We start from the raw sequence: 56,052 nt of genomic DNA, 5'->3' as shown, positions 1-56,052 counted from the left end.
AGCGGTGGCTAAATCCGGAATTAGGTGGCCGGTGAGCGCAAGAGCAATAAGCGCAGAAACGAACAAGCCAATAATAAAGGAAAAGAATCCCGCCACAATTGGGGAGCCAACGCTTTCACGAAACCGCGTATTAATGGCCGTCTGTACCGGCACTATGGCGCCGACCAGCAGGGCGGCAATGACCAACATAGGGCGTCCTTTCTTATAAGCAGCTGGGGGCATCGCCAAGCATGGTTTCTGCCACATTGCACAATGCAGAAACACTGAAAGTGCAGGCCCAGGGTTGTGGGACCTGCACTCTCGGAGTGGCGGCAGCACTGCCATGAGATGGTGCGGGCTAGCTACCAGAAGATTTATTAATCCGCGGGAATGGAGTCAGTGTTCTCCAGTAGCTTGGCCACATAACCGGTATTGAACTCACCGCTGCGGAACTTTTCGCTATCGAGCAACATCGCCTGGAACGGCGCAGTCGTCACCACGCCCTCCACCTCTAACTCATCGATAGCGCGCAGCATTCGAGCGATGGCTTCATCGCGATCTTCTGCCCACACGATAAGTTTGCCGACCATAGAATCATAGAAAGGTGGGATGGTGTAGCCGGTTTCGATGTGGGTATCCATGCGTACACCAAAGCCGCCTGGAACGCGATAGTGTTCGATCTTGCCGGGGCGAGGAGCGAAGTTTTGGTTCGGGTCCTCAGCATTGATGCGGCATTCAATAGCGTGGCCGCGTATCTCAATATCATCCTGCCTGATGGACAACTTCTGTCCGGAGGCAATGCGTAGCTGCTCCTTGATGAGGTCCACGCCGGTGATCATTTCCGTGACCGGGTGCTCGACTTGGATACGGGTATTCATCTCGATGAAGTAGTACTTGTTTTCCGTGTTGTCGAAGACGAACTCGATGGTACCGGCGTTTTTGTATTTAACTTCCTTGCACAGGTTGATGGCAGCTTCCTGCATACCCGCTCGGAGTTCCTCGGTCAGGACCGGGGACGGGCCTTCCTCAATAAGCTTCTGGTTACGGCGCTGGGAGGTACAGTCACGCTCTCCCAAGGCCACGACGTTCTCTCCATCCGAAAGCACCTGAATCTCAATATGCCTAATATCGGTGAGATAGCGCTCGATGTACACCGAGGGATCGTTGAACGCCGATTCGGCCTCATTCATGATCTCATTGAGATCTTTTTCCAGCGTGTCCTCGGATTCAACCACACGCATGCCACGACCACCGCCGCCGGCTGCCGCCTTAATAAGCAGCGGGAAGCCCGTATTTCGGGCAACTTCCATTGCCTCATCAATTTCGGTGACTACGCCATCGGAGCCGGGCACAGTAGGCACGCCGGCGGCTTGCGCGATGCGCTTTGCCTCGATCTTATCTCCCATCAAACCAATGTGTTCGGCAGAGGGGCCGACAAAGCCGATGTTTTCTTCTTCTACCATTCGTACAAAGTCAGGCTTTTCAGATAGGAATCCGTAGCCGGGGTGAATGGCGTCGGCCTTAAAAGCCATTGCTGCAGAAAGGATGAGCTCGGGGCTGTTATAGCTTTTCGCGGCGTTGGCTGGGCCGATGCAAACGGCCTTATCAGCTAGTTTAACGGGCAAGGAATCCTTATCACCCTCAGAGTAGACGAGGATGGATTTTATCCCCAGCTCCTTGCAGGCGCGGATAACACGCAATGCGATCTCACCGCGGTTGGCAATCAGAACGCTATTTAAGAGATCTGACATGTTTTCCTCCAGATCGGTGTGTGGGAACGGGGTTTACTTTGGTTCGATGATCATTAGTGGCTGGCCGTGCTCAACGGCATCCTCGTTATCCACGAGGATTTCCTTGACAGTTCCGGCAAACTTGGCCTCAATATTGTTCATCAGCTTCATAACCTCGACGATGCACAGCACCTGTCCTACCTCGACCTCATCGCCAACTTTGACGAATGGGTCCGCGCCCGGCTTCGGGGAAGCATAGTAGGTACCGACCATAGGAGCGGTGACGGTCTCGCCCTCTGCTGCCGGAGCTCCGGAAGCCTTTGGCTCCTCCTGAGCAGCGGGTTCTTGTGCAGCGGGAGCTGGTGCAGGCTCCGCTTGGGCCGGCGCCTGCTGTACGGGAGCTTGCTCTGCTGGGGATGCGGATGGAGCAGCTGCAGGCGCGGCAGCTGGTGCCGGAGCCGGGGCTGGGCGGTCGAGGCCGCCAGGCGTGCGGGACATGGCGAGTTCGATGTCGCCATACTTGATCTGCAGCTCCTGGATATCATCGGAAAGGTTGGCCCACTTCAGGAGGGCCTTCAGATCCTGCAGGTTGGTGGTATCAGTCATGATTACTTTTCTCCTTTAGTGAGGTTAATTTCCAGGTCAGAGGTCTTGAGGTGGAAGTCGGTGGTATCGGAAGAGTTGTAGATTTGCTGGACGAGGGAGGTCAAGACGCCTCCTTTGACGCCTTCGCCCTCGCCGGCGCGGCCCTCAGCTACGAAGCGCTTCATTTCATCGACTTGGCTGCCGGCGAACATAACGCGCAAAAGCAGGGTGTCGATGTCCTCGTCCGGATGCGCCTCTTTCAGGCCCGGCAGTACCGGCTTGAGTTCTGGGATTTCCTCGGTGATTTCGGAGGAACCGTTGGCCAGGATCTTTTCCAATACCTCTGGGTCCAGCGGGGCCAGAGGTTCACCGTAGTAACCCAGGGCATACTTCTTAATCTCATTTGGGACCACGGAGTAGCGCTCACCAGTCATCACATTCATGACGGCCTGTGTACCCACGAACTGGGCAAATGGCGTAATCATGATGGGGTATGCCAGCTCTTCTCGCACGCGAGCCACCTCATAGAGAAGCTCCTCAAATCGGTCTCCTAGGCCCGCAGTTTCCAGCTGAGATTCGAAGTTCGTCAGCATGCCGCCTGGCAGCTGGTGCATGTAGTGGAGGCCGTCGAAAGCACGCGGCACCCCCACCGGCTTATCCTCAGTATCGGCGATTTCTTGGATCCGGTCGCTGGCAGAGGCGATGCGATCATCGTCAACGTTGACGGTATAGCCGAGCGCCCGCAGATCTCGTACCAAGGCCTGGGTCGCAGGCTGACCGGGGCCGTTGGCAAGCGGAGCGATGGAGGTGTGAATGGAATCCACGCCCAACTCCGCGCCAAAGAGATAGGTCAATGGGGACAAGCCGGTCAGGGAGTGGGTGTGTACCTCCAGCGGGATATCTTCTCCAATGGAACTGCGGATAGCCGGGATAAGGGTTCTCATGCGGTCCGGAGTGAGCAATCCGCCGGCGTCCTTCAGCATGATGCGGTCGACGTCGGTGCGTTCAAGCAGCTCCTCCGCCTTTTGCTTGTAGAGCTCATCGGTGTGCACTGGGCTAAGGCAGTAGGACAGCGCACCAAAGGTCTCAGCGCCAAGTTCCTTGGCAAGCTTGAGGCCCTTGTCAATGTTGTCGATGTCATTGAGCCCATCAAAAGAACCAATGACACGGAAGCCGTTGGCATAAAGGCGTTCAGTCCAGTTAAGGATGGCATCATCCGGCAGGAAGTCAAAGGATGCTAGATTCTTGGAGCGAATCAGCGCGCGGAACTTAGTACCGGGGGCGGCATGCTCGTGGACGAGGCGCACACGTTCCCACGGATCCTCTTTGAGATACCGCACGGCCACGTCGAACTGAATGGGGGCAACTAGGTCAACGTGCTCGAACCCGGCATTGGTGATGTCATCCAGCAGAGAAAGGATGTGTTCCGTGGTCATGCGGGTGGCCCAGATACTCTGGTGCGCATCGCGCAGGGTGGTATCGATGATCTTTATTTCACGCTCGCTATCGGCTGGGCGTCCGCCCGCGGCCATGACTTCGGCGAGGCTTTCTGTGCTCAATTCCTCGGGACTAAGAGCAGTCATAAATCCCTCCTTAGGGTGTGGCTCCGACAAGACTCGGGTGGCTTAGGACTCATACCTTTCCGTCCGTGTCATATGTCACACGCTACACCAGTGTCCACCACTGTGAACCTAAAACTTTTACCTAAGGAGGGCTTTCCCGCCGTTATCCAAGCTCAGAAACGCTAGACATTTACCCAACTACCCCCAAGTGGGGTCACAATGCGCACCCAAGTTCACAATGCGAACCATAAATCTAACCACAGGTTGTCCCCGAAAGGGGTTCATCACGTGCAGTTTCTCACGCGGTAAACAACATCAATAGCGTCAGACGATCTCAATACTTTGGATCCTCGCCGCCCATTTGTGTGATCTAGGTAATATTTTTCCCAACCGTCCCGGTCCCACTACAAGGAGAACTCATGACATCCACCACCAAACCGACATCGCCACCAGATACCGAATCCGGCAAAAACGCAGCTTCTACCACCGACATCAAATCCCTAGGAGCCAGCCTTACCGGGCAAATCCTAGAGTGGTATGAGTGGAGCTCCTATGCAGTCTTTGCCCCATTCATTGCCACCGCAATGTTCAATAAGGGCGACTCCACCTCCGCCCTTTTAGCTACCTTCGGCGTTTTTGCCGTTGGTTTCCTGGTGCGTCCACTCGGAGGAATCGTCTTCGGCCGCGTAGCAGATAAGCGCGGCCGAAAATCCGTACTTATGATGACCATCATCATGATGGCCATCGCCTCCGCGATCATCGGAGTCATGCCCACCTATGAGCAGATCGGCATTTGGTCCTCTGTGGGTCTTTTGGTGATCCGTATCCTGCAGGGCTTCGCCCACGGCGGTGAATCAGCTGCCGCCAATAGCTATATCCCAGAAATCGCCCCCAACGCCCACCGCGGTAAATGGGGCTCTATGGTCTACGTTTCCATTTTCGGTGGCTCCGTCATCGCCTACGTGCTCGGCGGCCTAATCTCCCTCGTACTCAATGATGAACAACTTGCCTCATGGGGTTGGCGCATCCCCTTCTTCCTCTGCGCGCTCTCTGCCTGTGTAGCGCTATACCTACGCCGCCACATGAAAGAGTCTGATCACTTCAAGGAAATTGACAGTTCCGAGCCCAGCGTAGACACCCCAGCGCGCAAGGAGCGCGCAGCAATCCCTCAATCTGCCTCCGCTACTCGTCCGGCTTGGATCAATATCCTGCTCGTTATCGGCATGGTCTCCGGCGTTACTTCAGCGCACTACACGTGGACCTCCTACGTTTCTACCTATGCCATTAGCCACGAAGGAATGACCACACAAGGCGCGTACTGGGTCACGGTGGTTGCTCAAGTTGCTGGCCTTATCGCTCTACCGCTGTGGGGCAGTCTCTCGGACAAGATTGGGCGCAAACCCGTCATCTATATCTGCGCGGTAGGTATGGCCGTTTTGCAAATCCCACTCATGGCGTTGATCGATTCCCGTCCGTGGACCCTGCTCGTCGCTTCTACTGTAGGCGTGATTATCGTCGCCGCCGGTGGTGCGCTGCTATCTTCCATCATGTCCGAGGTCTTCCCTACCGCCCAGCGCACGCATAGTATCGGTCTTGCATACTCCCTCTCTGTAGCTGTCTTTGGCGGAACCGCGCCCTATATCTACCAGTGGTTTGTCGCGCACGATCTGGCGTGGGCCTCTGGCTTTTATGTCATCGCCCTATGCGTCCTCACCATCATTAGCATGTACATTCTCCCTGAAACCAAGGGTGTAGACCTACGCGATGTCTAACTAGTACCTCTCTCATTCCCACCTAGGGCTGGGCCGAAGCATGAATCATTTCGGCCCAGCCTTTAGCTAATTCAGCACCAAAGAACCCCACTCATTAGAAATGAAAAAGAAAGCCCGCCTTCCGGGTGCTAGAAGGCGGGCTTTCGGGAACAGTTCAGGACTAAGACAGGTCCAGCGTGAATGGGGCATCAGTAACCTCGCGGATGGAGTCCTCAGTCTCGCCCTCAGCCATCTGAACTAAGGTCAGACCTTCTAACTCATCAACCTCGAAGACGGCGCGGTCCGTAATAATAAGATCCACGCAGCGCGCGCCGGTGAGCGGCAGTTGGCATTCTGAAAGGATTTTGGACTTGCCATGTTTGGACACGTGCTGCATCATCACCACGATGCGTTTGGCGCCATGAACCAAATCCATGGCACCGCCCATACCTTTGACCATCTTGCCCGGAATCATCCAATTGGCAAGGTCTCCGAATTGGGATACTTCCATGGCACCAAGTACCGCTACGTCGATAGCGCGTGATCGAATCATTCCAAAGGATTCCGAAGAAGAAAAGAATGAAGCTCCGGGAGCAGCAGTGATGGTCTCTTTGCCAGCATTGATAAGTTCCGGGTCCACCTTATCTTCGGCCGGGTACGGACCTACGCCCAAGATGCCATTTTCAGAATGAAGCACCACTTCGAGGCCCTCTGGTAGGAATCCAGGAATCAACGTTGGCATGCCAATTCCTAGGTTGACGTAGTCGCCGTTTTTCAATTCCTGTGCGGTCCGAGCCGCCATTTCTTCACGTGACCAGGTCATTTACTTGCTCACCGTCCTAAATTCGATTCCAGTTTCTTGCTTTCCCACTTCTACGACGCGATCGACGTAGATGCCCGGCACGTCAACCTCGGCCGGAGGAATCGCCTCCACCAATTCTTCTGCCTGCACAATGGTGATATCAGCGCAACGAGCGGCATCCGGGTTAAAGTTCTGCGCAGTCTTGGCAAAAGCTAGGTTGCCGTATCGATCTGCGCGAGCGGCATGAACGAAGGCAAAATCAGGGGTCAGTGCCTCCTCCAGCACGTAGAGCTCGCCGTTAAACTCACGAGTTTCCTTCGGCTTAGAAGTCTGCGCTATGGACCCATCCGGGTTATAGCGGGTGGGGATATCCCCTTCCGCAAGCGGGGTTCCCACGCCGGCCTTGGTATAGAAGGCGGGAATGCCAGCACCGCCGGCACGCATACGCTCTGCCAACGTTCCCTGCGGGGTAAATTCCACAGTCAGTTCTCCTTCGAGATACTGGCGGGCGTATTCCTTATTCGTTCCGAGATAGGAACCAATAGAGCGGGAAATGCGATGATCTTTAAGCAAGAGCCCGAGCCCGAAATCGTCGGTACCAAGATTATTGGAAATGATGGTGAGGTCTCCAGAGCCGAGTTCACGCAGAGCATCAATTAGACGCGCCGGAATTCCCACGAGCCCGAATCCGCCCACCGCAATGGAAGCGCCGTCTGGAATATCTGCTACGGCATTTTCTACTGAGTCGATGACTTTATCTAACATGGCTTCAGCCTACGTGTGGTTCATATATTGCACAAGGGTTCACAGTGCGAACACTTTTGGATACAATTACGAGACGTAGGCCACTTCATCAATTTTTAGAATCGGAGACCACACCTTGAACGACACCCCCACGGTGCAGTCACTCGCCCGCGGATTAGCCGTTTTGCACTCTTTTAATGGCGAGCGCCCACGCCAGACTCTGGCCCAGGTTGCCGAGGTCACAGGGCTAGCACGTGCCACTGCACGTCGTTTTTTGCACACCTTGGTAACGGAGGGGTACGCGCGCACGGATGGCTCTGAGTTTTGGCTTACCCCCCGGGTTTTGGAACTGGGCTATTCCTACCTATCGAGTTTGGGTCTTCCCGATATTGCCCAGCCCCATTTGAGGGAGTTATCCACCAAACTCGATGAATCCTGCTCTGTCAGTGTGTTGGATAGGGACACCGTGGTTTATATTGCCCGCGCCGCTGCACACCGCATCATGGCCACCAATATCACCATCGGCACCCGCTTTCCCGCGCACGCGACCTCAATGGGACAGGTACTGTTAGCGGATCTCACTCCATCGCAGTTGGACGAATTCCTAGAAACGGCGTCGCTGGAGAAAGTCACCCCTCACACGCTCACCGCACCCGCGGATCTTCGGGCGCGCCTAGCGGAGATCCGGAAACGCGGTTGGGTCATCGTAGACCAAGAGCTGGAGAAGGGCCTGCGTTCCATTGCAGTTCCTATTCGCGATGGTTCGGGCCGCACTGCTGCAGCCATCAATGTCTCAACCCAAACATCCGTCTATTCCACTGAGGATCTCACCACGCGCATCCTGCCGGAGCTCATCGCAACCTGCAAGGCAATCTCCCATGACCTTGCCACCACCGAACTTTCTTAAAGGAGAATTATCATGCACACCCGCGACGTAGTCCTTTGCTACCCCAAGCGCACCCCTGTCGGCCGTTATGGTGGCGCGCTAAAGTCCGTCCCCGTCCAAGAATTAGCTAGCCTCGTGGTCAAGACCATTGTGGAAGAGTCCGGTATCGACCCCACCAAAATCGATGACGTCATCTTGGGCCAAGGCTCCCCTAATGGTGCCGCACCCGCTTTGGGCCGCGTGGCTGCCTTAGATGCTGGCCTGCCCACCACCGTGCCGGGTATGCAGCTCGATCGCCGCTGCGGATCGGGTCTGCAGGCCATTATTACCGCAGGTGCCCACATTGCTACTGGCGCTGCCGATGTCATCATCGCCGGCGGCGCGGAGTCTATGTCCCGCACCGAATACACCGTTGATGCGGATGTACGCTGGGGAGCAAAGGGAGGAAATATGATCTTTCGCGATCGCCTCCAAGAAGCCCGCGAGGCCGCCGGCGGAAAGCACCACCCGATTGCCGGCGGCATGATTGAGACCGCCGAAAATCTCCGCCGCGAATACTCCATCGAGCGCGTCGCCCAAGACGAGCTCGCTGCACGTTCCCACCGCAATGCCGCCGCTGCACAGGAACAATCGCTTTTCGACGCCGAAATCATCCCCGTCACCGTCCCCCAGCGCAAGGGGGAGCCTATCGTCGTAGACAAGGATGAACATGTCCGCCCAGATTCCAGTACAGACAAGCTATCTAAACTGCTCGCGGTCATGCGCAAGGAGGACGAAGAGGCAACGGTTACCGCCGGTAATGCCTCGGGCCAAAACGATGGTGCCGCGGCCGTCCTAGTGACTACCCGTGAAAAAGCCGAGGAGCTGGGTCTTACCCCAATGGTCACGCTCAAGGGATGGGCCCTAGCCGGCGTGGATCCGGAACGCATGGGTATCGGCCCGGTGGAGGCTTCCCGCAAGGTTATGGATCGCCTCGGCATCACCTTCGATGATCTTGACCTCATTGAGCTCAATGAGGCCTTTGCCGCCCAAGCGCTGGCTGTACTCAAAGAATGGGACATTTCGGCAGATGATCCGCGCTTCAACCCGCACGGTTCTGGCATTTCGCTCGGCCATCCCGTGGGTGCTACCGGTGCCCGCATCGTCGTCACCGCCGCGCATCACCTTCACCGCACCGGCGGTAAGCTCGCGCTGGTTACCATGTGTATTGGAGGCGGACAAGGTCTAGCAGCGATCATCGAGGCCGACTAAGCACTGGCCCACGCTCATTAGTGCAAGTGGTTGCTTGCACTACAATCGCGCTTGGTTACTCGCCGTAGCGGCGCCCCACGTGAACGTCTACGCCGCCGAAGAGGCTATAGCAGTTCACAATAATTTCTGGCGCGTCTACCGGGAGGTCATTCGGATGGATGGCGCCGTTCTCTACCTTGAGGTCATGTCCGCCAAAGAGTCCAACGCCGCTGACGTGGACGCGGAAGCCTTCGGGAATATAAACATCGACGCCACCAAAGGCGCCCGCCGCGTTGATGGTGGTAGTACGACTGTGCAGGGCGACGCCCGTGAGATCGATGTCCACGCCACCGAAAAAGCCCAACGCCGTCAGAGAACGAGCTACTGCCCCGCCGCTGACAGTAGACCCGCCGAAGATCCCCACCGCAAGGGAGCGGGTCTCCTGCACGCTCGGCTGCACCTGGCGGATAGCCTGCTCCACCTTGGCGATGGCTTTGGATTCTTGCTGGCCCGCATAGGCCTTTCCGATTTTTCGTTCCTGCCTAAAAAGGAGAACTTCTGGGTCCTCTACAAGGTCAGCCAGCGGCTCGATGAGCTCAGCGCGAGTCGTTGCATTAACGCAGGCGGCCGAGCGTTTTTCAAAATCATCGAGGTCAATCTGCCCTGCCGAAAGCGCATCTCCTAAAATGTCTGCAGCTTTCATGCGCTCTCGGTGGTTACAGCGGATATCCAGCGGTTTCATACCTTTAATATATCCGCTTTCTCCGGCAGGCGCGCGAGTTATTCCTCGCCTTGGGCCCCTTAGAGGAACCTGCCTCCGGCAGAAAATCCTCTACGCGCTCGCCTACCCCGGTCAACTCTGCGATAGCCGCAATAGCGCGCTGCGCGCCCTTGCCGTCACCATAAGGATTGACGGCGTTGGCCATGGCGTCAAATGCGGCGGCGTCGGAAAGCAAAAGCTTTGCCTCTGCCACAATGAGCTCGCGATTAGTGCCCACCAGCTTAACCGTGCCGGCGACCACGGCTTCGGGGCGCTCGGTGTTTTGGCGCATGACTAGCACTGGCTTGCCCAATGCTGGTGCCTCCTCCTGGACTCCGCCGGAGTCAGTCAAGATGATGGTGGCACGGTTTTGTAGCTGCGTGAACTGGTCATAAGGCAGCGGATCCGTGATGATGATATTTGGCAGGTGCTCGACCTCCGGCAGGACCACCTGGCGCACCTTGGGGTTGAGGTGCAGCGGCAATGCGAAGTTAATCTCCGGATAGGCTTCTGCCAAGTCCTTAACTGCACCACCGATTTCCTTCATCGCCTCAAGGTTCTCGCGGCGGTGGGTGGTAACTACGACAAGCCGCTTATCGGACTCTGCGGCTTCCTGCAGGGCAGGGTCTGCGAACTTCGTGTCCCACGATGCTGCTTCCAGCAGAGCGTCAATGACGGTATTACCGGTGACCACAATGTCCTTGGAACGCACATTCTCGCGGCGCAGGTTCTCCATCGAGCCTGCGGTTGGAGCCAGATGCAGCTCGGCTACCTGGCCAATGAGCTTACGGTTAGCTTCTTCTGGGAACGGCGAGTGGATATCGCCGGTACGCAAACCGGCTTCGAGGTGAACGATCTTGACCCCGCGATGGAAACCGGCAAGTGCTGCAGCCATAGCCGTAGAGGTATCGCCCTGGGAGATAATGACGTCCGGCTTTTCTTCTTCAATGATGGAATCCAGACCCGCAATTGCGCGGGAGACAAGCTCATTGAGTCCCTGGCCCGGCTTCATAAGCCCCAAATCATGCTTCGGGGTAATGCCAAACATGGTGTTGACCTGCTCCAGCATCTCCTTGTGCTGGCCAGTAGAAACCGGAATGGATTCAAAGCGCTCATCTTTATCCAGCGCCTTAACGACGGGGGCGACCTTAATGGCCTCCGGCCGGGTGCCGTAAACGGTCATTATCTTGGGCTTAGTCACTAATCTTTTCCTTTAGAGTGACGGAGATATTTCTAAATTGAACCATGTGCGGGAGAGCTGTACCCCCGCTCAGGTATTGGAGCGTTCTAGCCGCTGACGCTCACGCCGCCGTCTGGGGCGATGGTCACCCTGGCCGCCATGGCGCGGGCTAGATCGAGACGCTGCCACGAGCCTCCCTCTGCTTGCCAATCCAATGGGTTGCCGGCTGGACGCGCGGTCTGGCGCAGCACCTCGGCGCGCTGATACCAGGTCAGCTCTGGGTGGGACGCTGCTAGCAGCACTGGAGCGGCCTGCGGGACGACCATCGGGGCGTCGGTTCGGTAGCGCGGGGCGAAGTCATAGTCCATGAATGTGGAGTATTGTTCTACCGCATCCGCCGTGGACCGATAGTCGGTGCCCTCTTCCCTATCCTGGGCCACCAGTTCTTCTACCGTCTTGCCGGTGCGCCACTTAATTTCTTGGCGCACTTCCATCGAGGCTTCCCATAGGGCATGGCGCATGCGCTTATCGTTGAGGCGATCTGCCGCGGCGGCCTGGCCGGTCATGCGCCCACCGATGACATCCAGCGGGTAATGCACGCCGAGGACCACCCGGTGGTTGCCGGCCTCAGCGCCGCGCAGCATGAGTTGTGGGCCTACCTCTGGCAGCATGAAAGCCATCAGCGTGGTAATCCAGGTTGCCTGATTGGTATGGCCCGAAGGGAAGGCTGGCGAAGTGGGATAAAGATCCTTGGAGCCATCGTCATAGCGCTTAATCGCCTGCGGCGCGCGCTGGTACGGGCGTTGATAGTTGAAGTAGTACTTCTCCGACATCGTGGAATTGGCCAGTCCGCCTGCGCGGGCCGCATAGCCATTTCCTAGGAGGTATTCGGTCTTGGGCAGGCGGTGCTCGGCCAAGGCAGCGCGGAAGGCATCGCCTAGGTTCTTGCCCATCGAGTCAGAAACGGCGTTGAGCACGCTCGTCGAGCTGGCCTTGGCATCGGCCTGCGCGCGGCGGATCAAAGCGGGGTCACCGGCTGCGGCGTTATTGATGGCCACGGCCTTGTCCATATTTTCTTGGCGGATTTCTGGCTGAGCCTTGATGTGATCAAAAAGCTGGACTACCTGCCAGTAGTTGCCAAATTGATAAGAGGAAACATCGGATTCAAAGCCCGCGATATAGTCCGTGCTAAACGGCTCTGGAACCGGGGCACCGGGGTGCTGGACCGGAGGAGCGCCGGTGGTCTGCTGGGTAACAGGCTCGCGGAGCTGTGGCACGGCCACGGGGAGGGCGGCGCTGGCAGCCGGTGCCAGCGTTATGGTCAGTCCGGTGGCCGCGCACAAGGCGAGTGCGCGAACTGCCGGGCGGAGTTTATTCCGATAGTTCAACGTGGAAACCTTTCACTAGTAACGAATTCCCACGCATAATATCTAGCTAAAGTTACAAAAAGGTGAACGTGACGCTAAACCCGCATGCACAAAGCTGGGACGGTGACTACACCTTCCCGGTACTATCTAGCAATCCTCGGACCAAGCTGAAGCTTTCTGCGTAGTAGCAACACCGGTGTTCTGGTTACTCGATTCTGCCGAAATACTCGCGGTAAATAGCGCGGCCAGCGCTACTGCTGAGGCCGCGGCCGAGTCCCTACGCGCGTTTATGTCCACCTCTTTAAACTAGCGCGAATTCCTGTTTATGAAAAGAGCTGTCCTACAGCAAATCGAGCTTTACCCCTTAACGGTGGCTAGCAGCGAGCGACGGGCCTTCGCGGTAGGCTAGTGGAGAACTTTTACTCGTACTGGAATAAGGGGACACGCTAAATAATGATCCAATTCGTCTTCGGCGCCGCAGCAGGATACGTTTTTGGCACCAAAGCAGGCCGCAAGCGCTACCACCAGATCAAGGGCGCCTACGAGAAGGCCATCAACTCCCCCGTAACCAAATCTGCCGTCACTTCTGCGCGCAAGGCAGTAGCCAACCGCTTGGATCCGGAACCGCGCATGCGGGAGGTTCGCGATCTATCTTCCAAGCGCAAGGGCAAAGGCCGGCTGCGCGGTTCCCAAGTAGACAACGCGGACCGCATTTATGAACCTGATGAGGACTAAATTAGTTTCAGCCTCTTCCCTCCCCTCGCTGCGCACCTGAATCGGTGACATGGCGAGGGGATATTTTTAACCTTGGGGAGGCGTGCCGCGGAAGGCGCGGTCATTGAGCTCGCGACGGGCTTGCTCTAAAGCGACGAGGTCAGCAAAAAGCGAGTTATAGCTAGCCTCATCATCAGAGGGACGCATGCGGCCAAGACGAGCCTTCAGCTGGGCAATTTGATCTCCCACCACGGTTTCTTGCAGGCGGGAAAGCACGGAGTCAGCGTATTTTTCGGGGCCGACGTCGGTTGGCAAAATGGCCTCTACGGCAAGCTCCGAGACGAAGTTGCGGCCGGTGAGATCCTGCATTTCCCCGGCCACCGCGGCGATCCATTCCACGGCCGGCATGGTGGCGCCCTGAGCTGCGCCGCCCACGGTAGAGATGGCTTGGCGCACGAGGCGGTAGGCGTCGTTGGTATAGGCGTCGGCAGTAATGCCATCGAAGTACGAGCCTGCCACCTGCGGCATCTGCAAGGCCAGCTTGAGGGCCTCGCGCTGAGGCCACAGGTGGGTCTCCTTCGGGCTCGGCGGATGGATCATCGGCACGTCCTGCTGTGCCGGCTGCTGCTTCGCATTGTCGAAGCGACGAATGGTGGGCTTTTCGGCTTTCTTGGGCTTGCGTGCCTCCGCGCGCACCTGCCGGAGAACCTCTTCCGGATCCGGCCAGCCCACCCAACCTGCTAGACGCCGGGCATATTCACGCTGCAAAGGTTGATCACGGATCTGTGCGACCACGGGTACCGCGCGGCGCAGGGCCTGCAGGCGCCCCTCGGCGCTGTCAATGCTGTATTCCGCGATGACGGACTGGATAACGAACTCGAACATGGGGATGCGGTCCGCGATGAGCTCGCGCACGGCGGCATCGCCTTTGTGCAGACGCAGATCGCACGGATCCATGCCGTCGGGCGCTACGGAGACAAAGGATTGACCGGTGAACTTTTGCTCGCCGTCAAAGGCGCGCATGGCGGCCTTCTGCCCTGCCTCATCGCCGTCAAAGGTATAGATGAGCTCGCCATTGAAGTAGGAATCATCCAGCATGAGTCGGCGCAGCACCTGCAGGTGCTCGCCGCCAAAGGCGGTACCACAGGAAGCAACAGCGGTCTTGACGCCTGCGGCATACATGGCCATGACATCCGTGTAGCCTTCTACCACCACGGCTTGGTGGTTTTCGGCGATATTGCGCTTGGCCAAATCGAGGCCAAAGAGCACCTTGGACTTGCGGTAGAGCATGGTCTCAGAGGTGTTCATGTACTTGCCGAGCTTGTCGTCGTCGAAAAGCTTGCGGGCGCCAAAGCCAATGACGTTGCCGGAAAGGTCCTTAATCGGCCACAGCAAACGCCGATGGAAGCGGTCGATGGGACCACGCTTGCCCATCTTGGAAATGCCAGCTGCTTCCAGCTCTTCAAAGGAAAAGCCTAGGCGCAGCAGGTGTTTGGTAGCCGTATCCCATCCCTCTGGGGCATAGCCGCACTCGAAGTCATAGATGACCTCGCGGGAAAAGCCGCGATCCAGCAGGAAATCGCGGGCTGTAGCCGCTTGTGGGGTCTCCAACTGCTGGCGGTAAAACTCGTGGGCGGCCTTATTGGCAGCGATGAGGCGCTGCCGCGTGCCCGGCTTCTCATTGCGCGCGCCCGTAGAACCGCCCTGGTAGTTGATGTGATAGCCGATCTTCTGCGCTACCGCTTCAACCGCTTCTGGGAAGGAGACCTGCTCCATTTCCATCAGGAAGCTGAATACATCGCCACCCTTGCCGGTGGAAAAGCAGTGGTAGTAGCCGCGCTGCGGGCGCACGTGAAAGGACGGAGTCTTTTCATCCTTGAAGGGGCTAAGGCCCTTAAGCGAATCGTGCCCGGCGGGCTTGAGCTGCACGTACTCGCCGACGATTTCTTCTAAAGGCGCGCGTTCACGGATAGCTTGGATATCGCTGTCCGGAATTCTGCCTTTTGCCATGCGTACAGACTACCCCGCGCGTGGTGGGAATGTTCAAATAGCTAGGGCAGGATGGTGACGTTGAACAGGGTTCACAGTTTGGACGCAAATTACCCTCTGTTGGGGTACTTTCCACATACTGTTACCTACCCCCGTGACGGGGCAATTTTTGACCTCGCCATTGTCTCGGGCCAATTTCCACTTTTAGCGCCGCACCTGCAACAATAAAGGTATGCCCAAGTCCAAAGCGTCCAAGAAATCGCTCCCCGTTGCCCTCGGCGGCCTTGCGCTCGCCGTCGTGGCAGGCTACTTCGGCTTCGATCTCGGCGGCGATGGTGATTCCGCTGCTTCCTCCACTTCTGAGTCGACCCAAGCGGCCGCGACTGGCGACGCCGATACCTGCACGATGTCTTCCCTACCCGCCGAGGCCAAAGACACTGCAGACGATATCTTGGCCGGTGGCCCCTACGACTACCCGGATAATGACAACGCCCGCTTTGGCAATTACGAGGGCCGGCTGCCCCAGCAGGACAAGAATTACTACCGCGAATACACGGTAGAAACCCCCGGCAGACACAACCGCGGTGCCCGCCGCATCATCACCGGTGGCGGCAGCGAGACCGACCCAGACGTGTGGTACTACACCGACGACCACTATGAAAGCTTCTGTTCTATCCCGGACGCAGAGGAGTAATCATGCGACGCATCCTCATTACTGAACACATCCGCACTCGCGCGGACTTCTTTAACGCACTCGGCCGCACCCGCGGCTGCGAAGACTGCGGCCCGCGCAACCTCGATGACCTAGCGGATTTCCTACGCGAGCAGCGCACCAGCGTCATCGTTGCCTCCAATATGGATATCGAAGGCGAGGACCTAGCGGCGGTAGCTAGCGTGCTCGAGGACCAAGGTGTCGCGTTGGTGCGCTAGCGACTCGGGCCCTGGGGTTGGAGCTGAGGCGTTAGGTCCATAGATATGAGGCCGAATTGAGGGTTTTGAGCTCTCAATTCGGCCTTTTCGCGCTCAGATCGGCCTGATGACTCTCGACCTAACTCTAGCGCGGTGGTGGGCAAGCCAGGTTTAGCTGAGGAACCCAGACAGCTCCGCACTCCGGCGGGCCAAGCGCTCGAGGCGAGACTCGGTCATAGACGCAATTTGGTCAATGATGGCGCGGTCGCGGGCGGCGTCAGTTTCGGCTTGCTCCCACCACAGCCGGAAGGTGGCATCGAGGGAGCCAGGGGCGCCGGCGACGAGGTAATCGTAGACACGGTAGATGCGCTCGCGTTGGCGGTCTTGGCGGGCTAAGTGGGCGGGCTCGTCCATGACGTAGAGGACCGCGATGGTTTTAAGCAGCTTGACCTCGGCCTCGGCTTGCTTGGGCACAATGAGGTCACCGTGCATGCGGCCAAGGGTATTGGAGGAGATGAGCTCGGCATTGGCTTCGCTGGTGGCGCCGACGGTCGCACCGACATAGCGGCCTACGAGCTCAGAGGTCATCTTCTTCAAGTTGGCATAGTCGCGCAAGGAGTAATCAAAATCGCCGATGGCGTTGATGACGCTTAAGTTGCGCAGGCTATCGGCCGCCTCCAAGAGCTCATCGGCGGTGCCGCCAAAGGCTTTAGCGCCCTTTTCTGCCAGCTGGGCTAGCTCAACTAGGTCCCACAGAACATTGAGGGAGATGCGCCGGGAAATAATGCCGTCTTCCACATCATGCACGGAGTAGGCGATGTCATCGGACCAGTCCATGACCTGAGCTTCGATGCATTTGCGATTATCGCTATGGCCCTCACGCAGCCACTCGAGCAGATCCGCGTCCTCGTCATAAGCACCGTATTTGCGGTTGGCGCTGCCATCGGGATTGGTTTTGGTCCAGGGGTATTTGCAGGCACCGTCGAGGGCGGCGCGGGTGAGGTTGAGGCCGAAGCTGCGCGGCACGCCGCTGGCATCGTCCACGATGATCTTGGGCTCTAGGCGGGTGAGGATGCGCAGGGTCTGCGCGTTTCCTTCAAAGCCGTTGAGGGCGACCTCATTGAGTGCGTTTTCGCCATTGTGCCCGTAGGGCGGGTGGCCGATGTCATGGGTCAGCCCTGCCATGTCGCACAGATCAGGATCGAGTCCAAGTCCAGCACCGATGCTCCGCGCAATTTGGCCCACCTCCAGCGAGTGGGTCAGACGGGTGCGTGGAGTATCGCCATCGCGCGGCCCGACGACCTGAGTTTTATCGGCCAGACGCCGCAAGGCTGCCGAGTGCAGCACGCGGGCGCGGTCACGGGCAAAGACGCCGCGATGTTCTTCCACGGTATGGAAGGCTGAGCCCTTCGGCTTTTCATCGGCCAGGCGGGCGAAGTCGGCGGCGGAATAAGAATAGGACACGACCCAAGCATATTCCGTGAACTGGCCTTTTGGGTGAGCAACGTGGCCGCCTAGTTTTTAGCAGGCCGCGGGCCTTTCACAAAGTTGCTGCCCACCGCTGCCAGGCCCACAACCACCACCAAGAAAAGTATGAGTCCAAACGGGACAGCCGGAAAGTGCAGTACAAGTTTATGCGCTATATAAGAATGCATATATGTGCCCAGTAGAGCGGCTGTTCCTAGCGATAAGGCCAAAGCAAAAGCCGAAGGCAAACAATTAGCCAATTTCCTGTTCCGGTGCGCTTCAGCAACTGAGACGCCTTGTTCCCAAATGGTTTTAGTGAAGCGGATAAGCCGACCTTGTTGTGCTAAGGCCAGTCCGAAGATGAGAACTGCTCCCCCAACAATCACGTAGGCGAACAACGGAATAAATTCGCTTGTACCAGTACCGTTTGGACCGTAAAGCAACGTTGAAGGTAGGTTTTCAGCCCATTGCTGAGCACCTATAACCTCTATCGCTTGACTGTCGCTCAATTCCACTTGCTTCGAAAAAATGGCTACAGCATAACCTTCATCTTTCCTTTCGCCTGCTCTCCAAGAAGGATCTGCTTCAGAACTAAAGGTTTTATCCCATGGCCGCATCCACGTTTGGTCGAACGGCGATCGGGGTTCCGTCTCAACTACCTCTCGGTCATTAACCAAGGAACTTACTGTTCCGTCCCGATCTTCTACCAGCGCAAAGACAGCGCCTTCTTCCATGGTAGAAGGCTGGAGCTCTTCCGAGTCTTGGACAGCAGGCACCCAGCTAAGAACTCCTAGGCAATCTGCGGCGTGATCCTGACAAATGTTTTGGGCAGCGGATGTACTGATAGTTTGTCCATCCTGCGGCGACCCTACATACACGTTCTTCACATTGTCAGCTAATTCTTCTCTTGCTGAGTAGAGTGCCGAATCATTCGCAATAAAAAGAATGATGGGAAACAAGATAAAAATACAAGAGACCCGCAATATGGTGGTGGCGATAAAAGATCGCGCATATCGGACTCCCAAAATTGGAGGATTCCATCCCCTAAACTTGAGGGAGAGATATTCGGCGATATATAAGACAACCGCGTAGACAAATACAGAGGCGGCACTCACCAAGAAGGGCACGCAGTAGACGAAAATAAACGGCCACCTACTAGATGGTTCCGCTTGGGGCATCGCCACAAATCCCACTAGCAATACAACACAGGCTGCTATCCCCAGCGGATATCGAAGGAGTTCTGCAGCCCGCGGATTCCTTGGAGTTGGATCTATGCGAGTTGGGCCTTGGCTCAAATCCTCCAAAACTCTCGTTTCCTGTTGGAAAGGAACGAAGCTCAGACAAACGATAGCGCACCATGAGATCACAGCGACGAGTAGTGGTGAAGGGAGTCCTTGAGGAAGATCAATGCCAAAACCCGAATACAGAACCAGGAAGATTGGCTTCATCAGCACTGGAACCAGAATTGCGCTAACTATTGAAAAGAAAAAATAAACCGTAAGTAGCTCAAGGAATAGCACTCGGCGAATTCGTTTTAATGTTAACCCAAATAAACGAAGCGCCTCATAGTGGTGGCGCCTCCCCTCCACCACATGCCTAAAGCAGTATTTGAGCGCCAGAGCAAAGGGAATGATCGATATGAAAGCCGAATACATCAGCCCCATGGACATAGATTCGGCTACCTTGTCCGCCGCTACTGTGGAGACTAACAGACAGACAAAGAAGAAGAGCACAAACGAGGTAGCTAGTAACGGGATACTCTCCACAAAAGTGCTCTTACGGATCCTCGCTTCCACAGCGCGAAACTTCATTGGTTTACCCCGATTTCCAAAACCTGATCACAAAACTGCGCTAAACGATCATCGTGAGAAACTACCAAGGCGATTGCGTGGTTTCTTACTATGTAATTATGCAGATATCGCAACACTGAATATGTGTTGTCCTCATCCAAGGCACTCGTCGGTTCGTCTGCGAAAACGAGTTGGGGCTTTTTGGACATTGCCGTTGCTATGGCCGCGCGTTGGCGTTGTCCCCCTGAAAGCTCGTGCGGTAGAGAGGCTCCGTATTCACTCATATTGAGTTGAGCTAGCAAAGAGCTATTAGCGTCCGAGTCCGCAGTGGCTCCGCTTAGCCCTTGTGCGAAGGAAAGGTTTTCGTCGATTGTCAAACAGGGCACTACGCCGGAATCTTGAAACACTATTCCCATCGATTTAGCTCGAAGCCTATCTCTATTTCGAGCAGAAGAGCTCCATAAATCATGTCCGAAAATACTGACGGTTCCTGATGTTGGCTTCTGGAGTCCAGAGATAACGCGAAGCAGCGTGGATTTGCCGGACCCAGAGGCGCCTCGAATCCAAGTGAGGGTACCTGGCTCATGCACAGAGTCGATAGAGAATAGCGGGCTACTTTTCCTGCTTAGCTTTACAGACAGGTTCTCCAGTTTTAACACGCTTTCCTCCTGAGGCTTCGTAGCATTTCAGCGCTGGCCGACATGGCTCGGTGTTACTTCCTGATTTAACGGAAAAGAACCCCTTTTTCCCTAAAAATGTATCGGCAGCTTAAAAAATATCATGCGATGCTTCTTATCGCCGGGGAAAAGAATCCCTATCTTCCTGCTCAATCGTCTGATGCCGCAGCTTTTGATTCGGGCGCAGGAGCTGCTCCACGCGGTAGAACCCATTGCGCAGTGCGGCGGCACCGCGCGGCGGCAAAAGTCCTGCTACCAGCGCGTAGGCCACGCCACCGGTTTCGTGGGCAAGGTAGCGCCACCAGGGTGTGGAAAAGCGCGCGGCCGGGTAATACGGCGTGCCGGATACGGTGGCTTTTAATCCTTCCTGGCGGGCGATGAGTGCGGTGCGCAGGCGGTGGAGGGGATCGGTGATGATGGTGGCGTCGGAAAGCGCGAAGGCTTCCTTGGCCGCTTTCAGGGAGCTGCGGGTATCTAGCCCCTGCTCCACCGCGTGGACGGTCAGGTGCGGGTAGTACTTGCGCAGAAAGGTGCGGCCGACGCCGGCCTCGGTAAACCTATCGCCAGGTAGCTTGCCGCCCACGGTAATGACTTCCAGCCCCTCGGCCGTGGCTAGCTCGCCGGCATGGCGCAGGCGTCCGGCAAGGATGCGGGAGGGGCGGCCGTCATATTGGGCGGTTCCTAAAACAATTACGTACTTCACTGCCCCATTACACTACCCGTCGAAGAGCTAAGCGGAGCCGGTAAAGTGGTGGGCATGAATTTGAGTGCACGTTTGGGCCGCGCGGCCATCGCCGCTTTCATTTTGGGCTGCACCTCCATCGGTGCGGGCTCTGCCTTTGCCGCTGAAACCACCACCGTGGCGCAGGGCACCGGTACGGCCACCCTCACGGAGAAGGTTACCGATGACGCGGGAGTTTTAAGCACCCAAGAAAAGGCCGAGCTGAGAGAAAAGATTGGCCAGCTGCAAAAGGACGAGCACCGGGTACTCTTTGTTTACATCACCAATAAGCTAGATACGGATCCGGAAAGCTATGCCGCCCAAGTGGTCAAGGACAAGGGGGAAAACTCTGCGGTGTATGTCCTGTCCGTCGATGACCGCAAAATGGGCGTGCAGACGGGCAAAGATTGGCCCAAGGGCCGGCTCGACCAGATGTATGACGCCGCCTATGACAAGCTGACCGGCGATGAGTACGGTGCTTCCGCCCTCGCGCTTGCCGACGCCGCCCTGGGCAACCCTAGTGCCTCCAGCTCTTCTGGCTCCTCCGATTCTTCCGGCCTAGCGTGGCTAGGTGGCGGCGCGGCCGCCATCGTCGCCGCCGGTGGCGGAATCATGTACTACTCCCGCCGCAATACTAAGAAGAATAAGGCGCAAACACTCGAGTCGGCCCGCGAAATCGCCCCGGGCGATACCGATCAACTCAACCGTTTGTCACTAGAGACCTTGGACCAGCTGGCCCAGGAGGAGTTGGTCTCTACCGATGAGTCCATCCGCCGCGGCAAGGAAGAGCTCAATATCGCGCTCTCTGAGTTCGGTCCCGAGCGCGTGCGCCCCTTTACCAAGGCGATGAACCACTCCACTTCTACCCTGCAAAAGGCCTTCCACCTGCGCCAGCGCCTGGATGATGCCGTGCCGGAATCCCCGGCCGAGCGCCGCCAAATGCTGGTAGAAATCGTCTCCTCCTGCGGCCAGGCCGATAATGCCCTGGACGCGCAGGCAGAGGAGTTTGCCAAGATGCGCGATCTGCTCATCCATTCCGATGAGAAGCTGGATGAGCTCACCCAGCGCACCGTGGGCCTGCGCACCCGCCTGCCGGAGGCCGAGTCCACGCTGGCTGGCCTGAAGTCCAACTATGACGAGCACGTGCTCTCCTCCATTGCCGATAACCCCGAGCTAGCCGCCGCCTCCCTCGACGAGGCCGAGAAGCTGCTCGACAAGGCCCGCGGGGTCCAGGCCCAGCCGGCCGGCCAGCAGGGCCCGCTGGTGGGACTTATTCGCGATATCGAGCACGCCTGCGAGATGACGGATCGCCTCATCTCCGGCGTGGAAAACGCCGAGGAGAATATCGCCACCGCCCGCGGCAACCTCGAGGCGCTTATTGCCGAGGTCGAGGGCGAGATCAACGAGGCCCGCGAGCTCGAGCGCCAAGGCAAGGCCCAGGGAACCACCGCGGATTGGAACGCGCTCGAGGAACTGCTCGGTCGCGCTGGCTCCGCAGTCACTGAGGCCAAGGCCCAAGGCCAGCAGGATCCATTGGGCCAGCACACCGCACTTACTTCTATTGACACGCAGCTGGATGAGGCGCTTGACCGCGTGCGGGAAAAGACTTCCACCCACGCGCGCCAACTTGATCTCTTCCGCCAGCAGATTTCCGTGGCGGAATCTAATATCCAGGCTGCGGAGGACCTCATTTCCTCCCGCGGGCGCATCATCGGCTCGGGCGCACGCACCGCGCTTGCCGACGCCAAACGTCTCCACGCCCAAGCCCTCCACACCGAGCGCAGCGATATCCGCGCCGCCCTGCAGTCCTCCCGCGAAGCGGTAGCCGCGGCCCAGGCAGCGCTGCAGCGTGCCAAGGATGACATCGACGAACACCGTCGCCGCCAGCAGCGCCAGCAGATGGGCAACGCGGCCGGCAATATCGTCACCGGTATGGTCCTGGGCCAAATGCTCGGCGGCGGCCGCGGCTTTGGTGGCGGTTTCGGAGGCGGCGGCTTTGGTGGAGGCAGCTTTGGCGGCGGAGACTTCGGCGGCGGCGACGGAGGCGGCTTCCGCGGCGGCTCCTTCTAGCCGAGCAAAGGCCGCCCCGTCTCATCACTCTCCGTGGGCGGCGCCTTCGTTGATTGCGCCGGACTAGGTGCGCAGGGTGCGCGGGGTGGCGTCGAGAAGCGCGCAGGCATAGCTCAAAAACATGGCGTCTAGCTCCGGAAGCTCGCCGACGCCCACGCTCACGCGGAGGCCCGCGCCGGCCGGGGCGGTGCTGGCAACCTCGGCGCCCGAGCGGCGAGCTACGATGCGGCGCTCGCGGCGGAAGGGGTTGCGGCGTTCTAGCAGGTACTCGCGCTCCCCGCAGGCCGCACGCAGGCGGGTGACGGTAATCCCGGCCTGGGAGACCGAGAAATCCTCGCCCACCGCGGTCCGCGCGCGCAAGAAGAAGCGCGGGGAGGAAGAATCCAGCGAGGATTCTAGGGAAAGGCGCTCCCCGCCCGCTGTGATGAGCACACCGTCGCGCACGAAAGCCAGTTGCTCCCCTGCGCCGTTGGTGAGCGCATCCGCGCGCCAAGTCCACTGCGCAGTCATTAGAAGATGAACAGCGCGAGGACGGCAGCGATGGAGGCGAGGACCAAGGTGATGATCCATGCCCAGGCCTTGCCTTGAGTATTGGCATCAAGGATGACGCGGGTAAACCAGCTCAAGCCGGCGACTTCGGCGGTGGTGAGTCCTTCGGCATCGTGCTCGAATTCGAGGATGGACTTGCGCACCCCTGAGTTGCGGGAGGAGAACTGCCCTACCTTGTCATCATTGACATCATCGATGATCCAGTCGCCGCTATTTTCATTAACGAAGTGAAAAGTGCGGCCGTTGAGCGATGCCTCTAGGCGCTTATCGCGGCCGAGGCGGCCGGCAAGGCGGTAGATGGAGCCATCGGCAAGCGTGGCCGAAGCACCCAGATCACTGACCTCGGTGCGCCAGAAGTGGCCGTCGACCTCCGCGGAATGCTCCGAGAACACGCCCAGCTGCTCCGGGCCGTCTTCGGCCAAGAGCACGGGTTTTGCGCGGTCAGAGCGATCCCAGCTGGTGTAATGCATCCCTAGCACCCAATCAGGCGGGAGGCGAGGTAGGCCTCGAGGTCATCGAGCTTCACGCGCTCCTGCTCCATGGTGTCGCGCTCGCGCACAGTTACGGCATCATCATCGAGGGTGTCGAAGTCGAAGGTGACGCAGAACGGGGTACCGATCTCATCCTGGCGGCGGTAGCGGCGGCCGATGGCGCCGGAGACGTCAAAGTCCACGTTCCAATAAGCGCGCAGCTTATCGGCCAGCTTGCGGGCAGGCTCAGAAAGTTCTTCCTTCTTCGACAGCGGAAGTATGGCTACCTTGATCGGCGCTAGGCGGCGGTCCAAACGCAGAACCACGCGCTTATCGGTGCCGCCCTTGGCGTTCGGGGCTTCTTCCTCGTCATAGGCATCCACCAGGAAGGCCATCATGGAACGGCCCAGGCCGGCAGCCGGCTCGATGACGTACGGGGTCCAGCGCTCGTCATTGGCCTGGTCATAGTAGGACAGGTCCTCGCCCGAGCCCTTGGCGTGTACGGACAGGTCATAGTCCGTGCGGTTGGCCACGCCTTCCAGCTCGCCCCACTTGGAGCCCTTGAAGCCAAAGGCGTACTCCACGTCCACGGTGCGCTTGGAATAGTGGGAGAGCTTTTCCTTCGGGTGCTCGTATAGGCGCAGGTTTTCTTCCTTGATGCCCAGATCTACGTACCAGTTGTAGCGGTCATCAATCCAGTACTGGTGCCACTCTTCGTCCTCGCCTGGCTTAACGAAGAACTCCATCTCCATCTGCTCGAACTCGCGGGTACGGAAGATGAAGTTACCTGGGGTGATCTCATTGCGGAAGGACTTGCCAATATTCGCAATGCCAAACGGTGGCTTCATGCGCGAGGAGGTCATCACGTTCTTGAAGTTGACGAAGATGCCCTGTGCGGTCTCCGGACGCAGGTAGTGCAGGCCCTGCTCGTCATCGACTGGCCCCAGGAAGGTCTTGAGCAGGCCGGAAAAGGCCTTTGGCTCGGTCCAGTCGCCCGGCTGACCGGTTTCCGGGTCATTGATATCTGCCAGTCCGTTTTCTGGCTCGTGGCCGTGCTTTTCCTCATAAGCTTCAATGAGGTCGTCGGCGCGGTAGCGCTTGCCCGTGTGGCGGGATTCCACCAGCGGGTCAGAGAACACCTCAACGTGACCGGAAGATACCCAGACCTGGCGCGGCTGGATGACGGAGGTATCTACACCCACAACGTCTGCGCGGGACTGGACCATGTGGCGCCACCACTGGCGCTTGATGTTTTCCTTGAGCTCTACACCAAGAGGGCCGTAGTCCCACGCGGAGCGGGAACCGCCGTAAATTTCACCTGCCTGGTAGACCAAGCCGCGGCGCTTACACAGGTTTACAACGGTATCGATGACGGATGCCATAAGTTTTCGGACTCCTCTGGTAGGGGACAGTCTTGACAATCTCGTTCAGTCTAACCCTAAGCGCTTGCCGGCGGTGGATTAGGGCATGAATTTAATTTGAAATACATACGGGTTATTGAACACATCGGGTAATATAAGGGTGCCCGACAGGTAATAGTTATTTAATTGAAGGTGACATTCCCTATGACGACCACTGATACGGCGATTAATAGTTCTGCGGCCGCCGGCGTGATCGCTGCCCTCGATTCGCCCCTACGCATCGCCATCATCTCCCGCCTGGCCGAGCGCGATCACTTCGTGCATGAGCTAGTAAAGGCTACTGGTAAGTCCCAGCCACTCATTAGCCAGCACCTGCGCGTCCTCAAGCAGGCGGGCATTGTTGACTCCGAGCGCAGCGGGCGCGAGGTAACCTACTCACTCACTGCGCCGCAGGTTTTGGACTTGCTTGCCGACGCCGCAAGGATCGCCTCCTAGCCCACCCCTCCACCGTGCATATAAAGCCGCCTGAGCATGCAGTTGTTGAAAAAGAATTGATAATATAAAGGCCATGGCTTTACACGACAGTATTCCCAAACTAGGAGCGCGCAATACCAAGCAGCGCACCGCAGTCGTCGAGGTGCTGCGGGATATGGAGAAATTCGCCTCCGCCAAGGAGATCTATCACGAACTCCAGGAGCGGGAGGAAAAGGTGGGGCTGACAACCGTGTACCGCACCCTGCAGTCCCTAACCGATATCGATGCAGTGGACGCACTCCACATGCCCAATGGCGAAACCCTCTACCGCCATTGCGAGACCGACGCCCATCACCACCACTTGGTATGCACCAAGTGTGGCCGCACCGAGGAAATCGACGGCGGCCCCATTGAAAAGTGGGCGACCTCCGTGGCCAAGGAGTACGGCTTCGAGCTCACCGGCCACGATGCCGAGGTCTTTGGCATCTGCAGCAACTGCGCCGCTTCCGCCTAAGCATCCCCGCTCCGCCTAGTGAAGCCGCTCCTCCCCTAGCCTCAGTCTCCACTCCGGAGCCTGGGGTTTTCTTGCGCGGCCCGACTGTGGCAGCGCCTTCCACGCCAAGACTATAGCGCCGAGACCGCAATCAACTGCACAACCACATTATTGACCAAGTGCACAATAAAGCCTGCGCGCAGCGAATTGTGGAAGCGGGTTACAAGCGCGCACCCCATTCCTAGAAACGTCGCATACACCATGACCGGCGGCGCAATATGGACGAGACCAAATAGCAAAGAGCTGAGGATCACGCTGGCAAACGCTGGGACGCTGCGATCTAGATACCCCATCAGCAGGCGGCGAAACACAATTTCTTCCACCAGCGGTGCCAGCAAAAGATAGGAGGCCAAAGAAACGACCACCATGACACCGCGTCCATCTGCTGCAGATGTACTTTCCGAGGGCGATAGCCCCAACAGCGGCCCCACAATCGCGGCAGCGACTCCCGCTACAAAAATGGCGAGAGGAACTTGCCACAATAAGTGCCAACCACGTCGACCTAAGGGAACAAAGCCGAGACTAATTCCCCGACGCTTGAGGTAATACACCAACGCAACAGTCGGCACTACCACTGAAATAACAAGTGCAGCAGGCAGAACTACACCGAGCCCACCCGTGGTCAAACCGGTCTTCAGCATGGCAAAAACTGTCACTACCAATAGGACATCCATTGAGATGATTGCCACTATTCCGATTAGTGCGTCTTTTAGCCTGATGTCGTCTTCTGCCATGCCTCCACCCTAAAAGGCTGCCACTCATCCTTAAGAACGAATCTCACCCAAGAAGTAAAGCACCCTTTATAGTAAAGGACGCTTCACATAAGATGAGTGTCAAGCACACTTTACAACCACTTATTTCAGGAGGCCTCCTTGCAGACCACCCGCTTTGGCCGCCTCAAGTTTGGTGGCACCCAAACCAAACTCCTCACACTATCCGTTGCGGCTGGCGCGGGCCTCGCTGCAGCCGCCGGCGCCATCGTGGCCGCATTCGTACACGATGATTCGCCGCTACTAGCGTTTGCTGTGTACGCACTGTGCCTATTTCCTGTAGCTACGGCGGCTAGCTGGGGATTCATGGTGGATCGAGACACCATCCGTGGGGCAACACCCGATCCGGAAAATTCCATCGAATCCCATTGGTATTCGCAAGCCTCCGAAAACACCCTGCACGCCATGCTCTTTGGCATCGGCGGACTTGGCATCGCTTCCTCTTTTTGGGATTTCCACGTTTCGGGCACCCTGCTCACTATCATCTTGGGAGTCTTTGTGACCGGCACCTTTGGCATTAGCTACTTTGCCCACAAGCGGGCGGCAAGCTAAGCCATGGACAACCGGCTTAAAGAGATTCGCGAGAGCCAAGGTCTCTCCCAGCAGGGCTTAGCCACGGAGCTAGGCGTATCGCGCCAAACGGTCATCAGTATTGAAAAGGGGCGCTACGATCCTTCGCTCCCCCTCGCATTTCAGATCGCGCGCCACTTTTCCTGCCGAATCGAGGACATCTTTATCCCCGAGGTATAAAGCACACCACTTTGGTGCTGCGCGTTACTTCTTAACGCCACCGAAGCGGCGGTCGCGCCGCGCGTATTCCTCGATGGCGGCAAAAAGGTCCTCCGGAGTGAAATCCGGGAAGAGCTTATCCTGGTAAATCATCTCCGCATAAGCCGACTGCCACAGTAGGAAGTTGGAGGTGCGCTTCTCTCCGGACGGGCGCAGGAAGAGATCGACATCCGGCATGCCCGGGTCATAGAGATGCTGTGCGATGGTTTCTTCCTTAATATCGCGCGGGGTGAGCTCGCCGGCTGCAACCTGCTTGGCGATGTCCCGAAAACCATCCACCAGCTCTGCCCTACCGCCGTAGTTCACGCACATGGCCAAGGTCATCTTGGTGTTATCCTTGGTCAGCTCTTGGGCGGCCTCGAGCTCCTTAATCACTGAGCGCCACAGGCGCGGGCGGCGCCCAGCCCACACCACGCGCACGCCCCGCTCGTTGAGCCACTCGCGCTGGCGGCGCAGCACGTCGCGGTTAAAGCCCATGAGGAACCGGACCTCCTCGGGGCTGCGGCGCCAATTCTCCGTAGAGAAGGCATATGCCGAAAGATAAGGAACGCCGGCGGCCAGGCAGGCATCGACGACGTCAAGAAGCACGGCTTCGCCGCGCCTATGCCCCTCGGTGCGCTTCATGCCCTTCTCTTGGGCCCAGCGGCCATTGCCGTCCATAACCAGCGCAATATGGCGCGGCATGAACTCATCCGGGATATTCGGCGGGGTCAAAGTGCGGTTCGGGTCTGGCGTAATCACGGGCTATATTCTACTGCTCCATTACCTGCAATGCGGAAACATTGCGCTCCATGTGCCACTGCAGGTGCGCCCGCGCTAGGCGATGCCCCTCCTGCTTTTGCGCATTCGTGGGATTCGTCGGGTAGTTATGCGCTAAAAGCCACAGGTGATGCAGCGTTTCCGGATCCACCTCGGCTGCACCCGGCGGCCGGCATTCGTGGCACGCCGCCCCGCCGACTGCCGGGTGAAAGGCGTGGTGCGGGCCGGGCCGGTTGCACTGGGCACAGTTGAAAAGGCTCGGCGCCCAACCGGCATGCGCCATCGCCTGCAGCAAGAAGGCATCCAGAGTCATGGTTGGGTCCGCAGTTTGCAGCCGCTCCAAGGTCGCGGTGACGGATTCGTAGAGGTAGGGGTCATGGGCTGCGTCGGCAAAAGCCAGGCGCTCGGCTGACTCCAGCACCGCGCAGGCTGCCGTGTAACGCTCATAGTCCTCGATGAGGCGCGCGCCAAAGTAATCCACCGTATCCGCTTGGGAAATGGTGGCTAGGTTCTTGCCCACGTACAGCTGAACATCAAGGTTAACGAAGAGCTGCAGGCGCGAGCCAAAGCGCGACTTGGCACGGCGCACGCCCTTGGCCACCGCGCGCACGAGGCCGTGATCGCGGGTGAGTAGGACAATGACGCGATCGGCCTCACCAAAATCGTAGGTGCGGATGACCACTGCGCGGTCACGATAGTTCTCGCGCATAGTGGTTTAAAACCCGAGCCTACCCAGCGACTTCGGGTCAGACTGCCAATTTTTCAGCACTTTAATGCGCAAGTCTAGGTATACGTTCTGGCCCAGCAACTCGATGATTTCTTTGCGAGCATTGCCCACAATGCGGCGGAAGCGCAGGCCATCCTTGCCTTCGATAATGCGTTTTTGGCCAGGCCGCTCCAAATACAAAATGGCGTGGATATCCAGCACACCCTCACGGGTACGCGATGGCAACATCTCATCCACCTGCACCGCCACCGAGTGCGGCAGCTCCGCCTTCAAGCCGGATAATGCAGCCTCACGAATGAGTTCCTCGATGCGCTTTTCCTGGCCTTCATCGGTGATGTGATCATCTGGGTAGAACTTCGGGCCTTCTGGCAGGTGATCCACGATGACCTGCACGAGCTCATCAAGCTGTACACCTTCCTTGGAGGACACCGGGATGACTACCGCATTCGGGTCATCTTGGGAAAGTAGCTCGTGCAGGGCCAAAAGCTGTGCGCCTACCTGGTCTTTGCTGGCTTTATCCAGTTTGGTGACGATGCCGATGATCGGCGTCTTCGGCGCAATGGAGCGCACGTTGTCCAGGATCCAGCGGTCACCCGGGCCAATCTTCTCATCGGCCGGGATGGTCAGGCCAATGACATCCACATCGGCGTAGGTATCCTTGACTACCTCATTGAGGCGCTCACCCAACAGGGTGCGCGGGCGGTGTAGGCCCGGCGTATCCACGACGATTACTTGGGCATCTTCGCGGTGTACCAAGCCACGGATGGTGTGGCGGGTGGTCTCCGGCTGGTCAGCCGTAATCGCAATCTTCTGACCTACCAGGGCATTGGTCAGCGTCGATTTACCGGTATTCGGGCGGCCGACAAAGGACACGAAGCCGGAACGGAATCCTTCCGGGGTGTCGGTGTACTGCGAATAGTCAAGCGGGGCGGCCGCATTCTCGGCGCCTTCCGGCACGGCATCATCGGGGTCTTCTGGAAGACCCTCGAATGCCGCATCAAACTGTGCATCAAAATCAGAACTCATTACCCGCAATAATAGCCCACAGAGCCAAAATCTCCGATTAGTTCACGGCCAATTTCTACCAGCGGTACAGAATAGGGCTAATCTATGGAGAAACCTCTTCTCCCCAGCACAAACCGTGCTGCCTCCCCGGAAAGGCTCCTCCATGCCTCGCACCTCTCCTGCGCTCATTTTGAGCGCTGCTCTTACCCTCTTCCTCTCCGCCTGCTCCTCCCCGATTCCGAGCCATCAGCAGAGACGAGCACTACCTCTGCGACGATCTCTTCTTCGTCCGCCACCAGCTCTTCGAGTACGGCCTCTTCTGCTGCTACCAGCAGCGGCGAAGAGAGCATGCCTGAAGAACCTGCAAATAGCGTTGCTGCAGAGCCAGAGACCCAGGCCGAGGCTACAGCTGCGGAGCCAGAGTTGCTGTATTGCGATGACGGGCTAGGCGCGTTTGGCCATTTTTCCGATGGCTCTTGGCACCCAACTGAGCTCTGCAACACTCCAGAGCTACAAAGAGCTGTTCGGGCTGAAGAAGTCTGCGGTGGTCCAGGCGGACAATATAAGTGCCCCGAAGAATGGGCCGAGCTGTGCAATGGAGGCCTTCCGCCTTCAGATTCGCTTAACGACTATGGCGACGTAGATGCCGGATACACACCAGAGTCTGACGCAGTGTTAGATACGCCAGCCGATGCCGATACAGGTGCGGTAGAAGGCGACGAGTATTAGCAGCAAAAAGACCGCACGCTGGACAACACCAAAGCCCTGCGCCCGTCGAAACGGGTGCAGGGCTTGCCGCTAAATTAGTGAAGCTTACTTAAACTCGTCCGGCAGCGGTCCAAGCTGCGGGCCGTCCGGGTAGTACTTCCAGCCGTCCTTGATGCGGACGTCGTCAGCCCACGGGAGCTTGTATTCGCCCTTGGCCAAGTCCTCGACCCAGGTGAGATAGTTTTCGGTCTTGCCGCCGGGGTAGCCAACGTAGCCGCGGTTACCCAGGTTGAAGATGTTGTTTTCAAGGCCCCAGTTGATGCGCGCCTTATCGGCCAATTCTGGGAAGATTTCGGCAGTGACGATTTCGCCGGGATTGCGGTGGCCCTCAGAAATCATGTGGCCATCGTAGTTGCAGACGTTGCCTTCACCGAAGTAGTAGAAGGTGTTGTCATAGCCAGCCAGGTTCACCGAAGCAGTGAACATGAGGTTCTGGAAGGCATTGGTCTTATTGGTCATGATCCACTGATCCTGGGTCTGCGTGGAGTAGCCCGAGATGCGGATGTAGACATTGGCGCCCTTATAAGCGGCCTCGCGTGCCAGCTCAGGGAACATGCCATCGTGGCAGATGTTCACGGCGAGCTTGGAGCCCTTGGGGCCGTCGCAAACCGGCATACCCAAATCGCCTGGGTACCACGGTTCGATAGGAGTCCATGGCTGGAGCTTGCGGTAGTGCAAAGCAATCTCGCCATCGGAGTTGATGATGATGGCGGTATTAAACGGCGGCTTTCCTTCCTCATGGTTGGGCTCCATGATGGAGAATACGCCCCAAACGTCATTTTCCTTACAAGCCTGCTTGAACTGATCTACCTTGGGATCATCGAGGCCAATGAGGAATTCATCATAAGACCAAATCTTGGTGTTGAGACCAGAGGAAGAATATTCCGGGAAGACAATGAGGTCAAGATCTGGGTAGCCCGCCTTGGTGGAGGCAACCATGCGGCAGATTTCATCCACGCTGGCTTGGACGTCCTCCGGGGTGTTAACCACAGGGACGGGGTACTGAATGAGGGCCATCAAAAGGCCGTCGGGAGAGGCGCTGATGCTTCCGGTACTAGACATGGTGAGCTCCTTCTACTTGATGAGAACGTGACTGCCGCCATATTAATAGGACATGGTGCCCCATACCACTTTCAAGCAGGCGTGGGTGTCTCATATGAGAGACTCGGAAAGTAATACAAGGAGCAGACAAAGAAAGCCGAGCTGAGGCTGCATCCTCAGCTCGGCCAAATCAAGCTAGACCTAGCGTGGCAATACGCCGCAGTGCTGCGCTAGGCAACCTAACCTCTCACTGGATAGGGTCCGCAACAATGGGCTTTCCGTAGAGATTGCCCAGGCCTAAAGCTCCTCCGCGTGGAACTGCATGCGCGGGTGTGCGAATACATCCTGGGACTGGATGAGCTGAAGCTCAGCAGTCTCGGCCTCGTAGGTGTTTTCCAGCAGGTCGTAGACAGAGGAGGCGGTGCGGCGCAAGGACTCCTTAACGTCGCTGGTCTCGGTGTAGTGGCCGGTAAACAAGGCGGCGGTGACATCGCCGGAGCCGTTACGCTTAAACGGCAATAGTGGCGTGGACACTAGGAAGGCGCGGTCGCCGTCAACGGCGAGCATCTCAATCTGGCCCTCTGGGGTCTCGGGACGCTTGACGGAGGTAACCAGAACGGTCTTTGGACCGATTTCCTGCGCCTTCTTCACCGCGGCGAGGGTTTGATCGAGGGTGCCAACCTCGGAATCGGTGAGGTAGCCCAGCTCAAATTGGTTGGGGGTGATGATATCGGCAACGGGCACAACGCGGTCACGCAGCAGCGGCGGGATCTCATCGGAGACAAAGCAACCGGACTTAGCATTGCCCATTACAGGATCGCAGGCGTAAAGCGCCTTGGGGTTAGCGGCCTTAACGCGGCGGACGGTTTCCACGATGGCGTCGGCAATGTCGGCGCCGCCCTGGTAGCCAGACAGAATGGCGTCAATCTGTGGGAAGGCACCGCGCTTTTCAATGCCATCGATAATGGAGGTGACATCGCTAGCCGGAATCATCGGCCCGCCCCAGTCACCGTAGCCAGTGTGGTTGGAGAAATTCACCGTGTGGACCGGCCATACTTCATGGCCGGCGCGCTGCAGAGGAAAGACGGCCGCAGAGTTGCCAACGTGGCCGTAGGTGACGTGGGACTGGATGGAAAGGATAGTCATAGGTTTCCATTGTGCTACGCGGCGCACGCGCTCACAAAAGAAAGCGAAAAATTATTCTTCCGGGCGATCTTGTGGTTCTCCCACCGCAGGGATGCCCCCACCAGGAACCTGCTTGTCCAGGTTGGCGCGTTCGGCGGCATCGGGAAAAGCCTTCGGCCCGGAAGGCTTGGGCTGATAAGCCACGCCACGATCGGCCACATCGTCGTACCAATCCGCAAGCAGCTCGTTTTGGCGACCAAACATTTCCTTTTCCTCGGCCGGAGTGGAGTGGTCATAGCCCAGCAGGTGCAGGCAGCCGTGGACCGTAAGCAGGGCAAGCTCGTGACCTAGGGAGTGCCCAGCGGCATCGGCCTGGCGCAATGCGAATTCGGGGCACAACACAATATCGCCGAGCATTGCTGGGCCTGGATCGGCGGCATCGGGACGGCCGCCACCGGCGATGGCACCGGGGGTGAGCTCATCCATGGGGAAGCTCATGACATCGGTGGGGCCCTCCAGATCCATCCAGCGCACGTGGAGATCCTCGATGGTCTTCAAATCCACGCAGGTAATTGTGCACTCGGCATCGGGGTTGATGTCCATGGCGCCGAAGGCATAAGAAGCGATGTCAATCAGCATCTCCTCGTTGACGCCCTCGAAGCCGGATTCATTGAGAAACTCGATACTCATTCCATTCCCTCGTATTCTGCGGCTTTCTTATTATCAAAGGTCTCATAGGCATTGACGATGCGCCCGACCAGCTGGTGGCGCACCACGTCTTTCGCTCCCAAGTCCGCAAAGTGAATATCCTCCACGTTGCGCAGGATGCGGCGCACGATGCGCAGGCCGGAGACCTGGCCATGTGGGAGGTCTACCTGGGATATGTCACCGGTGACCACGATCTTGGAGCCAAAGCCCAAGCGGGTGAGGAACATTTTCATCTGCGCGGGCGTGGTGTTTTGAGCTTCATCAAGGATGACAAACGCATCGTTCAATGTGCGGCCGCGCATATAAGCCAACGGAGCGACCTCGATGATGCCGGCCTCCATGAGCTTAGGGATCATCTCTGGATCGAGCATGTCCCGCAGGGCGTCGTATAGCGGGCGCAGGTACGGATCAATCTTGTCATTGAGCGTGCCCGGCAAAAAGCCCAGCTTCTCCCCTGCCTCCACAGCCGGGCGGGTGAGAATAATGCGCGAGACCTGCTTGGTTTGCAGAGCCTGCACCGCCTTGGCTACCGCGAGGTAGGTCTTGCCGGAACCGGCCGGGCCGATACCAAAGACCACCGTATTATCGTCGATGGCCTGCACGTATTCGGACTGGCCCACCGTCTTTGGGCGGACGGCCTTGCCACGGCGCTTGACGATGTCCGCCGCCAGCGCCGCCGAAACCGACTGCGGCGCCTCTACCGCCACCATGTCCATCGTGTGCTTGACCGTATCGGTGGATACGGCGTGGCCACGGCGGGCGATGGCTTCGAGCTCGTCGAGGATCTTCGCGGCGCGGGCCACCTCGTAGTCAGGGCCGGTAACGGTGACCACGTTGCCGCGGGCAAAAAGGTCCGCATCCAGGCGGTTATTGAGCACGCGCAAGTTATCGTCCGCGCTACCCAGCACGATGCTGACGTAGGCGGAATCTAGCTCACATTTCTTCGTGATGATAGGCACGTGCTTTAGGCTACCAGCGCCGGCTACCACCGCTGGGTGCGCATGCCGATTGCCGCCAGCGCCACCATTGCCGCGCTGGCTGTGCGCAGCACCTCCGGGCCGAGCTTGATAGGCGTGGCGCCGGCCTCCTTGAGGCGATCGAGCTCGGCGTCACCGATGCCGCCCTCGGGGCCGACGAGCAGAACGACATCGTCTGCGAGCGTGACATCCTTGATGGAGGCGGTGGCTTCCTCATGCAGGACAAGCACGGTGGTTGCAGCCGCCGCATCACCGGCGGCACGGTCGCGGCTGAGTTCTTGGACGAGCTGCGGGGTGGTCAGCGGGCCGCGCACCTGGGGGATGCGGGCGCGGCGGGATTGCTTGGCCGCAGAATCTGCGGCCGCCTGCCACTTGGCCACCGCTTTGGGTGCCTTCTTGCCGTCCCATTTGGCCACGCAGCGGTCTGCCTGCCAGGCGATAATCTCATCGGCGCCGGCTTGGGTGGCCAGATCCACGGCGAGCTCGGCACGCTCGGACTTCGGGATGGCCTGCACCACGGTCACCCGCGGGGTGGGCTCAGGCGTGGTGACGATGGACTCAACCATGCCCTCTAGGGAGTCCTTGCCCGTGGCGGCGGTGATGGTGAGGGTGAGGCGGATACCGGTGCCGTCGATAAGCTCGAGGCGCTCGCCCTCCCCCATGCGCTTGACCGTCACGGCGTGGCGGGCCTCCGGGCCAGAGAGGCTGAAGGCCTCGCCGGTGCGCGCGGCGGAAAGGTCCGGGTGGATGAAGACGGGGAGCGACATTAGCGGCGGAACTTATCGCGGATGCGGCTGAAGAAGGATTCCTCTTGACCGTCGCCGGTGGTGCGCACGCGCGCGCCCTCGTCGCGGGAGTTGCGAATCTTCTCCAGGGACTCGCGGGTCTTGCGGTCCAGGTCCTTTGGCACGACGACGTCCACATGGGCAAAGAGGTTGCCAAAGCCATCGGTGCGCAGGCGTGGCATGCCGGCACCGTCGACCTTGATGGACTCACCCGGCTGGGTGCCCGGTTCGATATCGATCGTGAGCTCTTCACCATTGAGCTGGTCGATGGTGAAGTTGGTGCCCAAGGCGGCGTCAATCATCGGCACGCGCACGGTGAGGTTCAAATCATCGGCATTGCGCTGGAAGACGGGGTGCTCCTCCGTGTGGACCTCAACATAGAGGTCACCGGCCGGGCCGCCGCCGTGGCCGACCTCGCCCTGGGACGCCATGCGGATGCGCATGCCGTCGTTGATGCCGGCCGGGATATTAACGGTAATATCGCGACGCTTCTTCACGCGGCCGTCGCCGGCGCAGTGGTTGCATGGATCGGTGATGACCTCGCCAAAGCCCTGGCACTTCGGGCACGGGCGGGTGGTCATCACGTTGCCCAAGAAGCTGCGCTGCATCTCCTGGATTTCACCCATGCCGTTGCAATTATCGCAGGTAACCGGCTTGGACTTGGACTCAGAGCCGGTGCCGCCGCAGGTATCACACAGCACGGCGGTATCCACGGTGACCTTCTTCTTCAAGCCGGTATAGGCCTCTTCCAAGGTAATGCGAGTGCGCAGCAGGGCATCATTGCCCGGTTGGACGCGGGACTTCGGGCCGCGGGAGCCGCCAGCACCGCCGCCAAAGAACTCGGCGAAGATATCGCCCAGGCCGCCGCCACCGAAGCCGCCAAATCCACCCGCACCGGCGCCACCGCCGCCTTGTTCCATGGGGTCGCCGCCCATGTCCACGATCTGGCGCTTTTGCGGATCCAGTAGGACCTCCTGAGCCAGCGCGGCATCGCGGAACTTCTCAGCCGCGGTTTCATCATCCGGGTTTAGATCCGGGTGATACTTGCGGGCCATTTTGCGGTAGGCCTTCTTAATCTCCTGGTCAGTTGCGTTTTTATCAACACCGAGGATGCCGTAATAGTCACGAGCCACTGTAAGAGATATTCCTTCTAATTCGTCTTGTTGGGGTTAACTTGAAAAAATAATGCGCGGCCAGCTAGTTTACTCGCACTGCTCGCCGGCCAAAATTTCGCTCACATACCGTGCAACGGCAGAGACCTTAGAGATTGTTCCCGAGTAATCCATAAAGGTAGGCCCCACCACGCCAAGGCCGCCGAGCGTGGCCACCTCATCGCCGGTGCCGAGACCATAGCCCGTGGCCACAACGGAGGCTTGGCGCAACTGGTCTTCTTCGTTTTCCTCGCCGATGACCACGGAGACGTTGCCTAGATCCGGCACACGGGCAAGCAGCTTGAGGACGACGACCTGTTCTTCCAACGCCTCAATAATCTTGGGTAAACCTTCTGGGAACTCGCGGGCCACGCGCGTCAGGTTGGAGGCACCGGCCATAATCAGCCGGTCGGAGGGCTGCTCCACTAGGGTCTCGATGAGCGTGGTGGCCACCTTGAGCACATGGTGGCGGATATCCAAGGGAGCCTCGTCGACGAGGTGGGCAAGTTCCACGGAGGCGTCGCTAAGCGTCTTGCCCACCAGCGCACTATTGACGATGTCACGCAGGCGGAAGGTCTGATCCTGGTCAATGATTTCATCGAGCTCCACGTTGCGCTGGTCCACGCGGCCGTTATCGGTAATAAGCACCAGCAGCAGGCGCACTGGGGACAGCGCCACAACCTCGCAGTGCTTTACGCGCGAGACCTTAAGGTTGGGCAGCTGGACGACGGCCGCCTGCTTTGTCACCTGCGCCAATAGCTGCACCGAGCGACGCAGCACGTCTTCCAAGTCCACGCCGCCTTCCAAAAAACTGAGCATCGCGCGGCGCTCCGGGGTCGAAAGCGGCTTGACCTCATGGAGGGAGTCGACAAAATGGCGGTAGCCCTGCTGGGTGGGCACGCGGCCGGAGCTGGCGTGCTGTTGGGCGATAAGGCCCTGGGATTCCAGCACGGCCATATCATTGCGGATCGTGGCCGAAGAAACACCTAACTGGTAGCGCTCCAGCAGCGTTTTAGAACCGACCGGTTCTTGGGAGGCAATATAGTCCGCCACGATGGCGCGCAGGACTTCCTTGCGGCGGGCATCGGTTGAGGTAGACACTATGTCGCTCCTATTCGCTTGGCTCTTTCACGTGCTTTCGAGTGTAGACGGGACGAAGATTAGGTTTCTTCAGCGACGAGGAGATCGGTGATGATGCCATCGGCCAGCAAGCGGCCGGGCTTAGTGATGCGTACGCGTTCGCCGGCGCGCTCAAGCAAGCCACGGCCGATGAAGCGCTCGAGGGCGGGAGTGGCGTGGGCATCAAGCCAGGTCTCCGGGATGCCCTCGCGCAGGCGCAGGCCAAGCATAACCTTTTCCATGTGGCGGTCGGCCTCAGTGAGCGCTTCGGTTTCCTTAATGGGCAGCTCGCCGCGGCCAAGGGCGTCGATATAGCGCGAGGGGTGCTTGACGTTAAAAAAACGCTCGTTGCCCAGGTGTGAGTGGGCGCCGGGGCCTGCGCCCCACCAATTGCCATCTACCCAGTAGATGCGGTTGTGCTCGCACTCGCCACCAGGCTTGGACCAATTGGAGACCTCGTACCACTCAAATCCTTCCGCTTCGAGGGTGGAAGAAATCATCTCGTAGCGCCGGGCCAGCACGTCCTCATCAGAGGCGGGCAAGATGCCTTTGTTGACCTTACGAGCCATGCGGGTGCCGTCTTCGACGATGAGCGAGTAAGCGCTGACGTGGTCCACGCCGGTCTCCAGCACGCGGTCTAGCGTTTCGCGCACATTGTCATCCGTTTCGGTGGGCGTGCCATAAATCATGTCCAGGTTGACGTGCTCGAAGCCGGCGGCGCGAGCCTCGCGAGCGGCGGCGAAGGCGCGTCCAGGGATATGGGCGCGTTCTAGGACTTGGAGAACGCCGGGGGAAGCGGACTGCATGCCGAGGCTGATGCGGGTATAGCCGGCGTCGGCAAGCTGGGCGAAATACTCCGGTGAGGTGGACTCCGGGTTGGATTCGGTGGTGACTTCCGCCCCTGGTGCCAAGCCGAAGGTGGAGCGGACGGTGTTGAGGATCCGGGTCAGCCCCTGCCCGCCCAGCAAAGAAGGCGTGCCGCCGCCAATGAAGACGGTCTCGGCCGGGCGGCCTACGCGCGCGGCCGCCAACTCCAGCTCGCGGTCCAAGGCATCCAGATAAGGCCCGGTGAGATCGCGCGGGCTGCCGAGCTCTCCTGGGGTATAGGTGTTGAAATCGCAATACCCGCAACGAGTGGCACAGAAAGGAACGTGGATATACAGCCCGAAGGGTTCAGTCATGGATAAAACCCTAATAGGGCGGGAACAAAATGGCCGAAAGGGGGGTTAAGCATGTAGTATGTTTGCATCTTCCCAAGTAGAAAGGCACCCTCAGTGGAACCTCCCAGTCGATGTCCCTACCTCCTTCTAGGCGGTGGGGAGTAAATCATGTTATCGGCTATTTTGATGATCCTGGCCGGATTTGTAGTCATCGGCCTCATCATCGTCGCGAATGCATACTTCGTGGCCCAGGAATTTTCTTTTATGTCCGTGGACCGCACACAGCTGCGGTCCCAGGCTGCTGAGGGGGATAAGACGGCGCAGCGCGCGCTGGCTATTACCCAGCAGACCTCCTTCATGCTCTCCGGCGCGCAGCTCGGCATTACTATTACCGGCCTGCTCATCGGCTATGTGGCCGAGCCGCTCGTGGGCCAAGGTCTGGGCGTCCTGCTCGGCGGCGTTGGTGTGCCGAGCGCAGTGTCTATTACCGTGGGCACCATCCTGGCGCTTTTCATCTCCACGATTGCAACCATGCTCTTCGCGGAGCTTTTCCCCAAGAACTATACCATCGCCGCCCCTATGAAGACGGCGCGCTGGCTGGCCTCCTCCACGCAGCTTTACCTGCGGCTATTCGGCTGGCTCATCCACTTCTTTGAGTACTCTTCCAATGCCATCCTCAAGGTTTTTGGCATTGAACCGGTAGAAGACGTGGACTCCTCCGCCACCGCCGATGACTTGGAATCCATCGTGGATTCCTCCCATGAGGCCGGCGATCTGGATGAGAATACTTATATGGTGCTCGACCGCCTGCTGGATTTCCCTGAGCACGACGTAGAGCATGCCATGATCCCGCGCTCCCGCGTGGACGTCATTGACCCGGACACCACCCTTGGTGAGGTTCGCGAGATGATGTCGTCCGATCACACCCGCTACCCCGTCATCGATGATGAACATAACCCGGTGGGCGTCGTGCATCTTATCGACGTGCTGGGAAGCGACCTTCCCGCCGCCACCAAGGCCACCAGCATCATGCAGGACCCCGTCGTGGTACCCGAGCTGATGCCGCTACCAGATGTCGTGGAAGAACTGCGCGATAGCGAGCAAAAGATGGCCTGCGTCATCGATGAATACGGCGGCTTCGTAGGCATCGTGACCATGGAGGACTTGGCCGAGGAAATCTTGGGCGATGTCACCGATGAGCACGATATCGAAGAAACCGAGGAAATCACCGAGCAGGACGATTCCCACTGGGTGGTAGATGGCGATACGCCCATTGATGAAATCGAGCGGGCCATCGGCCACGACCTGCCTGAGGGCGACTTCGAAACCGTCGCTGGCCTCGTCATCGCCCACTCCGGCGCGTTGCCAGAGGTCGGTGAGGAACACGCCATTCAGCTCGAGGCCGAGCCCGATGATTGGGTGGACCACGATGAGGCGCCCGTGCGCTCTATCCGCCTGCGCGTGCAAGAGGTGGACCGCCACGTGCCCTCCGTCCTTGCCATCGAGCTGGTGGAGGATTACCCCGACCAGTCCGATGATGACGATGAGAAGGAGGATGCATAATGACCGAATCTTGGTGGCTTAACCTCCTCGTTACCCTACTTATCATCGCCGCTTCCGGCTTCTTTGTGATTATCGAGTTCTCCTTGATGGGCGCTCGCCGTCACCGTTTGGAAGAGTATGCGGAAAATTCCCGTACTGCCCGGGCCGGCCTGCGCTCGCTCAATGAACTGACCATCATGCTTGCCGGCGCGCAGCTGGGCATTACCGCCGCTACCTTCGTGCTGGGTGCCGTGACCAAACCGTGGGTCCACCACCTGCTCATGGCCCCGCTCGAAGCTGCAGGCCTACCACTGGGCATTGCCGATGTCGCTAGCTTTATCCTCGCCCTCTTCATCGTCACCTTCCTTCACTTAGTGCTGGGTGAGATGGCGCCGAAATCTTGGGCGATCGCCCACCCAGAAACCGCACTGCAGGTCATCGCGGTACCCGCGCGCGGCTTCGTGTGGATCTTCCGCCCGCTGCTGAAATGGATCAATGTCATGGCCAATAAGCTCGTGGCCATAGCTGGCGAAGAGCCCGTCGATCGTGCCGGTGCAGCCGGCTACGACGCCGAGACCCTGCGTACCTTGGTCGAGCATTCCCGCGAAACCGGCGCATTGGATGATGACTCCGCCAACCAGATTTCCGATGTCATCGAGTTGGAAAACTCCACCGTTGGCGCCATGGCCCGCGCCCATGGCTCCGAGGTAGTGCCCCTGCCTTCCGACGCCACCGTGGACGATCTCCAGGACCTCGTCGTGCGCAAGAACATCATGCGCGTACTGGTCTTTCCTAAGGACTCCCGCGTTCCCCGCGTAGTCCACGTGCGCGATACCTTGCTGGCAGCTCCGGAGACCCCGGTCCTCGAGTTCTCCCGCCCTGCCCTGTCCGTGTCTTCTTCTACTACCGTGCAAAAGACCTTGGACCATATGCGGGCCCGCAACGAGCAGCTCGTCATGGTGGGTAAGGCCGATAAGGACAATGCCGTGTGGATCCTTACCTGGGATGACATCATGGGCCAGCTGTGGCCGCAGATTACCGAGCAGCTAGACAAGGTCACCCCTCCCCCGGCCGTCTAAGTCCCGCTCGTCCCCGCCCGCGCCCGCCCCTTTTTGCCGGCGCGGCCTTTCCTATTTCCCGCCCTCGCGCAAGTGCAGCCTCTCCACCTTGTGGACAAGTTCGCCCCTGCTTACCCCAGCAGCCACTTTGAGCACTTGACCATCTCAGCCTCCTCGTTATCCACAAGCCCGGCCGTTACTTCCTCGCGCCGGCCAGAAGCGTGTCCTTTGCTTAAAGGCATGACAACACCACTGACCAATATCGATTCCATCCGCGCTAACCACCCCACCTTTTGGACCGACCTGAAAAACGGCACCTACCTTAAGCTCGCACCGCGCATCGCTGTCCGGCGCGATCACTATCATTGCCTCGATTTCCCGTCCCAACTGCGCCTGCGCGCCATTGCCGCCGCTCGCAGTGCCTATACCGCAGTACTCATCTCCAAATCCGCCGCCCGAGTACATGGCCTGTGGGTCATCGCCACGGCCGAGGAACAGATTGAGATGGCACTTCCCACCAATACGCTCCCCCACAAAGACCGCCGCCACCCCGAGCGCATCTACCGCAAGGCTTCCCTGCCTGAACCTGTCCTCGTGGACGGCGCCCGCTGTGTTTCCAAAGCCCGCGCGGTTATCGATATCGCCCGCTACCACGGCTTTCGCGATGGCCTCATCGCCGCCGACTCGGCACTACGCGCCGGAGTAAGCCGGGAAGAACTCACTCAAGAATTCGCCCGCATGGGAAGAGTACGCAATAGCCGCATCGTCCGCGCTGTGATCCACCATGCCTCTGAGCTTTCCCGTTCTCCATATGAGTCCTTTGCCCGCGCCCTTATCATTGAGGCTGATTTCCCGTGGCCTATTTTCTTCAAAGCACAGTTCAAAGCTCTTCCCGACATCACGACCGCTCTGTGTATCAACAACGCCTATCTCGTTGACATCGTCTCTGCGAAGGCGCTGCCCCACCTACGCGAGCGTCACCAGCTCCTACGAAAGGCGGGATTCACCGTCCTTTGTTATTCCCCGAGACAGCTCGTCGACCACCCCGACCGTTTTCTGTCCGACCTTACCGCCACCGTCTCCGCTGGGCAGAAGGCCGCCCGTTCCGCTTAAGTCCGCGGTTTCTACCTGCCGCCACATCTGACTTCCTCTCCCCTATCTTTCCCTCCCCTGCCATTCGCGCTCACCGGCAGCACTTTCGCGACGAAATCTGCCGCGCCGGTGAGCGCGAAGGGAGGGTGTGAGAATATTTCTCGGGATGCGACGCAACAGTGACTACAAATCGAAAGAGCCTCCCCGAGAACATGCTCGTGGAGGCTTTACCGATTCCAGCTAAAGACCTAAGAGAATGGTCTTACTGGTTGATGCGCCATGGGACGCTGTTCTTCGGCAGCATGCCATGGGTGTAGAGGTAGTCAACGGCAGACAGAATGCCCAGTACCGTGCCGCCACCTACCAGGGCTGCAAGGAAGGAGAAGCCGGCCACGGAAGATAGGTCCGCGTCCTTGCCATCCTTGCCGTTGATACCGTCGCGACCATCGCGTCCGTCACGGCCGTCGCGACCGTCGCGGCCGTCCTTGCCGTCCTGGCCATCTTCACCGTCGCGGCCGTCCTTGCCATCGCGACCGTCGCGGCCGTTCTCGCCGTCCTGGCCATCTTCACCGTCGCGGCCGTCCTTGCCATCGCGACCGTCGCGGCCGTCGCGGCCGTCCTGGCCATCTACGCCATCCTGGCCATCCTTGCCGGGAACAACGACAGCCTCGCTGGTAGAAGGCTCGGTGGACTCCTCAGGAGTGGTTTCCTCGGAGGAAGGTTCCTCGGAAGGATCGACCTCAGCAGGCTGATCCTTGGTCTTCTTGCCGTTGAGCATATCGGAGCACAGCTGGCCGGCCGGAGCGTTGACGGCTGCCAGGTCGGAGGCCGCCGTAGAGATATTGTTCAGGGAGTCTTCGATGCTCTTCTGCTGATCCTTGCTCAGCTTCAGGTCGCCAGCGACGTTCGCACCTGGAACCAAGCCAGCGATGGTAACGGCTGCATTAAAGAGCTTCAAGATAACCTTGGTTCCCTTGCCAAAGGTACCGTCTGCGAACTTGAGCAGGCCGGATACGGTCTTCTTTGCGGCATCCGGGTTATTCATATCAACATCGGCATCGGCATTATCGATACGTCCGATGGCCATGCCCTGGGCACGGGAAAGGTCCCAGGTAACGGTCTTGTCCTTCTCGCCTTCCTTGACCAGCTTGGCAATGCCATCCCAGGTCTTACCGGAAATCTTATCGATGAAATCGGCCGGAACCAGGTCACCGACTACCGGAATGATTTCCCAGACGGTCTTGATAATCTTCTCGCCGCCATCGTAGAACGCCTTAGCTAGGGCAAGCTTGAGGTCGAGCAGGTTGCCTTCCTTTTCAGGGGCATCAGTCACCTCACAGACCAGCTGGTCCTTCTTTTCGTCTTTAACCACCTTGACGTTCACGTCGTCATTGGAGGCCTCGGTCTGTGCGAGCTCATCAAGAGAGGTCGGCTTTGCAGGCTTCTCGGGGGCCGGAGTCTCGGTGGCTTCCTCAGCACCATCTACAGCATATGGGGTGATGGAATCGGCGGCATCGTCTTCCGCGTCGAGTTCTTTCATCGCCTTATCACCGGCGTTGTTTTCCTCGAGCAGGTTGCCTTCTTCATCGAATTCGATGCCATTGAGGCTTACGGTATCGTCGGTGGTCTTTTCTTCGACGAAGGTAGTGTCCTCGGCAGCGACGGCGGTAGGAACAACGGTAATGGAAGAGAAGGTGGCTACGGCCACTGCGCTGGCAATGAGGCGAGAAGTTCGGCGTGCGCCCATGGTTTGACTCCCTGTAGATATGGTTGAAGAATTTAATTGCGCGCGCCGCGTGTAGATGATGCTAGGGCACGGCGTTCGCGTGGACGGAAAATACCCTACAGCGCTCTAAGAGTATTTTCTACTTAAATTTTAAGGGTGACCTGGCAACAACATCGCTGGCTACAGGATCTAATCAGCTGAACAGGCATAACGTGGACCATCTGAAACGGCTGTTAACCTAAAATTCTCCTAAATTTCTACCCGAATTGGGGCAGATCCCTCCGGAAATCCACGCATAAATCCACTGGAAACTTCAACGGCCACCGAGAGAGGGAATCTCGGTGGCCGTGAACATCCCCTTGTCTAAAACAAGGAAGCCTCAATAATTTATGCAGTAGTAGCCCGGCGAGCCGCTTCACGCTTAGCGCGAACCTTTTCCACCACCGCCGCTACGCGGGCACGCTCCTCCAAGAACTGCGGCGGGTTATGCCCTCGCATCGTGCGCACATAGGCGGGGTGGGTATCAAGCACCGTGTGCTTCCACGCTTGGACTGCAATGAGAGCAGACTCGCCGGTGCGCTTGTACAGGTGCGGCAGGGAGACCATGTCGAGGTTGCGGGCCACGGCGTCGGTTTGCGCAAGCACGTACTCGACTACCTCGCGCAGGTAATCCGCCACGGCCTGGGTACGGTAACGCAGGGACTGGGCCAGCTCGTGCACCACGATGGGCTTGGAGATGGGGAATCGTTCATCCAGCAGGCGCGGGGTGAGTTGTTCCGGCTCTTCCACGTCGTTCACACCGGAAGAAGCGGCGGAAATCGTGCCGGAGCGCACGCCGGAAACCAAAGCTTGGCGCAGGCCCATCAGCTCGCCCACGCAGCGGCCGGAGTCAACGCGAGCATCTTCGACGATATCGCCTAGCTCGGCCAGGCAATCCATGCACAGCTCTTCGTCCCAATCCTCGATGGCTTCAATGAGGTGCTCGAGATATTCTGCGACTTCGTCGCCGATATTATAAATCTCTTGCGTAAGCTCGCGGTGGCGCAGCTCGGCGGCGATTTTGTGCATTGGCTTCGAGCCACTCCTTCCACGGTCCCATTTCTAACCTCTAGTAGAGGTTGAGGTTTGCTGTAACGCTTCACGACTCTATGCGAGATCCGCCGCCACGGGCGCGCGACACTCCGAAGCCATTCACAGGTTTATGGCAGGTTCGACCGCCCAGAGCAGAGGGCGGCGGGTTGAGCTGCACAAGGGGCGTCGCCAAGCAGGGCAAAAAGAAACACCCGAGGACATGTCCTCGGGTGTACCCATCGCGCAGACTAGCGCTTGTACAAATGCTCAATGGCCGCAGCATAACGCTGCGCTACCACGTTGCGCTTGACCTTCATGGTGGGGGTCAGCTCATTTTCTTCCTCAGTAAGGTCAGACTCAAGGATGTAGAACTTCTTGATGCCCTCCGCGTGGGAGACGGTGGCATTGACCTGGTTGATGGCATCCTGCAGCTCCGCGCGCAGGGTGGGATCGGTGGCCAGCTCTCGCATAGAGCGATTTTCCGGAATATTGTGGTCCAGCTTCCAACGCTTCAAAATATCCGGATCCAGCGTCAGCAGCACTCCCACGAAGGGCTTACCATCGCCTACCACCATGGCCTGGGAGATAAGCGGGTGGCCGCGCAGGATATCCTCCATCGGGCCGGGCGAAACATTCTTGCCGCCGGCCGTAACAATCAGATCCTTCTTGCGGCCGGTGATAACGAGCTTGCCGTCCTCATCAATCTCACCCAAGTCACCGGTGTTGTACCAACCATCCTCGAGGGCTTCGGCCGTTGCCTCCGGGTTATTCCAGTAACCGTGGAAGACGATATCGCCCTTGATGCAGATTTCGCCTTCATCGTTAATGCGGAAGGTCACGCCGCCCATGGGCGGGCCGACGGTGCCGATGGACTGGTCCACAAAGTCCACCGCGGCCGCGGCGGCAACCTCGGTGAGGCCGTAGCCCTCATAGACCGGGATACCGATGCCGCGGTACCAGTGCAGCAGGTCATGGCCCATGGCGGAGCCGCCGGTAATGCAGTAGTTGACGTTGCCACCCACGCCCTTGCGGATGGTGGAATACACCAGCTTGTCAAAGAGCTTGTGCTTGGCCTTCAGCAGGCGATCCGGGCCCTCCGGCTTGTCCAAAGCCTTGGAGTATTCGATGGCAACCTTCTCGGACCGCTCAAAGAGAAGGGTCTTAATGCCAGAATCGGCCGCCTTAGCAGCAGCGGAATTGCGCACCTTTTCAAAGACGCGTGGCACACCCAAAATGACGTTCGGGCGGGAGCGGGCGAACTCGATGGAAATGGTGGAAAAGTCCGACCAGTGGTTCTGGGAGGCACCGCGCATGGCCACCGCAATGGATACCGCGCGGGCAAAGACGTGCGCCAGCGGCAGGAAGGTCAAGGTATGGCTGCCCGGGACGGCAAAGATACCAATGGGATTGGTGCACAGGCCGCGGGTCTGGGCTAGCCAATTGCGGTGGGTGAGGATGCAGCCCTTGGGGCGGCCGGTGGTACCCGAGGTATAAACCAGGGAAGCCAGGTCGTCGGTGGAAGTGGCCTTGATGCGGGCGTAGACCTCCTCCGCGGCCACGCCGCGGCCCTCGAACTTGAGGGTGTCAATGGCAGAGGAGTTGATTTCCAATACGCGGCGCAGCTGCGAAGGAGAGCCCTTGAGGTTGGGCTCGCCATCTTCTTGCAAAACCAGGTTTTCTACCAGTTCGGAGTGCTCGCGGGTTTCTGTAATGGCCAGCACTGCGCCGGAGTCCTCAATAATCCAACGCACCTGGGAGGCGGAGGAAGATGGGTAGACCGGCACGGAGGCGGCTCCCGCGGCCCAGATGGCAAAATCCAAAAGGGACCACTCATAGCGGGTAGCAGAGATGAGAGCGACGCGGTCCCCCTGCTGCACGCCAAGGGCGATAAGCCCTTGGGCTACTTCAAAGACCTCATCGATGAATTCTTTGCCCGTTACATTGACCCACTCGTAATTTGCTGGGCGGGTAAACATGACGCCGTGCGGACGCTTCTTCGCGGTGTCCATCAGGGCGGTCAGGCAGGTTTCGCCCGGCTCGATAGTAAATTGCGCCGGGGTATGCACTTCTTGCAGGGTCACGCGGTGTCCTTTCGAACAGCTATTTATTAATCTCCGCCTACTGTACCAATCTGTTTCCCAGCAGGCGCGTTGTCCCCGTGGCACAATGTGGCCTGTGACTACCCGCGACTTGCTTGAAGAACTCGCTCAGCGCCACGGCGTGGCCACCAGCTATGCCTCCCAGTCTGGTTTCCCCGTCCACGTTGCTGAAGACACTATTACCTATACCCTGCGCGCCTTGGGCGTGGCCATCGAAGATAACCCAGACGATGCAGCCCTGACGCAGCTGCTTTACGACGACTACCTCACCCGCTCCTCCCAGCCCCTTCCCCACTGCGTCGTCGCACCCCAGGGCCAGGAGCGCGGGTTCGTTGTGCATGTACATGCCGGCGACGCCGCCCACGTACACATCGAGTTGGAAGAAGGCGGCACCCGCGAGGTCTACCAAGATCGCAACGACGCCCCAGACGCAGACGTCGATGGCACGCTATGGGGCGAGGCCAGCTTCCATATCCCTGGCGATCTGCCGCTGGGCTATCACGAGCTGGTGCTGGAGTCGGAGGGCATCGGCAAGCATGCCTGCTCGCTGATTATTACCCCGGCGCGCCTCACCACGGCCGATGAGTTTGTCGAGCACCCGATTAGCGGCGTGATGTCGCAGCTTTATTCGGTGCGCTCGGAGTCGTCTTGGGGAATAGGTGATTTCCAGGATTTGGGGCAGCTGGCTGAAACGCTCGCGCCGCACGCGGACTTTTTGCTGGTCAACCCGCTGCATGCGGCCGAGCCGTTGCCGCCGATTGAGGATTCTCCTTACCTGCCCACCACGCGGCGTTTTATCAACCCGCTCTACCTGCACATCGAATCCATCCCGGAGCTGCAGCTCCTGCCCGAGGACCTGCAGGATGATGTGTGTGAGTTAGCGGAGGAGTTTCGCCAGCGCAACCGCAGCGCGGAGGAGATTGACCGCGACACCATTTTTGAAGCCAAGCTGCAGGTGCTGCGCGAGCTTTTTAATTACCAGCCCACTCCGGAGCGCGAAGAGGCCTTCGTGCGCTACGCCCGCGAAGAGGGCCGTGGCCTGCGCGATTTCGCTGCCTGGTGCGCGCAGCAGGATGCCGCAGCGCAATCGGGCCAGCGCCATGCCGAGGGCTTGGATATGGACAAGCTCACGCGTTTTTATTCTTGGCTGCAGTTCCTGTGCGATGAGCAGCTGGCCGCCGCCCAACAGCGTGCGCTCGATGCCGGCATGCGCCTAGGCCTGGTCGCTGACCTGGCGGTGGGCGTGCACCCGGGTGGCGCCGACGCGGTAAATCTCACCGAATACTTGGCACCGCAGTGCTCGGTAGGCGCTCCGCCGGATGACTATAACCAGCAAGGCCAGGATTGGTCGCAGCCGCCGTGGCACCCGCAGCGCTTGGCCGCCGCCGGCTACGCCCCGTGGAGGGAGATGCTTTCCACCGTGCTGCGCCATGCCGGCGGCGTGCGCGTGGACCACATCTTAGGGCTTTTCCGCCTGTACTGGATCCCGCGCATGGCCAGCCCGCTGACGGGCACCTATGTCTCTTATGATTTTGAGGCCATGGTGGGCATCTTGGCTCTGGAAGCGCAACGCGCTGGTGCCGTGGTCATTGGTGAAGACCTCGGCACCGTAGAGCCGTGGGTACAAGATGTGCTCGCTCAGAAGGCGGTGCTGGGTACGTCCATCGTGTGGTTTGAACGCGACGATGATGACTACTCCCCGCTGCCGCAGGAGAAATACCGCCAGCTGGCGCTGTCCTCAGTCAATACGCATGATCTGCCGCCCACCTTGGCCTACCTGCGCGGCGATCATATTTCGCTACGCGCGCACCTAGGCGTGCTTACCCGCTCGGTGGAAGAAGAGCAGCGCGATGACATCGAGTGGCAGGCCCGCGTACTCGCAACCGTGGCGGACCGTGGCCTCTTGCCACAGCGCGATTACCTCGTAGATCCGGCAGAGCGCGCTTCTCGCGGCGCGGAGGAGGATATAAGCGAAGCGCTGCATCGCTATATCGTAGGTACACCTTCGGCTCTTGCGTGCACCAGCTTGGTGGACATGGTGGGTGATGTGCGCGCACAAAATCAGCCGGGTACCACGCACGATCTTTATCCCAATTGGTGCGTGCCGCTATGTGATACCAACGGCGCTCCCCTGCTCATTGAGGATCTTCCTAGTCTGGAATTCTTCCAGCGCTTAGAGGCCACCAGCCGGAAAGCATAAAGCGGAAGGCCTAACGCCGGGCCTAGGCGCTGGTGCGGGGTGGAGCAGGTTTAGGTCCACAGGCCGATCAGTGCGACGACTATCACCAGCGCGATCATCGTCCACAACGTGAGCGTGACACGGGATTTGGGCAGAGCGCGCTTGCGTTTAACGGGCTGTGCACCAGGCGTGGCCGCCGAGGTAGAAGACTGGCCGGCGCGCTTGGCTTCGGGGTCCCAAAGGCCCTCGCGGGGGTTAGCGCGCAGCTCGGCGCGCTCTTGCCGTGCCCGCTCGTTATTTTCCTCAGCCATGGTGGTCTATTTTAGTGCTGTGGCTGCGTTGCTGGGAAATCATGCGTTTGCCTCGGTTGGCTATGTAGTCGACCACCCACATCAGGCACCACGCTACGACCACCATGAGCGGCACGGCGATGGCCACCACGATGACCATTTGAATCCACACGGGCGCCTGCACCAACAATTGCGATAGCGTGCTGCCCAAGCTCGTCAACCACTCCATGGCTACTTATCCTACTTGCTCGCGGTAGTCTGGCTGACATGTCGAGCGCCCAGATTCCTGTTACCGTCGCCACCGCTTCCGGCCGGATCACCGGCGTACGCCGAGATGGCCTGCACTATTTCCATTCGGTGCGCTATTGCAACATCCCCAGCCCCTACTCTCCTGCCGAGCCATATGATCGCAGCGTCGATCAGGATGCCCGCGAGCCGCACCCAGAAGATATTGCTTTGTCCATTACCACTCCTGCCGATGCCAGCGACTGCCCTGTGGTGGTCTATGTTCACGGCGGGCGCTACGAGCACGGATCGCACGAGGATCCGCGGCTTTCGGGGACAAAGAATGCCCGTCACGGTGTAATCCAGGTCAACGTGGGTTATCGGGTCGGTTTGGCTGGTTTCGCACGCTTTGACGGCGATGAGGCGGACCGCTACCGCGGCATCGATGATTGCCTCCTAGCTTTGGAATGGCTGCAGCACAATATCGAGGCCTTTGGTGGCGATAAAACCAATATCACTTTGGTAGGCCAATCCGCTGGGGCGGCAATAAGCTTGTGGCTCGCACGCCGCGATCACTTCCGGGGCGGTTTCCGCCGCGTGCTGGCGCTCTCGCCAGCATTCCCACGCGACCGCTTCGAGCACCGCGTCACCGACCTACGCAAGGCTCTAGGTGTGCCGGTCACGCGCCAAGCTTTAGAAAAAATGGACCCAGAATCGCTGGCCAAAGGGTATGCCAAATTCCGCAAGAAATATCGCTTCGATGTCGCCTTGGGCCCCGCGCCACTGCGGGCCGAAGAACTGGCGGATATCCCTATCGTCGTGACATCTACCCGCGATGAGTTCTATGACATGCCCACAGCCCAGCGCATTGACAAGATGGCCTTGGCGGGCTTTATTACCAGCTATCTTTCGCCCAAGTTTGGGATTTCGCAGGGGCGCTTCAAGCAGTGGCGGCAACTGGCGCATTATGTGGATCCGCAGCGGCTGATGGGCCGGCTCATCGGTGATGCCGCAGTGCGACGTTGGACCGCCCAGGTAGCCGAGTATGCTCCAGGACCTACGTGGATGATGGAATTTACCCGCACTAATGCCCCCGCAGTGCACTGCGCCGAGCTCGGCCCACTTTTTGGCGGCAATGGTAGCGAAGGGGAAAACAACGCCCCCGCCGAAGAGCTCAATGAGTGGCTACGCCATTTTGCCACCACGGGTGAGCCCGGATTCCCCAGCTATGGCGATGACCACCAGGTGCTGGAATTTGACCTCGATACGGGCGAGCGTCGCCTAGCCTATGCCACCTTGGACTATGTGGCCGCGGCCTTTTATAACGACGAGGAGCTGTAATTACAGCGCAGCACGCAGCTTTTCGTCCGCTAGCTCATCAATCATCCACGGGCTAAAGACGCCAGGCATGGCATCGGCGGCAGCAAAAAGCCGGGCCGGCTCGACCCACTGGTAGGAATCTACTTCCTCGGGATTGGGCTCCCACTGCGCATCAGGGGCAAGCTCGACGGTATATACCGGGCAGATTTCGTTTTCTACCGTGCCTGAAGAATCCACCGCGCGATAAGAAAAATCCGGCAGGATAAGCCGCGGGGCGGATAGATCTGAAGGCGCGATGCCTAGCTCAAAGGAGGCGCGGCGCAGTACTGCAGCCGTATTCTCCTCGCCGGGAGCGGGGTGGCCGCAAAAAGCATTGGTCCACACGCCAGGCCAGGTGAGTTTGCTCAGCGCGCGGCGCGTGACTAGCACTTTGCCGCCGCAGGTTAGCCAGGCGGAGAAGGCAAAGTGCAGCGGGGTATCGGAGGTATGAACTTCGGCCTTGGGAGCGGTGCCGATGGGTTCGCCCGCGGCAGAGGCCAAGACTACAAGTTCCGTCATAGATTAAGGTCTCCTACCCAGGTCACGTTGCCTACGTGGAGGCGCGCATTCCACAGGTTGCCAGGAGTGACGTCGTAGCGGTATTGCAGATTCACCGAGGCACCCGCTCCCAACGGGTGGTCGAGTCCTGGTGGCTCCACATCCGGGGCAGACTGCTCGTCATAGGGCAAGGAATTAATCTTGGCCCAGCCACCATTGCCGTCGGCGCGTTCGAGGGTGGGATCTTCAAAGGCGTCGACCGGCAAGGGAACGTCGTTTTCATTCTTCAGCAGGATGGTCACTACGGAGCCGCCGGAATTGTTATCGGAATACACTCCCTGCAGTTCCCAGCTCACGCCCAAGCCCTTATCCTTTACCGGCTCGGCAAGGTTAGAAGTGACCTCTTTGTCATCGGTGTCCTTGGCCTCGTACGGGGCTTCTTCGGAGCTGGAGACGGTGATATTGTCCCCGAGCCCTGTTTCTTCCGGCTGGAGAACACTACATCCGGTCAGGGTCACGGCGAGAGCGCTGACCACGCCTGCGCCGAGTATGTGAGAAATTTTCACCGTGGATGGATCCTTTGCACGCGAAGATTGTTGTATTTCTGCACAAGTACCTTAGCCTAATCTTTCCGGAACTTAGGCATTTACTCCCGTGAACCCCGCATGTGGCATACTAGGCAGTCGCTTAAATCTCTCCTCCCTTAAAATCGCGCACTACCCGCCTTTTTGAATTGAGTGTGGTTTTATGAATTCCATCTTGCGCATTACTCGCAGTGCTTCTGCCCTGTGGCCTTATTACTTGGGCGTGCTACTAGCTGCCACGGTCACCGCAGTCCTAGCACTGATATCGCCCTTTTTGACGCGCCACGCTACCGATACGATCGTAGAGGCGCTGCAGACGGACGCCCCGGCCGGCGATGCACTGCGCACCGTGTTGTTATTGGCTGTGGCGCTTTTTCTTGCCGACGCCGCCAATGCCCTCTTCCGCAATATTGGTGGCTACATCGGCGATGTCATGGTCTCGCGCCTGCGCGAGATTTTGTCTACCCGCTACTTTGCCAAGCTGCTCGCCCTCCCGCAGGGCTATTACGATAACCAGGTCACCGGCACGATCATCGCCCGGCTGGATCGCTCGATTGCCAATATCACGCAGTTCGTGCAGTCCTTTGCCAATAACTTCTTCACGATGATCATTCAAACCCTCGCGGTGCTAGCCATTACCGCGTGGTTCTACTGGCCACTGGCTATCCTGCTGGCCCTCCTCTTCCCGGTATATATGTGGCTCACCGCGCTGACCTCGAAGCGCTGGCAGAAGTTTGAGGCCATTAAAAATGAGAATATTGACCAGGCTAATGGCCGCTTTGCCGAGGTCATAGGGCAGGTCAAGGTGGCCAAGTCCTTTGTGAGCGAGACCCGCGAGCTCTTCCACTTTGCTACGCGCTACCGCACCGTGGTGGATACCACTAAGCCGCAATCGCGCTGGTGGCACATGATGGATACCTTCCGCGGTCTGGCCATGGCGTTTATCTTCCTAGGTATCTACGGCGTTATCTTCTGGCGCACGCTGGAGGGGCATTTTTCCTTGGGCGATATGGTCATGTTGCTGCAGATGGTCTCCAGTGCGAAGCAGCCGGTCTTTATGATGAGCTGGATTGTCGATACCGCCCAGCGCGCAATCGCCGGTTCGAAGGACTACTTCAAGGTAATGGAAGAAGAGCTCGAGCCCACCGCCCCGCGCGAACTGGTGGCCGCCACCACCGGTTCGCATACCCCGCAGCTGGATCTCACGCCGGTTCGCCCACTCGAGCCCACACCCGGCGCGCCGGTGTTTTCCTTTCAGCACGTTTCCTTCGCCTATGAGGAGGGCAAGCCCGTGGTGGAGGATATTTCCTTCGCGGCCGCTGAGGGCCATAAGGTAGCACTCGTGGGCGAGTCCGGCGGTGGCAAGTCAACCTTGGTGAACCTGCTTTTGGGCCTATACCACCCCTCAGCGGGGCACCTCGATGTGCTAGGCCACCGGGTAGACGATCTCACTGCCTCGCGCCTGCGCGCCTCGGTGGGCGTGGTCTTCCAGGAGTCTTATCTTTTCTCCGGCACCATTCGCGAAAATATCGCCTACGGCAAGCCGGGTGCCACGGAGGAAGAAATCGTGGACGTCGCCAAGCGCGCCAATGCCCATGAGTTTATCCAGGCCTTCCCGGATGGCTACGACACCGTTATTGGTGAGCGCGGCCTTAAGCTTTCCGGTGGACAAAAGCAGCGCGTCTCCGTTGCCCGCGCCATGCTGAAAGACGCCCCCATTTTGGTATTGGACGAGGCCACCTCGGCGCTTGATACCAAGTCCGAGCGCGCCGTGCAGGCCGGCTTGGATGAGCTGATGAAGGACCGCACCACGCTTATTATTGCCCACCGGCTGTCCACCATTGCGGACGTCGATACCATCATCACCTTGGACCGCGGCCGCATCGATGAGATGGGCTCGCCGGCCGAGCTGGCTCAATCCGGTGGCATTTATGCCGAACTGCTCAAACTCACTCAATCCACCTCGGCCGCAGACCGCCGCAGGTTGAAAAAATATGGCTTTGTCTCCGGCCACGCCTCCGAATCCGAGGAGGAAGAGGAGGCAGATGTCTAGGAGCCTGCACCGTCGCGGGAAGATAAGCCAGTTGAATAAAAGCGCATAAATGCGATGGGGTGGCCGCGGGCTTCGCGTTATGGTTGTTGCCATGGAGTTTCCTAGCCTAGAAGAATTGCAAGCCCGCGGAACCCGCAAGTGGACCGTCTTCGAAGAAGATGTGTTGCCACTGTGGATTGCGGAGTCCGACTTCCCCACCGCGCCCGCCATCAAGAAGGCGTTGGAAGAAATGGTGGATAGGGAAACCTTCGGCTATACCCCAGCGCCCAAGGCCTCAGGACTGCGCGAGGCTGTGGCTAATTTCTATGACACACGCTATGGCTGGCGCCCCAACCCGGAGCATATTTTCTGGATTGGGGATGTAGTGCGGGGTCTTTTGCTAGGAGTGCAGTACTTTACCCGCGAAGGTTCCCCGGTCATCGTGCCAGTGCCTTCCTACCCTCCACTGCTGGAGCTGCCGCGCACCGCTGGCCGCGAAAAGATCGAGACCAGCCTGGAGCTCGATGATATTGAGCGCGCCTTCCAGCAGGGCGCTGGCTCTATTTTGCTAGCCAACCCTTATAACCCACTCGGCCGTGTCTTGGACGAGGACTACCTCACCGGCTTGGTAGAACTGGCGGAAAGATATGATGCCCGCATCCTGGCCGATGAAATCCATGCCCCGCTGGTCTATGAGGGGCGGCATGTCCCGGTGGCGTCGCTGAGCGCGGCGGCTGCCGAGCGCACCATCACGGTAACCGCTACCTCCAAGGCTTTTAATACTGCCGGGCTAAAGTGCGCGCAGATTATTTTCTCCAATACGGCCGATGTACACACGTGGAATGGTCTTACTGGGGTGGCCAAGGACGGCACGGGCACTCTAGGCGTGCTTGCTGCGGAGACTGCCTACCGCGAGTGCGGCGACTTCCTCGATGAAGAAATAGCGTACCTGCGGCAGACCCGCGATTGGTTGGTGGAGGAGCTGCCACAGCGCATCCCCGGCTTAAAGACCAGCAAACCAGAGGCCACCTACCTGCTGTGGTTGGACTTTGCTGATACCGCCATCGGCGGCAATCCACAGCCGGCCAAATGG

The 56,052-nt window shown here is 58.8% G+C and carries 56 protein-coding genes (2 of these 56 running past the window's edge); 19 read left to right on the top strand and 37 right to left on the bottom strand.

What is annotated here, in order from left to right; all coding sequences use genetic code 11:
• The 4 genes from QP904_RS08865 to QP904_RS08850 form a co-directional block, all read right to left on the bottom strand.
• Window positions 1-189: the 5' portion of a DMT family transporter gene (locus tag QP904_RS08865; RefSeq protein ID WP_284835913.1), read on the bottom strand. Its footprint begins 735 nt before the window's first position; the window shows 189 of its 924 coding nt (coding positions 1-189); it begins with the start codon at window positions 187-189; its stop codon lies off the left edge, out of view.
• Window positions 190-356: 167 nt separating this feature from the next.
• On the bottom strand, window positions 357-1,730 hold the full coding sequence (accC, locus tag QP904_RS08860; RefSeq protein ID WP_023021022.1) for an acetyl-CoA carboxylase biotin carboxylase subunit: 1,374 nt from the start codon (window positions 1,728-1,730) through the stop codon (window positions 357-359).
• 33 nt (window positions 1,731-1,763) lie between these two features.
• Entirely contained in the window at window positions 1,764-2,315 is a 552-nt protein-coding gene (gene accB, locus QP904_RS08855; RefSeq protein ID WP_023021021.1) for an acetyl-CoA carboxylase biotin carboxyl carrier protein, read from the bottom strand.
• Window positions 2,316-2,317: 2 nt separating this feature from the next.
• On the bottom strand, window positions 2,318-3,877 hold the full coding sequence (locus QP904_RS08850) for a hydroxymethylglutaryl-CoA lyase-like TIM-barrel protein (RefSeq protein WP_023021020.1): 1,560 nt from the start codon (window positions 3,875-3,877) through the stop codon (window positions 2,318-2,320).
• A gap of 398 nt (window positions 3,878-4,275) precedes the next feature.
• On the opposite strand from QP904_RS08850, the gene QP904_RS08845 reads away from it, so the two are divergent.
• The gene (locus QP904_RS08845) at window positions 4,276-5,628 is read left to right on the top strand and encodes an MFS transporter (protein WP_284835912.1); all 1,353 of its coding nucleotides are present in this window, start codon (window positions 4,276-4,278) and stop codon (window positions 5,626-5,628) included.
• Between the two features lie 160 nt (window positions 5,629-5,788).
• Here QP904_RS08845 and QP904_RS08840 read toward each other — a convergent pair whose 3' ends face one another.
• Window positions 5,789-6,430, bottom strand: a complete 642-nt coding sequence (locus QP904_RS08840) for a 3-oxoacid CoA-transferase subunit B (protein ID WP_284835911.1) — start codon at window positions 6,428-6,430, stop codon at window positions 5,789-5,791.
• Entirely contained in the window at window positions 6,431-7,174 is a 744-nt protein-coding gene (locus tag QP904_RS08835) for a CoA transferase subunit A (protein ID WP_023021017.1), read from the bottom strand.
• A 115-nt stretch (window positions 7,175-7,289) separates the two neighbouring features.
• On the opposite strand from QP904_RS08835, the gene QP904_RS08830 reads away from it, so the two are divergent.
• Together QP904_RS08830 and QP904_RS08825 are read left to right on the top strand one after the other, a co-directional pair.
• Entirely contained in the window at window positions 7,290-8,060 is a 771-nt protein-coding gene (locus QP904_RS08830) for an IclR family transcriptional regulator domain-containing protein (RefSeq protein ID WP_284798767.1), read from the top strand.
• Window positions 8,061-8,072: 12 nt separating this feature from the next.
• Window positions 8,073-9,290 (top strand): acetyl-CoA C-acetyltransferase, encoded by a 1,218-nt coding sequence (locus QP904_RS08825; RefSeq protein WP_284798766.1) that lies wholly within the window; start codon window positions 8,073-8,075, stop codon window positions 9,288-9,290.
• A gap of 55 nt (window positions 9,291-9,345) precedes the next feature.
• Here QP904_RS08825 and QP904_RS08820 read toward each other — a convergent pair whose 3' ends face one another.
• The 3 genes from QP904_RS08820 to QP904_RS08810 form a co-directional block, all read right to left on the bottom strand.
• Window positions 9,346-10,011 carry a DUF1707 SHOCT-like domain-containing protein gene (locus QP904_RS08820; RefSeq protein ID WP_284835910.1) on the bottom strand — a complete coding sequence of 222 codons (666 nt, stop codon included), beginning with the start codon at window positions 10,009-10,011 and terminating at the stop codon, window positions 9,346-9,348.
• A 4-nt stretch (window positions 10,012-10,015) separates the two neighbouring features.
• The gene (wecB, locus tag QP904_RS08815; RefSeq protein ID WP_284835909.1) at window positions 10,016-11,230 is read right to left on the bottom strand and encodes a non-hydrolyzing UDP-N-acetylglucosamine 2-epimerase; all 1,215 of its coding nucleotides are present in this window, start codon (window positions 11,228-11,230) and stop codon (window positions 10,016-10,018) included.
• A gap of 86 nt (window positions 11,231-11,316) precedes the next feature.
• Window positions 11,317-12,597, bottom strand: coding sequence for an acid phosphatase (locus QP904_RS08810; protein WP_284835908.1), 1,281 nt, complete (start codon window positions 12,595-12,597; stop codon window positions 11,317-11,319).
• Window positions 12,598-13,029: 432 nt separating this feature from the next.
• On the opposite strand from QP904_RS08810, the gene QP904_RS08805 reads away from it, so the two are divergent.
• Window positions 13,030-13,311 (top strand): hypothetical protein, encoded by a 282-nt coding sequence (locus QP904_RS08805; RefSeq protein ID WP_023021011.1) that lies wholly within the window; start codon window positions 13,030-13,032, stop codon window positions 13,309-13,311.
• A 66-nt stretch (window positions 13,312-13,377) separates the two neighbouring features.
• On the opposite strand, the gene dnaG is transcribed toward QP904_RS08805, so the two are convergent.
• A complete protein-coding gene (dnaG, locus tag QP904_RS08800) occupies window positions 13,378-15,300 on the bottom strand; it encodes a DNA primase (protein WP_200288799.1) in 1,923 nt (640 codons plus the stop codon).
• 211 nt (window positions 15,301-15,511) lie between these two features.
• Between dnaG and QP904_RS08795 the strand changes: the two genes are divergently transcribed.
• Entirely contained in the window at window positions 15,512-15,973 is a 462-nt protein-coding gene (locus tag QP904_RS08795; RefSeq protein ID WP_248099621.1) for a guanyl-specific ribonuclease, read from the top strand.
• A 2-nt stretch (window positions 15,974-15,975) separates the two neighbouring features.
• Entirely contained in the window at window positions 15,976-16,209 is a 234-nt protein-coding gene (locus tag QP904_RS08790) for a barstar family protein (protein ID WP_023021008.1), read from the top strand.
• Between the two features lie 150 nt (window positions 16,210-16,359).
• On the opposite strand, the gene QP904_RS08785 is transcribed toward QP904_RS08790, so the two are convergent.
• The 4 genes from QP904_RS08785 to QP904_RS08775 all read right to left on the bottom strand — a co-directional run bounded on the left by QP904_RS08785 (window position 16,360) and on the right by QP904_RS08775 (window position 20,825).
• Window positions 16,360-17,652, bottom strand: coding sequence for a deoxyguanosinetriphosphate triphosphohydrolase (locus tag QP904_RS08785; RefSeq protein ID WP_284835907.1), 1,293 nt, complete (start codon window positions 17,650-17,652; stop codon window positions 16,360-16,362).
• A gap of 50 nt (window positions 17,653-17,702) precedes the next feature.
• Window positions 17,703-19,466 carry an FtsX-like permease family protein gene (locus QP904_RS08780; protein WP_284835906.1) on the bottom strand — a complete coding sequence of 588 codons (1,764 nt, stop codon included), beginning with the start codon at window positions 19,464-19,466 and terminating at the stop codon, window positions 17,703-17,705.
• On the bottom strand, window positions 19,463-20,035 hold the full coding sequence (locus QP904_RS11840) for an ABC transporter ATP-binding protein (protein ID WP_396130150.1): 573 nt from the start codon (window positions 20,033-20,035) through the stop codon (window positions 19,463-19,465). Before QP904_RS11840 ends, QP904_RS08780 begins: the two co-directional genes overlap by 4 nt.
• Before the next feature lie 202 nt (window positions 20,036-20,237).
• Window positions 20,238-20,825 carry a YdcF family protein gene (locus QP904_RS08775; RefSeq protein ID WP_284835905.1) on the bottom strand — a complete coding sequence of 196 codons (588 nt, stop codon included), beginning with the start codon at window positions 20,823-20,825 and terminating at the stop codon, window positions 20,238-20,240.
• A gap of 54 nt (window positions 20,826-20,879) precedes the next feature.
• Here QP904_RS08775 and QP904_RS08770 point away from each other — a divergent pair, with 54 nt between their 5' ends.
• Window positions 20,880-22,913 carry a TPM domain-containing protein gene (locus QP904_RS08770; protein ID WP_284835904.1) on the top strand — a complete coding sequence of 678 codons (2,034 nt, stop codon included), beginning with the start codon at window positions 20,880-20,882 and terminating at the stop codon, window positions 22,911-22,913.
• A 63-nt stretch (window positions 22,914-22,976) separates the two neighbouring features.
• On the opposite strand, the gene QP904_RS08765 is transcribed toward QP904_RS08770, so the two are convergent.
• The 3 genes from QP904_RS08765 to QP904_RS08755 are packed head-to-tail and all read right to left on the bottom strand — an operon-like array spanning window position 22,977 to window position 25,314.
• Window positions 22,977-23,423 (bottom strand): hypothetical protein, encoded by a 447-nt coding sequence (locus QP904_RS08765; RefSeq protein ID WP_284835903.1) that lies wholly within the window; start codon window positions 23,421-23,423, stop codon window positions 22,977-22,979.
• Window positions 23,423-23,932, bottom strand: coding sequence for a hypothetical protein (locus QP904_RS08760; protein ID WP_284835902.1), 510 nt, complete (start codon window positions 23,930-23,932; stop codon window positions 23,423-23,425). The genes QP904_RS08765 and QP904_RS08760 overlap by 1 nt, the downstream gene beginning before the upstream one ends.
• 2 nt (window positions 23,933-23,934) lie before the next feature.
• The gene (locus QP904_RS08755) at window positions 23,935-25,314 is read right to left on the bottom strand and encodes a glycine--tRNA ligase (RefSeq protein WP_284835901.1); all 1,380 of its coding nucleotides are present in this window, start codon (window positions 25,312-25,314) and stop codon (window positions 23,935-23,937) included.
• Between the two features lie 183 nt (window positions 25,315-25,497).
• On the opposite strand from QP904_RS08755, the gene QP904_RS08750 reads away from it, so the two are divergent.
• Entirely contained in the window at window positions 25,498-25,788 is a 291-nt protein-coding gene (locus tag QP904_RS08750; RefSeq protein ID WP_284835900.1) for an ArsR/SmtB family transcription factor, read from the top strand.
• Between the two features lie 73 nt (window positions 25,789-25,861).
• Complete coding sequence (locus QP904_RS08745; protein ID WP_049361563.1) at window positions 25,862-26,281, top strand: Fur family transcriptional regulator; 420 nt, start codon at window positions 25,862-25,864, stop codon at window positions 26,279-26,281.
• A gap of 110 nt (window positions 26,282-26,391) precedes the next feature.
• Here the strand turns inward: QP904_RS08745 and QP904_RS08740 are convergent, their stop codons facing one another.
• Complete coding sequence (locus QP904_RS08740; protein WP_200288790.1) at window positions 26,392-27,054, bottom strand: CPBP family intramembrane glutamic endopeptidase; 663 nt, start codon at window positions 27,052-27,054, stop codon at window positions 26,392-26,394.
• Between the two features lie 138 nt (window positions 27,055-27,192).
• Here QP904_RS08740 and QP904_RS08735 point away from each other — a divergent pair, with 138 nt between their 5' ends.
• Window positions 27,193-27,642, top strand: coding sequence for a hypothetical protein (locus tag QP904_RS08735; protein WP_284835899.1), 450 nt, complete (start codon window positions 27,193-27,195; stop codon window positions 27,640-27,642).
• Between the two features lie 3 nt (window positions 27,643-27,645).
• The gene (gene relB / locus QP904_RS08730; RefSeq protein ID WP_239205122.1) at window positions 27,646-27,840 is read left to right on the top strand and encodes a type II toxin-antitoxin system RelB family anti-toxin; all 195 of its coding nucleotides are present in this window, start codon (window positions 27,646-27,648) and stop codon (window positions 27,838-27,840) included.
• A 24-nt stretch (window positions 27,841-27,864) separates the two neighbouring features.
• On the opposite strand, the gene QP904_RS08725 is transcribed toward relB, so the two are convergent.
• The 4 genes from QP904_RS08725 to QP904_RS08710 form a co-directional block, all read right to left on the bottom strand.
• Window positions 27,865-28,620 carry an isoprenyl transferase gene (locus QP904_RS08725; protein WP_259825551.1) on the bottom strand — a complete coding sequence of 252 codons (756 nt, stop codon included), beginning with the start codon at window positions 28,618-28,620 and terminating at the stop codon, window positions 27,865-27,867.
• Window positions 28,621-28,630: 10 nt separating this feature from the next.
• Window positions 28,631-29,347 carry a DNA repair protein RecO gene (gene recO, locus QP904_RS08720; RefSeq protein ID WP_049361567.1) on the bottom strand — a complete coding sequence of 239 codons (717 nt, stop codon included), beginning with the start codon at window positions 29,345-29,347 and terminating at the stop codon, window positions 28,631-28,633.
• 6 nt (window positions 29,348-29,353) lie between these two features.
• Window positions 29,354-30,391: a GTPase Era gene (gene era / locus QP904_RS08715; RefSeq protein WP_200288786.1), complete on the bottom strand. Its 1,038-nt coding sequence runs from the start codon at window positions 30,389-30,391 to the stop codon at window positions 29,354-29,356.
• Between the two features lie 182 nt (window positions 30,392-30,573).
• A complete protein-coding gene (locus QP904_RS08710; protein ID WP_284835898.1) occupies window positions 30,574-30,720 on the bottom strand; it encodes a hypothetical protein in 147 nt (48 codons plus the stop codon).
• Here QP904_RS08710 and QP904_RS08705 point away from each other — a divergent pair.
• Entirely contained in the window at window positions 30,719-31,099 is a 381-nt protein-coding gene (locus QP904_RS08705) for a hypothetical protein (RefSeq protein WP_284835897.1), read from the top strand. The genes QP904_RS08710 and QP904_RS08705 overlap by 2 nt on opposite strands.
• A gap of 84 nt (window positions 31,100-31,183) precedes the next feature.
• Here QP904_RS08705 and QP904_RS08700 read toward each other — a convergent pair whose 3' ends face one another.
• The 8 genes from QP904_RS08700 to hemW form a co-directional block, all read right to left on the bottom strand.
• The gene (locus QP904_RS08700) at window positions 31,184-32,200 is read right to left on the bottom strand and encodes a formamidase (protein ID WP_200288784.1); all 1,017 of its coding nucleotides are present in this window, start codon (window positions 32,198-32,200) and stop codon (window positions 31,184-31,186) included.
• Between the two features lie 276 nt (window positions 32,201-32,476).
• A complete protein-coding gene (gene pdxY / locus QP904_RS08695; protein WP_284835896.1) occupies window positions 32,477-33,325 on the bottom strand; it encodes a pyridoxal kinase PdxY in 849 nt (282 codons plus the stop codon).
• A 51-nt stretch (window positions 33,326-33,376) separates the two neighbouring features.
• A complete protein-coding gene (gene ybeY / locus QP904_RS08690; protein ID WP_284835895.1) occupies window positions 33,377-33,994 on the bottom strand; it encodes an rRNA maturation RNase YbeY in 618 nt (205 codons plus the stop codon).
• Window positions 33,991-34,971, bottom strand: coding sequence for a PhoH family protein (locus tag QP904_RS08685; protein WP_284835894.1), 981 nt, complete (start codon window positions 34,969-34,971; stop codon window positions 33,991-33,993). The genes ybeY and QP904_RS08685 overlap by 4 nt, the downstream gene beginning before the upstream one ends.
• A gap of 23 nt (window positions 34,972-34,994) precedes the next feature.
• Entirely contained in the window at window positions 34,995-35,756 is a 762-nt protein-coding gene (locus tag QP904_RS08680; protein ID WP_284835893.1) for a 16S rRNA (uracil(1498)-N(3))-methyltransferase, read from the bottom strand.
• Complete coding sequence (dnaJ, locus tag QP904_RS08675) at window positions 35,756-36,907, bottom strand: molecular chaperone DnaJ (RefSeq protein ID WP_200288779.1); 1,152 nt, start codon at window positions 36,905-36,907, stop codon at window positions 35,756-35,758. Before dnaJ ends, QP904_RS08680 begins: the two co-directional genes overlap by 1 nt.
• A 69-nt stretch (window positions 36,908-36,976) precedes the next feature.
• The gene (hrcA, locus tag QP904_RS08670; protein ID WP_200288778.1) at window positions 36,977-38,026 is read right to left on the bottom strand and encodes a heat-inducible transcriptional repressor HrcA; all 1,050 of its coding nucleotides are present in this window, start codon (window positions 38,024-38,026) and stop codon (window positions 36,977-36,979) included.
• 59 nt (window positions 38,027-38,085) lie between these two features.
• Window positions 38,086-39,225: a radical SAM family heme chaperone HemW gene (gene hemW / locus QP904_RS08665; protein ID WP_284835892.1), complete on the bottom strand. Its 1,140-nt coding sequence runs from the start codon at window positions 39,223-39,225 to the stop codon at window positions 38,086-38,088.
• A gap of 147 nt (window positions 39,226-39,372) precedes the next feature.
• Between hemW and QP904_RS08660 the strand changes: the two genes are divergently transcribed.
• The 3 genes from QP904_RS08660 (at window position 39,373) to QP904_RS08650 (ending at window position 42,917) form a co-directional block, all read left to right on the top strand.
• Window positions 39,373-40,767, top strand: a complete 1,395-nt coding sequence (locus QP904_RS08660; protein ID WP_200288776.1) for a hemolysin family protein — start codon at window positions 39,373-39,375, stop codon at window positions 40,765-40,767.
• Window positions 40,767-41,825, top strand: coding sequence for a CNNM domain-containing protein (locus tag QP904_RS08655; RefSeq protein WP_284835891.1), 1,059 nt, complete (start codon window positions 40,767-40,769; stop codon window positions 41,823-41,825). Before QP904_RS08660 ends, QP904_RS08655 begins: the two co-directional genes overlap by 1 nt.
• A 219-nt stretch (window positions 41,826-42,044) precedes the next feature.
• Window positions 42,045-42,917 carry a hypothetical protein gene (locus QP904_RS08650; protein ID WP_200288774.1) on the top strand — a complete coding sequence of 291 codons (873 nt, stop codon included), beginning with the start codon at window positions 42,045-42,047 and terminating at the stop codon, window positions 42,915-42,917.
• A 241-nt stretch (window positions 42,918-43,158) separates the two neighbouring features.
• Here the strand turns inward: QP904_RS08650 and QP904_RS08645 are convergent, their stop codons facing one another.
• From QP904_RS08645 to QP904_RS08635, 3 genes are all read right to left on the bottom strand, one after another.
• Window positions 43,159-44,643: a hypothetical protein gene (locus QP904_RS08645; RefSeq protein WP_284835890.1), complete on the bottom strand. Its 1,485-nt coding sequence runs from the start codon at window positions 44,641-44,643 to the stop codon at window positions 43,159-43,161.
• A gap of 366 nt (window positions 44,644-45,009) precedes the next feature.
• Window positions 45,010-45,690: a hypothetical protein gene (locus QP904_RS08640; RefSeq protein ID WP_086588326.1), complete on the bottom strand. Its 681-nt coding sequence runs from the start codon at window positions 45,688-45,690 to the stop codon at window positions 45,010-45,012.
• A 251-nt stretch (window positions 45,691-45,941) separates the two neighbouring features.
• Window positions 45,942-47,774 (bottom strand): AMP-dependent synthetase/ligase, encoded by a 1,833-nt coding sequence (locus QP904_RS08635; protein WP_200288772.1) that lies wholly within the window; start codon window positions 47,772-47,774, stop codon window positions 45,942-45,944.
• A 94-nt stretch (window positions 47,775-47,868) separates the two neighbouring features.
• Between QP904_RS08635 and malQ the strand changes: the two genes are divergently transcribed.
• On the top strand, window positions 47,869-49,992 hold the full coding sequence (gene malQ / locus QP904_RS08630; RefSeq protein ID WP_284835889.1) for a 4-alpha-glucanotransferase: 2,124 nt from the start codon (window positions 47,869-47,871) through the stop codon (window positions 49,990-49,992).
• Between the two features lie 50 nt (window positions 49,993-50,042).
• On the opposite strand, the gene QP904_RS08625 is transcribed toward malQ, so the two are convergent.
• Entirely contained in the window at window positions 50,043-50,282 is a 240-nt protein-coding gene (locus QP904_RS08625; RefSeq protein WP_086588323.1) for a hypothetical protein, read from the bottom strand.
• Window positions 50,275-50,490, bottom strand: coding sequence for a hypothetical protein (locus QP904_RS08620; RefSeq protein ID WP_200288770.1), 216 nt, complete (start codon window positions 50,488-50,490; stop codon window positions 50,275-50,277). Before QP904_RS08620 ends, QP904_RS08625 begins: the two co-directional genes overlap by 8 nt.
• Before the next feature lie 38 nt (window positions 50,491-50,528).
• On the opposite strand from QP904_RS08620, the gene QP904_RS08615 reads away from it, so the two are divergent.
• Window positions 50,529-51,827: a carboxylesterase family protein gene (locus tag QP904_RS08615; protein WP_284835888.1), complete on the top strand. Its 1,299-nt coding sequence runs from the start codon at window positions 50,529-50,531 to the stop codon at window positions 51,825-51,827.
• On the opposite strand, the gene idi is transcribed toward QP904_RS08615, so the two are convergent.
• Window positions 51,828-52,364, bottom strand: a complete 537-nt coding sequence (idi, locus tag QP904_RS08610) for an isopentenyl-diphosphate Delta-isomerase (protein WP_200288768.1) — start codon at window positions 52,362-52,364, stop codon at window positions 51,828-51,830. It lies immediately after the preceding gene.
• Window positions 52,361-52,909, bottom strand: a complete 549-nt coding sequence (locus tag QP904_RS08605; RefSeq protein WP_049361590.1) for a hypothetical protein — start codon at window positions 52,907-52,909, stop codon at window positions 52,361-52,363. The genes idi and QP904_RS08605 overlap by 4 nt, the downstream gene beginning before the upstream one ends.
• A 181-nt stretch (window positions 52,910-53,090) precedes the next feature.
• Here QP904_RS08605 and QP904_RS08600 point away from each other — a divergent pair, with 181 nt between their 5' ends.
• Together QP904_RS08600 and QP904_RS08595 are read left to right on the top strand one after the other, a co-directional pair.
• Entirely contained in the window at window positions 53,091-54,980 is a 1,890-nt protein-coding gene (locus QP904_RS08600; RefSeq protein ID WP_284835887.1) for an ABC transporter ATP-binding protein, read from the top strand.
• Window positions 54,981-55,071: 91 nt separating this feature from the next.
• Window positions 55,072-56,052, top strand: partial view of a MalY/PatB family protein gene (locus tag QP904_RS08595; RefSeq protein WP_284835886.1) — the 5' portion only. It continues 150 nt past the right edge of the window; only the first 981 of its 1,131 coding nucleotides appear in the window; it begins with the start codon at window positions 55,072-55,074; the stop codon falls past the right edge of the window.

The sequence above is a fragment of the Corynebacterium nasorum genome, from assembly GCF_030229765.1.
GTDB lineage: Bacteria > Actinomycetota > Actinomycetes > Mycobacteriales > Mycobacteriaceae > Corynebacterium > Corynebacterium kefirresidentii.
Note: the sequence above shows the minus strand (reverse complement) of the source record. Positions and strands in the feature narration are given on the sequence as shown.

What these genes read in the sequence shown, in the direction of transcription:
- QP904_RS08820 (WP_284835910.1), bottom strand. Translation starts at nt 10,011, where the DNA reads ATGAAACCGCTGGATATCCGCTGTAACCACCGAGAGCGCATGAAAGCT.
- accB (WP_023021021.1), bottom strand. Translation starts at nt 2,315, where the DNA reads ATGACTGATACCACCAACCTGCAGGATCTGAAGGCCCTCCTGAAGTGG.
- QP904_RS08680 (WP_284835893.1), bottom strand. Translation starts at nt 35,756, where the DNA reads ATGTCGCTCCCCGTCTTCATCCACCCGGACCTTTCCGCCGCGCGCACC.
- QP904_RS08770 (WP_284835904.1), top strand. Translation starts at nt 20,880, where the DNA reads ATGAATTTGAGTGCACGTTTGGGCCGCGCGGCCATCGCCGCTTTCATT.
- QP904_RS08795 (WP_248099621.1), top strand. Translation starts at nt 15,512, where the DNA reads ATGCCCAAGTCCAAAGCGTCCAAGAAATCGCTCCCCGTTGCCCTCGGC.
- QP904_RS08655 (WP_284835891.1), top strand. Translation starts at nt 40,767, where the DNA reads ATGACCGAATCTTGGTGGCTTAACCTCCTCGTTACCCTACTTATCATC.
- QP904_RS08660 (WP_200288776.1), top strand. Translation starts at nt 39,373, where the DNA reads ATGTTATCGGCTATTTTGATGATCCTGGCCGGATTTGTAGTCATCGGC.
- QP904_RS08745 (WP_049361563.1), top strand. Translation starts at nt 25,862, where the DNA reads ATGGCTTTACACGACAGTATTCCCAAACTAGGAGCGCGCAATACCAAG.
- QP904_RS08710 (WP_284835898.1), bottom strand. Translation starts at nt 30,720, where the DNA reads ATGCTCTCTTCGCCGCTGCTGGTAGCAGCAGAAGAGGCCGTACTCGAA.
- QP904_RS08625 (WP_086588323.1), bottom strand. Translation starts at nt 50,282, where the DNA reads ATGGCTGAGGAAAATAACGAGCGGGCACGGCAAGAGCGCGCCGAGCTG.
- accC (WP_023021022.1), bottom strand. Translation starts at nt 1,730, where the DNA reads ATGTCAGATCTCTTAAATAGCGTTCTGATTGCCAACCGCGGTGAGATC.
- QP904_RS08750 (WP_284835900.1), top strand. Translation starts at nt 25,498, where the DNA reads ATGACGACCACTGATACGGCGATTAATAGTTCTGCGGCCGCCGGCGTG.
- QP904_RS08835 (WP_023021017.1), bottom strand. Translation starts at nt 7,174, where the DNA reads ATGTTAGATAAAGTCATCGACTCAGTAGAAAATGCCGTAGCAGATATT.
- QP904_RS08600 (WP_284835887.1), top strand. Translation starts at nt 53,091, where the DNA reads ATGAATTCCATCTTGCGCATTACTCGCAGTGCTTCTGCCCTGTGGCCT.
- QP904_RS08740 (WP_200288790.1), bottom strand. Translation starts at nt 27,054, where the DNA reads ATGGCAGAAGACGACATCAGGCTAAAAGACGCACTAATCGGAATAGTG.
- QP904_RS08805 (WP_023021011.1), top strand. Translation starts at nt 13,030, where the DNA reads ATGATCCAATTCGTCTTCGGCGCCGCAGCAGGATACGTTTTTGGCACC.
- QP904_RS08790 (WP_023021008.1), top strand. Translation starts at nt 15,976, where the DNA reads ATGCGACGCATCCTCATTACTGAACACATCCGCACTCGCGCGGACTTC.
- QP904_RS08825 (WP_284798766.1), top strand. Translation starts at nt 8,073, where the DNA reads ATGCACACCCGCGACGTAGTCCTTTGCTACCCCAAGCGCACCCCTGTC.
- QP904_RS08760 (WP_284835902.1), bottom strand. Translation starts at nt 23,932, where the DNA reads ATGCATTACACCAGCTGGGATCGCTCTGACCGCGCAAAACCCGTGCTC.
- QP904_RS08765 (WP_284835903.1), bottom strand. Translation starts at nt 23,423, where the DNA reads ATGACTGCGCAGTGGACTTGGCGCGCGGATGCGCTCACCAACGGCGCA.
- QP904_RS08620 (WP_200288770.1), bottom strand. Translation starts at nt 50,490, where the DNA reads ATGGAGTGGTTGACGAGCTTGGGCAGCACGCTATCGCAATTGTTGGTG.
- QP904_RS08700 (WP_200288784.1), bottom strand. Translation starts at nt 32,200, where the DNA reads ATGTCTAGTACCGGAAGCATCAGCGCCTCTCCCGACGGCCTTTTGATG.
- dnaG (WP_200288799.1), bottom strand. Translation starts at nt 15,300, where the DNA reads ATGGCAAAAGGCAGAATTCCGGACAGCGATATCCAAGCTATCCGTGAA.
- QP904_RS08705 (WP_284835897.1), top strand. Translation starts at nt 30,719, where the DNA reads ATGCCTGAAGAACCTGCAAATAGCGTTGCTGCAGAGCCAGAGACCCAG.
- QP904_RS08780 (WP_284835906.1), bottom strand. Translation starts at nt 19,466, where the DNA reads ATGAAGTTTCGCGCTGTGGAAGCGAGGATCCGTAAGAGCACTTTTGTG.
- QP904_RS08840 (WP_284835911.1), bottom strand. Translation starts at nt 6,430, where the DNA reads ATGACCTGGTCACGTGAAGAAATGGCGGCTCGGACCGCACAGGAATTG.
- idi (WP_200288768.1), bottom strand. Translation starts at nt 52,364, where the DNA reads ATGACGGAACTTGTAGTCTTGGCCTCTGCCGCGGGCGAACCCATCGGC.
- hemW (WP_284835892.1), bottom strand. Translation starts at nt 39,225, where the DNA reads ATGACTGAACCCTTCGGGCTGTATATCCACGTTCCTTTCTGTGCCACT.
- QP904_RS08650 (WP_200288774.1), top strand. Translation starts at nt 42,045, where the DNA reads ATGACAACACCACTGACCAATATCGATTCCATCCGCGCTAACCACCCC.
- QP904_RS08645 (WP_284835890.1), bottom strand. Translation starts at nt 44,643, where the DNA reads ATGGGCGCACGCCGAACTTCTCGCCTCATTGCCAGCGCAGTGGCCGTA.
- recO (WP_049361567.1), bottom strand. Translation starts at nt 29,347, where the DNA reads ATGCGCGAGAACTATCGTGACCGCGCAGTGGTCATCCGCACCTACGAT.
- ybeY (WP_284835895.1), bottom strand. Translation starts at nt 33,994, where the DNA reads ATGAGTATCGAGTTTCTCAATGAATCCGGCTTCGAGGGCGTCAACGAG.
- QP904_RS08850 (WP_023021020.1), bottom strand. Translation starts at nt 3,877, where the DNA reads ATGACTGCTCTTAGTCCCGAGGAATTGAGCACAGAAAGCCTCGCCGAA.
- era (WP_200288786.1), bottom strand. Translation starts at nt 30,391, where the DNA reads ATGAGTTCTGATTTTGATGCACAGTTTGATGCGGCATTCGAGGGTCTT.
- QP904_RS08755 (WP_284835901.1), bottom strand. Translation starts at nt 25,314, where the DNA reads ATGGCATCCGTCATCGATACCGTTGTAAACCTGTGTAAGCGCCGCGGC.
- relB (WP_239205122.1), top strand. Translation starts at nt 27,646, where the DNA reads ATGGACAACCGGCTTAAAGAGATTCGCGAGAGCCAAGGTCTCTCCCAG.
- pdxY (WP_284835896.1), bottom strand. Translation starts at nt 33,325, where the DNA reads ATGACTATCCTTTCCATCCAGTCCCACGTCACCTACGGCCACGTTGGC.
- QP904_RS08845 (WP_284835912.1), top strand. Translation starts at nt 4,276, where the DNA reads ATGACATCCACCACCAAACCGACATCGCCACCAGATACCGAATCCGGC.
- QP904_RS08615 (WP_284835888.1), top strand. Translation starts at nt 50,529, where the DNA reads ATGTCGAGCGCCCAGATTCCTGTTACCGTCGCCACCGCTTCCGGCCGG.
- QP904_RS08640 (WP_086588326.1), bottom strand. Translation starts at nt 45,690, where the DNA reads ATGCACAAAATCGCCGCCGAGCTGCGCCACCGCGAGCTTACGCAAGAG.